The following is a 55,957-nucleotide window of genomic DNA, read 5'->3' on the forward strand; positions in this document are numbered from 1 at the left end:
ACTTACCAAGTGTGGCAAAACCTGATAAGGGGGAGTCCATTTCATTCATTATAACTACAGTGCGGTTTGAAATCCCTCGAACTATCTTCCTGGTGTTTTGCATCGTTTGATGGCCGTAGTTATAGTTTGTTGCTACATTGAAGTCAGTTGAGAGTGTATATGTTTAAGTGCCCAAATTGCGGAATATCCTTTTCTATTAGTGATAAGTTAGCGATTAACTTCGATAAGCACATAACATGTAAAAAGTGTTCACAAAAACTAAAATCGGTGAGGTTTTTTATTTACGCACTTATTTTTGTTGCTCCTACAGTTATGTCTCTATTGGTAAACTACGGTGAACTCAATTCTTTGATTGCAGCAGGGGGCACGTTTGCGTTTTGTTTCTTGCTATTAGCATGCCAGCCATTACGGAAAATGTAGTTATAACAAATAAGCATACGTGTCGCGCTGTCGACACTTTATCCAGATGTTGAATAAGCCCCTGAGCTAGCAAGGAAGCACTAATATGAAAATTAACAAGGTACATAAAGCAAAATGTCACTGTGGTACAGTTGAGCTTGAGCTTACATTACCAAACGGTTTAGAAGATCCCCGTCGCTGTTCATGTTCTATGTGCAGAAAGCGTGGGGCAATTGCAGCTTCAGTTCTACTAGAAAACCTAAAAATTGTTAAAGGTGAAGATAATTTAACTCTCTATCAATTTAACACCATGACAGCAAAACACTTTTTTTGTAAAACTTGTGGTATATACACTCACCACCAAAGGCGTTCTAACCCGCACCAATATGCAATTAATGTTGCGTGCCTAGAGGGTGTTAACCCGTATGAGTTAGAGCCAGTAAAGATCTACGATGGTATCCACCACCCAAAAGATGCCAATTAATTTTTAGGCGCATAAATTGAGACGTGTTATAGATAACCTAAAGGCATTTCTGGTTACGCTTTGCGCCAGCAAAGAGTAACTGGCGTGCATCCAGCGGTGCTGAGAAAAACACCGAACTCAAGTGCGACATATGATCAGCAAGAATTGATGTTCTTTTGAAGTGGTTCGTGGATCAACACCTTGCATCGGTGATCTTCTGCGTGGATACTGCAACTGGTTTGGCATAATCAATACCATAGACAGATAGTGAAATGGTGGTGTCTAGTGATGTTGTGTTCAGTCTTTCCAAGTGTGGCTGGGCCTGATGAGCGGAACTTCATGGCATTCGTTATACCTTTGGGAGAAATACATGACAATTCCAAAACATTCTAAGTTGTTTGATTATGCGAAAGGGGCTTATTTCTCTGATAGCTTTTCACGCGAAATTCCCAACAATAATCAGACCGCACTTGATGTTTATCTTGAAATAGCGAAACAAACGCCAGCGTGGGTTTCTTTCTTAATGGCAATGAGAAATCGCATTGTATCAATGTTTGGATTAAAACATTTAGGCCGACTTCAGGATGCGGGTTCTGAGAAAAACATGGCAAGCATCAAAGTTGGTGAGCGAATTGGCATTTTTACATTACAGAGTAATAGTGATACCGAAATAGTCTTAGAGGACAGTGATAGACACCTTGATGTAAGAGTGTCGTTTCTATTGGACGTAGAAGGTGACAAAGTCAGGGTTCACGCAACAACGGTAGTACATGTACATAATTTTTTTGGCAAAGTGTACATGTTTTTTGTTGCTCCAATTCACAAGCTGATTGTCCCGAGTTCATTGAAAACGTTGGCACAGGCATAACAAATGCGACGTTTCTACCTCGTTTGCTTTGCGTGGACGTCAGACTAGAATGTTGCAAACTATAGGAGCGACTTAACTTTTGAAAATTAAAATTTATGAGGGAGGTTGCCTCTGCGGGAACATCCGGTTTGCTGCCAAAGGTCCTGCATTAAAACCGCACACTTGTTCCTGTCGACAATGCCAGCGCCATTCAGGGGCTTTAACTCAGGCATGGGTTGAATTTCCTAAAGAAAATATCGTTTGGACGGGTGTAGATGGTGAACCTTCAAAATGGCGATCTTCTGACTATTCCTCTAGGGCATTTTGTTCTGTCTGTGGTAGCACGATTGGTGCTATTGATGATGAGCCAACGATTGCTATTGTTTTGGGGGTCTTTGATAGTCCTAACCTTAAAGCTTTTGCTCCAGAAGGGCATTCCTATATCTCCAAAAGACCTAAATGGTGGAAAGTAGAGGTAGACGCCTAACAATCGCATGCGCGGCGGGTTGAGCATGAGATTTCCGGAATATCGGTAAGGAGATAAAAATTGAGCAATATGTTAGAGAAAGGGAAAGAGATCCTGTCACAGCAGTCTTTCAGTTTGCTTTTGGGGACAAAGCTGGACGTTTTTGAGGCCGGCACTGCTGAATTGAGCCTTGATATGAGAGATGATCTCAAGCAAAACAATGGTTTTGCACATGGTGGTGTCGTTAGCTATTTGGCTGATAACTGTATTACCTTTGCCGGAGCATCAGTACTGGGAAGCTGTGTCACTTCAGAATATAAAGTGAACTATGTCAGGCCAGCGATCGGAGACAGATTGATTGCCAGGTCAACAGTTTTATACTCTGGAAAGCGCCAAGCTACCTGTGAGTGCAAGGTATACGCCAAAACAGATAACGAAGAAAAACTGGTTGCGGTTTCTCTTGGAACAATCAACAAGATTGATGCTAGTCAACCAAGCTAAACACAACGACGGCTTTTGTTCACAGTTTCCGGGCGATTTCTACAATCAGGTTGCGAAGCCATATGTGGGCAGGATCATCATGTTGCCTTTCATGCCAGATAATTGATGGGGTGAATGACGGTATTTCTACCGGGAGTTCAAGTACTTCTATAGCAACCGACTTGGCAAGTCGATGGGCCAATCTTCGCGGAATGCACAGAATCAAGTCACTTTCGGCCACTATCATGGGAGCAACCAAGAAGTGAGGGGTTCGTACCGCAATTCTTCTGGTGAGCCCGTGTTGCGCTAGCGCTTCATCCACGGCACTCCTTCCCTGGCCGGTGATAATCACCGAAAGATGCGATAACGAGACAAATTTTTCGAGCGTCAACTCTTCGTCGATGATCGGATGATCTTGGCGTACCACACAGACAAAATCTTCATCATAGAGTCGCCTGCTGTAAAACCTTGCAGGAAGCCCTTCGAAAGAGCCAATTGCCAGATCGGCGCTACCCTGAGCAATCAAATCAACGTTGTCGCCGGCTGTTGCTGGCATAACGAGATCAATCCCGGGTGCCAACGAGGCAAGTTTAGCGACCAGCTCAGGCATTAGTAAGAGGGCTAAATGATCTGCGGTGGCAACAGTAAATTGCCCTGATGCGCTGCTTGGATGAAACTCCGACGGTGCGACGATTGCGCGAGCATCATCCAATAATTTGGTCACCGGTGCCGACAATGCGAGTGCTCTTTGCGTTAACTCCCATCCGTTGGCTGTTCGTACCAGAATCCGGTCGTTCAATAATCGGCGTAAGCGTGCTAAACCTCGACTTGCCGCAGGCTGGCTCAGCCCTAACCGTGCGCCCGCACCTGTCACACTGCCTTCTTTCAGTAAGACGTCAAACAACTTGAGAAGATTGAGATCGACCCCACCGATATCCACTTTTTGCATTCTCGATATAACCTTCATGCATTTTTAATATGTTGAAGAGCAGTATAGCATTCCTCACATCGAATCCATTATGGTTCTGAACGAGGAGATGATTGATGAGTACTAACGAATTGTATGTTGTAACAGGCGCTACAGGGCGCACAGGATCTGCTGTCGCAAAAACATTACTCGATGCCGGAAAACGTGTGCGGGTTGTGGTGCGAGATGAGCCAGCGGGGGATGTGTGGACGACACTTGGGGCGGAAGTCGCTGTGGCTGATTTCTCAGATGGCTTTGCCCTTTGCAGGGCCTTTTCTGGTGCGGACGGTGCGTACATCGTCAGCCCTCCTCAGTATTCGTCCGAGGATCTATTTTCACAGGCTAGAGAGATGGCTCACACTATTGCAGCGGCAGCAAAAGAGGCGAAGTTAGCCAAGATTGTTGCTCTCTCATCAATCGGTGCTGAACAAGCCGGGGGAACCGGCTGGATCGCCATGAATCGTATGCTTGAGGCTTGTATCATCGACACAGGATTGCCTGTAGCATTCCTTCGCGCAGCTTACTTTATGGAAAACTGGAGGCCGCTTGTTAAGATGGCTATACTCCAGCGCCAATTACCCAGTTTTCTTTCACCGTTGAACCAAAAGTTCCCGATGATCGCAACACCAGATATTGGCCGCATCGCGGCTGAAGTTCTTTGTGAAGACTGGCGCGGCGTACGAATCATTGACCTGGAAGGCCCCGATAGGTATTCCCCGAATGATGTCGCGGAGCTCGTATCCCTTAAACTTGGAGAAGCGATACAGCCTTTCTCAATACCGGAATCAGACTGGGCACAGTCAATAGCTGGCCAAGGATTTTCATCAGCGGCCATCGCCGGGTTTATTGAAATGACTCAGGGCCTTAACTCTGGTCATATCGCCTTTCATGACAGATTGAGCATTGAGCGCCGCCTTGGGACGGTTAAGCTTGATATTATGATTGATGCGCTGGCCGCGGGGTAATCTCCTAGCGTCCTGCTGTGGCAGAGCATAACTTCCAGACGATCGGGCACGGCGTTCATGCCCGATCTCACTCGTTCTGAAGACAGGCGGGCACTCCTTATTGCAGGCGACATGGACTCTCACTCAGAAGCCTTAAGCAACCGCTGCATTCACAGTTTGCGCGAGTTTAGCTTTTCTTGGTTTATGAAATCTGCGATTGTGCTTATCTGTGTTGGTTCAATGCCATGCGTTGCTTTAATGTTTAACCGGTCGGTAAAGACAAGGTTGTACAAATACCGATAGACGGCTTGCCACTGGTGGAGGCGCTTCAGGCTAATACGTCTGGCGTATTCAGGGGTGAGCCAGTGGTTAAACCCATGCCAGAAATACTGATTCCAGTCAGGATGTGAAGGCAATATTTGGCGAATTTTGCTGTGTTCATTGGTTAGTACGCCGATACCAGCCTGCCAGTTACCATGCTTGTTTTCAATTGACAGGCGATACCATTTCTCATTCCACCAGCTCATATTCTTGCTGATTACTGGTGGCATCAATGTGTCAATTTTCTGGGTTAAATGGCAATAATAGAGATCGGTCTGGCCTTTGCCTATTTCGTGGCTAAAAGCCGTAATAGAAGCACCGCGCAAGAAGCTTTCATGCTCAAGAATAATCGCGGATGGCGGTACGCAATGTGTCATCCTGTACAGGTTTTGGAAGTGAGCATGGGCGGCGTAGACAGGACGCAATAACTGTGCTTCTTTTGATTTAGCATGACGCTGGAGGCTGTACGCTAGTTTATCGAACTGGCTGCGGGCTAAAATCTTGCTGTAAGTGTGCTCGGCTTTATTCAGCACATCGATATTACTATCTAAATCAGGCTCGACGTGATCAAGGTGATAGAGACTCTGTGCCAGCACTGCGGAGGTGAGCGAAACGTCGTCATATAAAGCGTTGTCATTGAATAACAACAGATAGCCGGATTGGGAATCTGCACTCGAAAGTGTCCAAAGACGGGTTTCATATTGTTTGTTATTACCGTGCTGTAAACCAGAGCGACAGACTTGTCGCGTCGTGCGGGTTTGGATCAAAGCGAAGTCGATTTCTTTTTCCCAGCCACGGCTTACTTGTGTGAGTAGCTGGGCGAGGAGAGGCAGACGTGTTGCGAACTCTTTTCCGCTCAGATGGCATGCTTTTTGGATTGCTCCGGGACGGACCCGGTGGGTCAGGGCATCCATAATTGGCTGAAGTCTGTTCGCTAGCTTTCTGGCATTGAGTAAGGTCACCACTTGGTGACATTGCGTGCATTGTACGCGTTGACTGCCGCTTGCGGTAAAACCATAACGCTGAAATGTTGGCTGCCGACACGCGCAGTGACGAAAGAGGAAGTTATCACACTGGCGGGTGCGAATTTGCTCCGCCAGTGCAAGGATAGGTTGATTCAATAATACGGGTGGGTAAGCACCGCATTCAGAGCAATACCAAGCATCGTAACCGAGCCTGTCTGAGCGCGAGTAGAGTGACTGTTCGGGGTTGCCGCAATTTGGGCAACCATAAGTCTTGCAGCCATTGTAATTTTCTCTGAAAGGCACTGCTGCTTACCCTCCACAGGGTATTATTGTTTGGATACGTCGATTTGACGGCCTAAAGCTGGTACCTGAATGTTTTTCTGTGCTTTAAGCTGATCAATGAGCACCTGAGTGATTGAACCGGTTTCTGACAGTATTTCACCCTCAGAAAACACTTTATATCCGTCACCACCACTTGCGGCATAAGAATAGGTAGCGACCTTGTAAACCTGGTCGTTTTCTACCGCGCTGCCATTGACTTTTAGCGTCAGTAAACGGTTTCCTTCTGGTTTCTGACTGTCGTATTGCGCCTCGATACCCGAGAATTGTGCTAATCCATAAGGGAGAGTGTAGCTGTATTCAAGTAGCTCTTTTACTTGTTTTCCTGTCAGCTCAACCAAAGAGAGCTTATCGGTGAAAGGGAATAGATCCATGATATTTTCCATGGTCACCGGGCCTTTGTTCAGGTCGACACGTATACTGCCAGAGCTGATCATACTGATGTCTGCGTTTGCCGCCGTTCGCATTATGTCGGCAACCAAATTACCCACATTCGATTCTCGGTAGTAGCTGCGGTAAGCGGTTTTGTCCAGCGTGGCTAATGTTTGAGTCAGTTCCGGATGTTTGCTGCGCGCGGTTTCAATTAACTGATTGGTTTTCTCATCTCGTTTCAGTTTGTCTGACTCAACCGGAATCAGTTTACCTTCAAGCAGTTTTACACTGTGTTTATCGGTATCGACTGCAAATTTTGTGTAGCCCAGGTATTTGCCTTGCCCGAAAGTTAAACCAATGACTGTGCCTGTTTTAGGATGAACAACAGGTTTCCACAAACCATGATCTGAGTGGCCACCAAAAATAACATCAACGCCTGTTAGTTTACCTGCCATGTCATAGTCTTCATCGAATCCACGTTGGACTTCCGGATCGGCTTCTTTATCGGTTTGCATTGGGGCGGTTTTATTTTGGTGAGTCAGAACCACAATCATATCAACGTCATCACGAATTTTGTCCACCCAGTATTGAGTGACTGCAATGGGGTCATCAATGGTTAAGCCTTTTCTGTTGCCTTTCCACATCGTGTTATAGAAGGCATCAATCCCCATCACGCCAATGACACCCACTCGAACTCCATCTTGCTCAAGAATGGTATAAGGCTGAGCGAAAGGTGCGTCATTTTGCTCAAACTTGATGTTCGCATTCAGTACCGGGTAAGCGGCTCTGGGCATTGTTTGCTTGAGCGTTTCCCAACCGTATTCAAACTCGTGGTTGCCTAGCGTGATTACGTCATAACCCATGGCGCTATATAAATCGAAAGAGAGTTTACCTTTGGATTTTTTTGCGAGTGAGCCGGTGAAAATGTCGCCAGCATCAAGGAGGAAGCTGGTCTCTTCTTTTGCTCTTGTTTCTTTGATGAGTGTTGCAAGATAAGGGATGCCACCGATACGGGTGATATCCGGGTTCCAGAATGCATCAACGGGTTCATAGACACTTTCAATGTCATTGGTGTGCAACAGCGTGACATGGTGCACTTCGGCAATCGCATAGGAGGATGTGCCCAGGAGCGTTGCTACCAGTGTCGCTAGGATTGGTCTGTGAATGACTTTTTTCATATTCGGTTCCATCTGAATTGTAGGGTACACGGCTATTTTGATTGAAGCCGAACTGATTATGCGGTTGGGAATGGGCCCTACAATTGAGTTGGTTCACATTATTGGTGCGGATAATATAAAGATAACTCCGGAATTTCTTTTTGTGTTGGTTATTCTGATGCCACTACATTCCGTAATACGTCGAAAGATAAACAAGGATCGCTTCGCGATCATCCGGATCCAATTCATCCATCCCTTGCTCATCAACCATCCATGTTAATAACTCATCCCACCTTTCTTTGCTGAGTCCTTGCTGTGTAACGAGATAAAGCGAATGGCAGGCGGAACAAGCAGAAGCCACCAGCGCCATGTTTTTTCCCGGTGCCAGGATACCTTCACCGGGTGATTTTACCGGTTCGCCAGCCGATTCAGTGATCCAATCCGGCGGTGTCGGGTTTTTGGTTGCCAGCCAGGCAATAATTGCTGCCCGTGCCCCCGGGTCTTTCACGCCGGGAAAAACCATCTTGGTGCCGGGGGCAAAGTCTGAGGGGGAGGCTAAAAACGCATCAAGTTTTGTGGCATCCCATTGTCCCTGCTGCCGCTTTAAGGCATCACTGTAATTGAAGCCTTTGAAACTGGCGATGTGACGCTCGGCTAAGCCCCAGAGCGGCGGCCCGATGGCTGCCACCCCATTTGGTTCCATCTGATGACAGGCTTTGCACACTAAAGCTTGTTGTTCGCCTGCGGCAATCAGGGTTTCATTGGCCGAAAGCGGCAGGCTGACAAACAGAAGCAGAGAAAATGAGAGCGGGAATACCCGCTCGATAAAAGTTATCCTACTCATGAGGTTATCCGTTAACGACCAGCGCGACACGGTGGAAGGTGTTGTTAAGATAGCCTTTGGGATTCCACGCAATGGCAAAAGGCTGGCTGATGCCTTTGTCGTCTGTGGCTTTGGCCCAGATTTCATAATATCCGGGCTGAGGGAATTTCACCTTAGTGGTGAAGGTTTGCCAGGCACCTTCATTGGCCGGGGCGGAAAGATCAGCATCCGTCCAGGTTGCACCAAAGTCGATGGAAACCTGTACTTTCTCTATCTTGCGATCGCCAGACCAGGCATGTCCCCGGACCGAAGTTTCACTGCCAGACACTGTGGTGTTGGTTTGTGGTGAGGTAATCAGAGATTTCACCGGCATTCGTTCGATGATCTCAAAATCTTTTTCATCCACTTTCTCTCCTGGTGCAACAGGGCGGTTGGGCACGCGGTAAGACGTACCGGTCATTTTGGGGCCGTCATGAATTTGATCCCGGATTTGAATACGTGTCAGCCATTTTTGCGAGCAGGAGCCGGGCCAGCCGGGAATGATCAGCCGTAACGGGGCGCCATTCATCGGGTGCAGTGCTTCACCGTTCTGAGCAAAGGCAATCAGGTTTTCGCTGCTCATGGCTTTGACTATGGGTACACCGCGGGAAATGGGTATTTTTCCTTCCTTGCCGGACAGGTTTTTATCCGCACCGTAATGCGCGGTATAAACGGCGTTATCTTTCACACCGGCGGCTTTCAGCACATCGGCGAGTCGCACGCCTGTCCAGGCTGAACAACCCACGGCGCCGTAGGTCCACTGATTCCCGGTGGCTTTGGGTTCGAAGAATGCGCGGCCATTCCCACCGCACTCCAACACCAGTTGCTGTTCTACGACATCGAAGTTTTTTTTCAGCTCTTCAATGGTTAATGTCATGGGGTTGTCGACCAGGCCGTCAATCGTTAATTTCCAGGCGTCCGGGTTAACATCAGTCGGCGGGATACCGTTATTTCGAATAAAATGCCGCGAGGTGGGTGTGATGTCGTCATTGAGAAGGTGGGGCGGAGTTTCTGCGTTCATTGGCCTGTCGTTCAGTACCGTCAGACCATCTTTACCTTCTATCACCACATCATCCAGGCCTTCCGCGAAAGCGGCGGGGATCAAGCCTGCGGGCATGTTACGGTGAAAAGGAATCGCACCGGCAAGCACAGCAGCCATTGTTGCTAAGCCTGCGCCTTTCAAGAAACCACGTCTGTCCGGAAAGCTGACTCGGCCAAAGACGTTTTTGTCCGCTGAATCCGGGTTTTTCTCGTAGAACTCGAAGATACCTTGAGGTGTATTTTTCTTGTCTTTAGCCATAATTCGCACCTTATCAAGTCAACTAACAGGCGCCTCTGGTTCAACATATGTGACCAATCTAACGTTCATCCGGATCAACAAGATGAGTGGCTGAGGCACTTTTCAAGACTGAGAATCAAGCACTCAGAACGCAAAATTGCTTGCCTTCAGTGCTCAAAGGTTGCAGCTACGCTACTGAGTTTAGTTTGCAACGATATTTCTCTCAAACTCACTCGCTGAAGATAGGTAGCTTGTCCAATCTGATTACAGCAATGTTTTATGTTAATAACAGTCCTTGCCCGCAAGATGAAGAGGCGTTATTCGTATGATTCTGTATTCATTTTGTCGTTTGAAGGACTCAGTATGGCACTTTCACTTGGGCTTACTTTTTTGTCGCCCGTATTGTATTTAGTGTCGCGAAGCTTTATCTGATCAGCCCGTCGACCATGGATGCGTTAAATCGGTTTTTTGGCTCTCTGTTTATCTCAATGGGGGGGTATTAGCATGTGCTGAGCAGTAGTTATTGATTTATCAACAATAAACAAGCGCATTGACACCTCTTTTCTGATACTAAAACTGGCAAATCCCGGCCTCTCTGCAAATACTCATGAAACCAGTATTGCAGAGGGGCTCTGCGTGCGCTTTACGTAAAAGAGGATTTGTTATGGCATACCTGATTTACTCGTTAAACATGACATTGAATGGCCACTGCCATCATGAAGATGCCGTAGTGGATCAGGAGCATCATGAATACGCCCTTGAATTACTTCATGGCTCAGAAGCATTAATTCTGGGACGCCATACGTATGATCTTTTTGCGGCTTTCTGGCCTGAAGCAGCAACGAGGAAGGATTTACCTAAATTTATGCAGTATCTGGCGATGGAGTTGCAGTCCATTCCCAAGCGTGTGGTCACAACACGGCCTCTTGAGTTTCCCTGGCAAAATACTGAGGCTCTGAAAGGACCAGATATTGAGAATACCCGGCAATTCTTGTCTGAAATAAGCGGCAATGTTGTTCTGTTTGGCAGTCCTGCTTTGGCTGCCTCACTGGCTGATGCAAGTTTAATTAATGAGTATCAGTTCTTACTGGAGCCTTTTGTCAGTACCAATGGCAAGCAAGCTTTTGATGGTGCCAAGGTATGGCAAAGATTGATGTTGCTGGATGCTAAAAGGCTGAATCGGGATGTCATGCTGTTGAGATATGCGCCTGGGCCATAAACAAGGGGGTTTCAGGTTGTTTTCGCGGTAATTCTCAGGCAGTGTTGTGGATTCTCAGATGTTTATATACAAGGGTTAACCGTGGTACGCAGTCATCAATTTACCCTAACCGGGTGCGGCGCAATTTGTCTTTTCAGCAGTGTGGTTGCGCTTATTCGGAATGTGACCGAGCAGCTTGGCCCTGTAGGCGGTGCTGCCATGATTTACAGCGTCAGCGCTTTCATTCTCATTCTGACCGTTGGCTTGCCGAAGCTGTCTTCATTTTCCCGGAAATACCTTTTGATCGGCGGTCTGCTGTTTGTCAGCTATGAAATGTGTCTGGCGTTGTCTCTGGGGATGGCAAATGATCGACTGCAAGCGGTTGAAATGGGATTGATAAACTACCTCTGGCCGTGTCTGACGGTACTGTTTGCGGTGATTTTCTCACGACGGTCAGTCAGTTGGCTGTTGTATCCTTGCTTATTACTGTCTTTCTTTGGTGTTGCCTGGACAGTAGCGGGTGATAGCGGACTGTCTGTGTCCCGGTTAACCGACAATGTACAAAGTAACCCGCTCAGTTACACGCTCGCGCTGAGTGGGGCGTTCATCTGGGCAATTTATTGCAATGTTACCCGGATCATGGCCAGTGGTAAAAACGCCATTACCTGGTTTTTTGCAGCAACAGCAGTCGCGCTTTGGCTGAAGTTTATGTTCACCAATGAACCGCCAATGCAGTTTGATCTCCCGGTGATCAGGGATTTGCTATTGGCTGGTCTTGCCATGGGTGGCGGCTATGCATTATGGAATATCGGGATCCTGCGCGGCAACATGGTACTGCTGGCAACCTTGTCTTATTTCGTACCTGTGTTTTCAACCTTTTTGTCTGCGCAGTTGCTGGGACTGACGTTAACGGCAACCTTCTGGCAAGGTGTTGTGATGGTGAGTGTTGCTTCTGTACTGTGCTGGTGGATCACCCGTGAACAAGCTTCTTCACAGCCATTACAGGAAGAACAGGCCTGATCGTCACCCAACCCGCATATATTGCGGGTTTTTTATTCGTCTATCCTTACATCCAAACCACCAGCCTTTATTTCCATTGAAGACGATCACGATTCTTCTAATGACATATCAAATAAATTGAATATCAAAGTAAGATCCGACGCGAATCTCTAAGATAGCGTTTTTGCTGGCTTACGCGATTCGGATTTACTGCAAATGTATTGATGATAGAAAGGAATATTGATGTACCAGGTTATTGAGCAAGTGGTTGGCCCTGAAGATTTTTTACGTTTACGCGAAATCTCTGGATTATCGTCCCGTTCTTATGAAGCGGCAGTGAAAGGCTTGCCAAACAGCCTTTACGGCGTACATATTCTTTATGACGGTATACCTGTTGCCATGGGGAGAGTGGTGGGCGACGGAGCCATTAATTTTGACATTGTGGATGTTGCTGTTGATCCCGACCATCAGGGAAAGGGCCTCGGGCGTCAAATCATGGAACATATCATGGCTTATCTCGACAAGGCTGCCTTTCCCCGCTCTTATGTGTCGCTGATGGCAGACGTTCCTGAATTGTATGAAAAGTTTGGTTTTAAATTGTCCCGGCCAAACTCGGAAGGCATGTACTGGGTGAAAAAGTAGTAAACGACAATCGTGACGTATCGCGAACATGACGTACCGCGAAGGAGGTTTGAAGATGATTTCATGTCAGCAATATGACTATATCGAAATTGCCTGCTTGTATAAGTTGCCGGTAAAACTGTGTCTGACAGACGGAAGTGAGATTGAGGGTATAGCCCAGGACACACTTCGCAATGAAGAAAAACAAGAGTGTATGTCACTGAAAACATCCCTCGGGTTACAGATTGTTGTGCTTGACCAGTTGAACACAATGGAAGCGACCCGTCCGAACCCCCATTTCGAACGGGTGAGTTTTTGTTAGCAGACCACCAATAACGGACACGAATCACATCACACCAAGACTCTCTTTTTGGTTATGATTGCTAATGATGTCTATAGTCATCATTAAAGGCCTTATGTTTATTTAATGATGGCTATATGCATCATTACTTGAAGTATATGTTAATGATGATTAAACTCACCATAATGAGGTATAAATGTATTTTATGATGAGTTTAGTTATCACTATTGGCTATGAGGTTTTGCATGAATTACCATGATTTGACGCCAATGGCGCTCGCAGAGCTCATCGGCGAGCGCATTCAAACCTATCGTTTAAACGCGAACATGACCCAGCAAGAGATCGCCGAGATCACGGGTCTCAATCGCACCACGATTAAAAACGTAGAAAGCGGACGCTGCAAAGTGGAAACACTCATGGCGACGATGTTGGCGCTGGGAATCGTAGATCATCTCGACAGCTTCCTCCCGCCTATAGATTTATCCCCAATCCAACTGGCAAAGATGAAAGGTTACCAGCGGGTTCGGGCCTCCAACAGACGGAAACCAAGCAACAAGACAAAGTCCCCGGAAGACAAAGCAGATGATGGCAACAAGGAAGACTTGGGATGGTAAAAGAATATGTTGTGGTGAAATATCAGGGCCGGGATGTTGGTGCTACCACCTTTGACACGCAGACAAAGCGCAGTTCCTTCGAATACGACCGCTCATTTATTGATTCAGGTCTGGAGCTATCCCCCCTGATGATGCCTCTGGGCACTCAGATATATCAGTTTCCCAATCTTGACTGGGACACCTTCCGCGGTATGTCCGGTCTGCTGGCGGACTCCCTCCCTGATGACTTCGGGAATGCGGTTTTAAACAGTTGGGTTGCCCGTAACGGTAAACAACCGGGTGATATCACGCCTCTGCAACGCCTCCAGTACACTGGAGAGCGGGGAATGGGGGCATTGACCTATTCACCGGCAAAGAGAATGAACAAACTCAACAGCTCCAATCCTGTCGAAGTTCAGGAATTGGTGTCCATTGCTCAGGAAATTCTTGATGAGCGTACTCAGTTTGGCGTTGATCTAAACGGCCATGGTGATGAGGACAAAGAGGCCATGCTGGCCCTGATGTCAGTAGGCATGAGCGCGGGCGGGGCACGGCCTAAAGCTGTGCTGGCATTCAACAAGGAATTCACAGAGGCTCGTTCCGGCCAGACAGATGCCCCGGAAGGTTTCACCCATTGGTTACTGAAATTCGACGGAGTCAGTGAGCACAATAAAGACAGAGAAACGTTTGGTGATCCACTTGGTTACGGTGCTGGAGAATTCACCTATTACCAGATTGCCAGTGAGTTATGTGGTATTGAGATGATGCCCACTCGTTTACTGCAAGAAGGTGATCGCCGTCATTTTGTGACACAGCGGTTTGACCGGGTCCAGAATAAGCGTGTCCACACGCAGACACTCAACGGTATTGCTCATGTGAACTTTAAGCGGGTCGGTGAGTATTCCTATGAAGAGCTTTTTGCCATTGCCCGGAGGCTTAAACTCAAGGCTTTTGACGCTGAACAACTATTTCGCCGAATGGTGTTTAACGTTGTGGCCAGAAACCACGACGATCATTCCAAGAACTGGAGTTTTATGATGTCAGAGAAGGGGGAGTGGACATTGGCGCCTGCCTATGACCTTGCTTACTCCTACAAGAAAGGAAGTAAGTGGGTAAACAGCCACTGGATGAGTCTCAACGGAAAGCGGGACAATTTCACCCGTGAGGATTTCCATCAGTTCCGTAAACTGAGCCCGTTATTCACCAGGGAGAAAGTTGATAGCATTCTGGACTCAACCATAGAGCATGTCTCTACCTGGCGATCGAGAGCTCAAGATAACGGTGTCCCTGAAAGTCTGATCCAAGAAGTCGGAGCAAATCTGAGACTGAAGATTTAACGATATTCTCAGTTTATTAATCCTTGAAGGCTTTACACTCGGTTTGCGGGGCTAAAAAACAGCAAAGTAATGGTTATAAATATCGAGCTAGAACAACTGCCAACGATATTCAGCGTCGGATCGCGAGGGTACTTTGAAAACCTCACTACGGAGATGCGGGCTTTTTCCCTTAATGACAAATGAGAGGCGAAAAGCCATAGTTAACTTAAGAAGAAATGGCCCACTAAGGCGAGAGGATGAGTCAGTCAATGAATGAACAGGAAGCCAAAGAAAAGCTGGAAAGCTCGTCTAGAAAAGTCACGGATAAAGACATTCAGCGTGTGTTAGAAAAAGAGCAAGTCATTGAAGACAAAGTGCAGAAAAGTGGCACGCTGCGTAAGTATTTCAACGTAGTGAAATCCATGTATGGCCTGGTTAAGGCTTACTGGAAAGGCGAGTACCGGGAAATTCCCTGGTTTACTGTTGCTGCCATCGTTACGGCCTTACTTTATGTGTTTAACCCATTGGATGTTCTGCCGGATGTGATTCCCTTCCTGGGGCTGACGGATGACGCGCTGATTCTGGCCGTCTGTCTCAAGCTTGTACAACAGGATCTGGATGATTATGAAGCCTGGCGAGCAGGAAATGCCTCGACAGGTACAGAACAGCCAGACGTTAAAAACGAATAATTTCCTTTTATTTCAAAGTCAAAAAAGCTGCCAGTGAATATCAGGCAGCTTTTTTTGTGTCTGAGACAGTGGTAGTTACAAAGTTATACATTTTATTTTCTTGTACAACTCGTTAAACTTAACTAACATCATTGTACAAGATGATTTTTTGTACAGGTGTGAGATGAGTATCCCGGTAGGTATTAGTGCATGTGTACTTGGCGAGAAAGTGCGCTTTGATGGCGGACACAAAAGAAACCGCTTTGTGACGGACGAACTGGCAAAATTTGTACAGTTTCGCCCGGTTTGCCCTGAAATGGCAATCGGCCTGCCTGTTCCACGCCCAACAATACGGCTGGTACAGCAGGAAAATGGTGAGCGCCTGGTCGATAGCAAAGGCGGTGAGCTGGATGTCACCGAAAAAATGAAGGCGTTTGCTGATAAGCACATCAGCGGCATTCAATCTCTGTGTGGTTTTGTAGTATGTGCCAAATCACCCACTTGTGGCATGGAAAGGGTGAAGCTGTATATCCCGAACGGTAACACAGTACCGGGGGGCACAGTGGGGGTGTTTACCCGAAAATTGATGGCAGCTATGCCCTGGTTACCCGTCGAAGAGGACGGGCGGTTGCATGACCCAGCGCTGCGTGAAAACTTTGTGTTTCGTATTTATGCCTTACATGATTTTTATCAAAACATGGGCAGTGGCTTGAGCATGGATGCGTTCGTTAAATTTCATTCACGCTATAAATACGTCCTGATGGCACACAGCCCAACAGCGTACAGAGAGTTGGGGCGGCTAGTGGCCGGCATCAAAGACTGGGATCTGGCGGAATTTTCCGTTGAATACCGTCAGCAGTTCATGGATGCCCTGAGCAAACATGCTCGCCGAAGCAACAACACCAATGTGCTAATGCATTTACAGGGTTATTTCAAACGCAACCTGACCGGCGAACAAAAGCAGGAATTGCTGGACCTGATTGAAAGCTACCGCCTGGGTCATCAGCCTATTCTGGCCCCTCTGGTCTTGATCAAACATTACCTGAAAGAATACCCGGATCCGTATCTGCAGTTGCAGACCTTTCTTAATCCGTATCCGGAGGAGTTGAAATTACGTTATGGCCTCTGAAGTTATGTTATTCGCTATTAGAGAAGTGTCTGAAATGACGGGGGTGAATTCCGTCACTTTACGCGCATGGCAACGCCGGTACGGGCTGCTCAAGCCACAGCGCACAGAAAAAGGGCACCGCTTATATACACAGGCGGATATTGAAAAGATCCGTTTGATCCTGTCCTGGCTTGAGAAAGGCGTTGCTATCAGCAAGGTAAGGCCGTTACTCGAAGGCCAGGTGAGTGACGCCAGCGGTCAGGAAAAAGGCAGTGATGGGATAGCACCGATACTGGGCGCTTTATCAGATTGCCGGCGCGAAAAACTCGAACAGTTACTGAGCCAGCTGATGAAAGAATACCCGCTGCCAATGTTTGTCGAAAAAGTGGTAGTGCCTGTAGACACCCAGGTAAACGATCCGGCTAATCCGCTGCGGGCGATTCAGCAAGCACTGTGGCAATCCACTCTGATAGAGCAATGCGCCAGCCTGGTAGCCAAAACACGTAAACGGAGCAGCCGCAAAGCCATGCTGCTGAGCTTTGAACCGGCCCAGGATGGCATTACGCATTACATCTGGCTCACCGCTCTGTCACTGAGCAATGAAGGTTACAGTGTCACTCTGCTGGGTAATCTGCCGTTTAACAGCAAATTACACGGTCTGGAAGCGGCAGTCTCGCAACAGGCATTTGAATCTGTGGTTGTGATTGGGGAAAGCAAGCTTCCTCCGGCGATTTTAAAGCAACTTGCGCGTGTAGACAGCGAGTGTCAGTGTCCGGTCTCGCTGAAAGGCAGTATCGCCGCTATCCATGCTGACTGGGTGCAGCAGTTAAAAGGAGCCTGATGCCATGACCGCGACCAATAGCAGCAATCGATGCCTGATGTGGTTTCGGGCAGATTTGAGAACGGTCGATAACACGGCCCTGATTCAGGCATGCCAGAAGTACCATTCTGTGCTGGCGGTGTTCATTGCCACGCCTGAACAGTGGGCGAGTCACGATGTGGCTCCCATCCAGATCGATTTTATTCGCCGTCGGTTAGCTGTGCTCCAGTCTCAGCTGGCTGAACTCAATATTCCACTGCGCATAGAGGCAGTTGCTGACTTTAACGCTGTCCCTGACTGTCTGATAACGCTGGCTCACGACTGGCAGGCAGAGCATGTGTTCTGTAACAAGCAGTATGAATGGAATGAGCGCCAACGTGACATGGCTACGGGTCATGCGCTGGCAGAGGCGGGGATCAAATTCAGCGCTCTGGAAGATACCTGTGTGCTGCCTGCCGGCAGTGTTCTGACTCGTCAGGGCGAGTCTTTCAGAGTATATACGCCTTTTCGCCGCGAATGGTTACGTCTGTTCCAGCAAAGCCCGGCGCTGGCGCAACCTGTGCCGCAACCTGTATCACCCGATGACTGTACCTACCGTTTTGGCTCCGTGATTGAGACCAACTTCGGACCGTCATGGATGAACTGTCCGATGGCAGACAGCAGTCGCTGGCCAGTGGAAGAAAACTCTATCCGCGATGCGCTGATGCGCTTTTGTATCGAGCATATTGCGGACTACGGCGAGCAGCGGGATTTTCCTGCCGTGGAGGGCACCAGCAAATTATCACCGTATCTGGCTATTGGTGCCTTGTCGGCCCGGCAATGCGTCTCTGCGATTTTACATGAGTACCCGCACGCAATTGAGAAGCAGGACGCAGGGCCTTTTGTCTGGCTCAATGAAATTATCTGGCGTGAGTTTTACCGTCATCTCATTGAGGCTTACCCGAAAGTCAGCCGAGCCCAGCCATTTGTCGGCTGGACAAGACAAGTGACCTGGCATTCCGACAAAGCAGCACTGGCACGTTGGCAACAGGGAGAAACCGGTTTTCCCATCGTCGATGCCGCCATGCGCCAGCTGAAAGCCACCGGCTGGATGCACAACCGACTGCGGATGATTACCGCCAGCTTCTTAACCAAGGATTTGCTGATCCACTGGCAGGCGGGCGAGCAGTGGTTCATGTCTCATCTGATCGACGGGGATTTGGCATCGAATAACGGTGGCTGGCAATGGGCGGCATCTACCGGCACCGATGCTCAGCCCTATTTTCGGGTATTCAATCCGACTACGCAGGGAAAAAAGTTTGATCCAAATGGTGAGTTCATACGTATATGGGTAAAAGAGCTCGAAAACGTGCCTGACAAGTATATTCACACCCCCCATGAATGGTCAGGCGCAGCCAGCCTTGAGTATCCCACGCCTATGGTGGATCACAAGTTGGCGAGATTACATGCCATTGAGGCATTTAAACAGGCAAAAGCCACATCATGAAAGATCAAGGTCGCGAACTTGTTATGAGTAAATGGGGAGTTCACCCTGGCACTGTGACGCTCTTCTTTGAAAAATCGGGAAAGTGACGTTGTCACATGTTGTGTGAGGTTCTGATTCAAGTGGTTGAAGCGCGAGCCAGTGCGACTATACGTTTGAGCAGCCAGCGCAGCAAGGTCGGTATGTGGTCAATTTCCTCACTGTCTGTAAACTCCACCATGGCCAGAGCGACATCTGGTTTCGCATGATGTTTGAGCGCTTTTTGTATGATTTTTTTGGGTGGCGCAGGGTGGTCATCCGACACTCGTGCCAGCTTACGAAACAGGGGTTCATAGCCGTGGTGAAACAGGAAATGTTCGATATCGAGATCGGGTAAGACAGTTAACCTGTGTTTGTCTGATTCGCTGCCAAGCATGTGCCGCACCGTTTCTGCGTACTTCTTACCTGCGGCATCACCATCTGTCACGACATGCCATTCTATTCCCATCAATTTCGCAATTTTGATGATAGGCCTCAGGCCACTTTGTGCAAATTCAATCACCTGCACGCCTTCTGAAGCAAAGTTGTAGCCGCACCGGTAACCAAATTCATTTAACAGCCAGACTTCTGTTTCCCCTTCCACGAGCAACCAGGCCCGGGCATACAGTGCGCCGGGGCGATGTAACCGCACATGAAAGCCGACTCTGCGCAGTTCATCCCGGCTCAGGCTGTGGCTGTCAAGGCTGTAGACTCGGGTTTTATCGGGTTCTCTGTTGAGTTTCTTTATACTGTTCAACGGGACAACAGAGGCCAGTTCCGGGCTGTTGGTGGTAAGAATTTTCTGCATCGGCATATTAACGACAAAAGCCCAGGCCTGATGAAGAATGATGGGGTGAAGTCTGCCTTCCGGGTCTTCAAGGATCATGATGGGGCGTGATATACGCTTCAGTTCTACCGGCCCCCGTGCGCGGATGTAGGCATTGATGAGCCCCATCAGTACCAGTTTGTTTTGCTTGGTCATTTCCGGACGGGCCAGCATTTCCAGAGGGTTAGGGGAATAGTGACTGCGTTCAGGGAAATGCCGGTGGCCCCTGTGGGGCGTTTTATGGTGCGGTGTAAACGCAAAATAATGATCAACCAGCGTCCGCAATGCCCGGATACTACTTTTGATTTCATCGCTGCTGACATGGCCGGGACGGGTCAGCAGGCGGCGGCAAGTGTTATCCAGCCGGCGCTCTATTCGGGTGTTGAGGGCATTGCGTTGTTCCTGATCGAGCTCTTCCTGCTGCTCTGCGTCAAGCCGCAGTTGCCTCGCATCGCGGATCCGCACTATGGGATGTAAAACCATCAGTTGCCTAGCCAGCTTGTTGCTATCCGGGCAGTCAATGATATTGCCACCGGCATCAAGAAAATGGCGTTCTGTGATCACTTTGTCGTCTTCACGTTCGCTGCTTATCTGATAGTAAAACTGCTTACCATCTTTGCCGTTCCTGACCCACACGGGCTTGAAGGAGCGGTAGCGTCGCGCTTTGTGCTCGCCCGGATAATCTTCAACCCAGTTCAGGACGATTTGCAGCTGAGAGACCTGAGTATGGCCCAGTGAGTAGTCAACATGAAAGTCAGAAAAATGAAAGTTATGGAATTTGGCGTCCGGTGAGAGTGCGATACTGAGTGCATCCAGTAGGGAAGATTTACCCCAGGTGTTTTCACCTATGAGTACCGTCAGCTCATTCAGTGTCAGAGACAAGCGCTTGATACCTCTGAAACCGGCAATTTCGATTCTGCTTAAATGCATTCTTCACCTGCCCACAGTGTTTGCTTACTGTAAGCCTATAGCATTAACAGACAGTGTGTTCATGTATATGCTCACAAAATTGGCAGAAGCTGTTGATTTTCATCGTGATTGAAATTGAGCCCGGACGGCTGCTTGTGATGAAGGGATGGGGTTGTTATAGTCCAGACCAGACAACAATCCGGGCAATGGCTCAGGATTATCAAACACCTATTGGGTAAAACAAACCCAAATTTTCAGGAGTTGGCTGATGGCAAAAATTATTCATACCATGGTGCGAGTGCATGATCTGGAGAAGTCCCTCGTCTTTTATAAACAGGCGCTGGAATTAGATGTTGCTCACCGCTTGGATTTTGATGACTTCAGCCTGGTCTATCTGCGCAATGATGAGAATGATATGGAGCTGGAGCTGACCTGGAATAAAGGTGCTGAGCCCTATACTCACGGCAGCGGCTACGGTCACATTGCCGTGGCTGTGGATGACTTGGACGCTGAACACGAGAAGCTGCACTCTCTGGGGTATGCGCCACTGGATATTAAAGAGTTTTCTCGCGATGGCCAGTTACTGGCACGCTTCTTTTTTGTTTTAGACCCGGATGGCTATAAAATTGAAGTCCTGCAGCGGCATGGACACTATCAGTAATACGTTTTACGTATGAACCTGTGAATGTATCAGAAGGCAGCATTAACGCTGCCTTTTCTGACTTTCAGTTGCCTGTTTATGGTGATATTTTTGTGACAGATGAGATATTCATCCCTGGATACGGGCCTTTCCTGTATGATGATATGCACAATGTGATAAAAATCATATCTGATTGAAATATTTCACGGAGAACAGAAAGCCTTTATGACCCGACACACTCAAGCCCGAATCACCATCGCCCATATCAACGATACGCACTCTCACTTTGAACCCTCTGCAATCAAACTGACTTTGCCCGAACATGTGTTAATTCAAACACCAGGCCAGTCTGTTACCGGGAATGAGCATGAGACGACTGTGTATGCCAGTTGTGGCGGGTTTGCACGGGTATTGACGGCGGTGAAAGAGGCAAGAAAGCAAGCGTATTTAAATGGCCGTGAGTTTATGTTTGTGCATGCCGGCGACTGCTTTCAGGGCACATTGTATTTTTCTCTGTTTAAAGGTGAGTCTAATGCCAGACTGCTTAATGCGATTGGCGTAGAAGCTATGGCGCTGGGCAATCATGAACTGGATATGGGTAACACGCTGGTTGCCGATTTTCTGGATCAGGTCGATTTTCCAATGCTGGCCGGTAACTGGGATCTGAGTCAGGAAGATCAATCCAAGCGTAACCCGCTGAGACCCAAGTCAAACCTGCTGGCCTATAACAATGAGACGGGTTGCGCACGTTATATGCTGAAAGACGTGCAGGGAGAACCTGTCGCGCTCTTTGGCCTGACCATTGAAAATATGGATAAAATTGCCAACCCGGACCCGGATACCTCTTTCCGGTCGGTAGTTTCCGTTGCTGAAAAGACCATTGCTGAGTTACACCGTCACGGCGTGAACAAAATCGTGCTTCTCAGTCATCTTGGCTATGAACGTGATCTTGAACTGGCTGAAAAAGTGGAAGGGATCGCCGTTATCATTGGCGGCCATACCCATACCATGCAAGGGGATTTCACCAATGTCGGATACGGCAAAAAAGACCAGTATGCCGTCAATATTAACGGTACTTGTGTGGTGCAGGCCGGTTGTAATGCACTGGCGCTGGGACAGGTTTCGATCGATTTCGCGGCTGATGGTAGTGTTGAACAGGTGTCAGGCGGTAATCAGTTGCTGCTTGGCCGTCAATTTACTCTGGATGCCACTCGCAATGAGCATTTAGACCCGGATTGCCATGAAGTGGTAAAACACTATCTTCAGCAGCAACCCAATATCACTATGTGCGCTAAGGATCCGGTTGTAGAGAATATTCTGAATCTGGATTATCGTCCTGCGGTTCGAGAGCGACAGACCAATAAAGTGGCGGAGGTTACTGAATCACTCCGTCATGTCAGAGTGCCTGATAGCCATGGTGCGAGTGCTATTGCCCCTCTGGTGGTTGAAAGTTTTGTTCATCATGGCAGACAGATGGGCTTTGAGGTTGATTTTGGCATTCACAATGCTGGTGGTGTCAGAACCTCGCTGAACCCAGGGCCTATCAGTTCTGCAGATATTGCCGGGCGCTTATTACCTTTCGCCATTGGGCTGATGGTCTATAAAGTCAGAGGCGCCAAAGTGCGTGAAGCGCTGGAAGGTGCGATAGATAATGCTGTTGATAACGGAGTTGAAGGCACGGGTACCGGCAGTTTCCCTTATACGGCCCATCTGCGTTTTACTTATCGCTGTTGCCTGCCGAAAGGTCAGCGGATAGAAAAACTGGCTTATTTCAAAGAAGGGGACTGGTTGCCTCTGGAAGACGACGCTGTTTATACCTCAGTGTCGTCCGGTTATACGGCGACAGGCAAAGAAGGCTATCAGGCGCTGCTGGACTGTGAAATGGCGCCTTTATCACTCGATTGTACAATGGCTGAAGCGTTTGAAAATTATGCGCGTTATCAGCAACAGCTTTCTGCACCGAAAGATGATCTGATCACTTACATTCCCTGTGAGTGCGAGCATGTTGATCACGAACATGGTGCGGCGTAAAGCTCAGCATCAGTTGTTGGCAACTCACCGTCAGGCCTGGCAATACGTCAGGCTTTTTTATCTGTATTTTCCATTTAATGATGCTAGCCCTTCGGTCGACTGATTACTGATAAGGTGATTAAGCAAGAGTCGGGTATGAATCGGGATTGGCTGGATGCAATTTTAATCAGTGTTTGGATTGTGGCCTGGAGTGCACTGACATACTGGGTACCAGTGTCAGGCATCTGATTAACTGAAATAAGGAAGAGGTATTCAGCAGAATACCTCTTTACGCGTCAGAAGCGTTTAAGCGAATGCGGCTTCGGAAGCCGTGTTGCCTTCACCTGTCTGCGATGACAGGTGCGCTAATCGGTAGGCAGCAAGATCTTCAATGGTTAAAACCGGCATATCATGACGCTTGCCGAATGATATTACTTCAGGCAAACGGGCCATGGTGCCATCGGGGTAGGTCAGTTCACAAAGCACGCCGAACGGCTTTTTGCCAGCTAAGCGCATGAGATCTATGGTTGCCTCTGTATGACCACGACGACCCAGCACACCTTCAGAATTTGCTTTGAGCGGAAAAACATGGCCAGGCCTGTGCAAATCTCCGGGCTGTGCGTCATCGGCAATTGCTGCTTTGATGGTGGTGACACGATCAGCGGCAGAAACGCCTGTAGTAACTCCCTTTGCAGCCTCGATGGTTACCGTAAAACCGGTTTGATTTACGCTGGTATTATTGTCGACCATCATGGGTAACGCGAGTTGCTCTACCCGATCTTGGGGTAAGCACAAGCAGACAATGCCTGAGCACTCGCGAATCATCAGTGCCATTTGCTCAGTCGTGAGCGAATCGGCGGCATAAATGATATCACCTTCGTTTTCACGATCTTCGTCGTCAACCACCAAAACACCACGACCTTCACGAATAGCGCGGATGCCGGTTTCAACGCGCTCGAAAGCGGTACCAAAAGGGGAAAGCAGAGACTGATTCATGGTATGTACTCCATTATTAACATTAACGTTACCAGAATCAGGGCGCAAAAAAACAGCGTTTCAGCCAGGCTGAAATAGCTTTACAGGTAGGTGTTAGCAGGCAAGCCACAGGCTCGCTGAACATAATGTAAAAGCAAGAAACAAATCCGCTGATTCTCTTCCATCCGGACTATAACCGTCGGCTCTGGACTCGCTGCATTCAGTAGAGAATACAGTTTCACCAGATCTGCTGACCTTCATCCACACTGAGTGTGATTACGATGAAGCGCTCGCGGGCTTCTGTCGAAAAAGGCATGACTTTATCAGCCTGTTTCTGTCAGTTACCGCCGGTGGGGAATTTCACCCCGCCCTGAGAATTCCAGTCGATAATAATGAAATCACTGCGCGAAGAGCAAGACTGTCATCACGTTAAAGGATATTTATCTGTTCAATCAGCACAACTGCTTGTTTTCTGCTCACGGAATCAGTTCACAGAGGGCGTTTGCGTTGGGTTCTTGCTGTTGAGTAAGTTGCTCATCCATTTTACCACTAACGGCATGGCATAGATTGGAAGCTGAAGTGCACCAACAAGAATGAGATAGTCTGGGCCTAATGCGGTTCCGGCGACGGTATAAGTCAGCAAGACATTCCGATTGGCGGAAGTGATGCCTGCAAGAAGACCATTCTGAACATTTTTCCGCATAAACAGCAGAAAGCCAGTAATAAAGAAGAGCAGGCATATTGCGATACCGTAACCAAAGTAAAGTAATCCTTGCTGCCATGACTGATCGACAAATGTACGAAAGTCAGCCATCAGCCCCAGCGGAAATGCCGGAACCAGCAAAATAGTTACTTGTGCAATTTTACTGTGCGTCCGCTGAAGAATGTGGGAAGGAACGTAGCGGTGACACAGGTCTGATAGCAGCATAGGACCAAAAATGAAAATAACCAGTCGCTGGAAATATGTCATCAGATCAAGACCGAAGCTGTCATGCTGGAAAAGGTAGAGATTGATACAAAGCACAACGGGCATCAGCAGCGTGGTGGCAATAGTCATCGCCATCGCGGTCATCACATCCAGCCCAACTGAGCGTGCTATGGCTGGTGTGGCAAATAATGATCCGGTTGCCGCAACCGCTGAAATAGCCAGGATCAGTGACGCGGAAGCCCCCAACACAGAGGCAATGAAGGTTGAGAGTATTGACAGCAATGCGGCATGATAAAAGGCGTATACCCAGATTTTAGGCTGAAATAAAAGGCTGATTAAGGCGTTTTGTTTCATCCCAATCAAAGTAAACAACATTAAAAAGAACAGAATGTAAGGCAAATAAGGGAAAACTGCAGTAGATATCGCTGGAAAGGAAAATCCAATGACAGCTGCAAGTAATAAAAGTATTGAAGAGTGTCTCGTAAGCAGGGATAACATCTTTAATCCTGTGTGATTGTTAATTGGTTGTGAACTTTGGTTGAGCCTAATCTGATAACACGCTATTTAGGCATTAATTGATACCATTTCGTGACAGATTATTCATCTCTTCAGCGTATATATTTTTTGCTGTCACTCAAATTGAAACCTTTACGTAACAGATTAGATTTTTTTATGGGTCATTGGAAAAAATGTCATTTTTAGTTCAAAAATCAACCGGTTAGTATTTGTCCTGTAGAACAACATTAAACCCACCAAAAATGAGGCAATCATGGCACAGGCAATGCACTTCGACACCATCACAAATCAGGACGTCATGGAGAAGAAAGCCTATTCGCTGAACATCAAAGGATTGATTGCACACGCACTGGATATTTTGTTACCCCGTCAGCAGGTATCCGTTAAGACTTATCAGGTTTCTCATCTGCCAGTTCACTTGCAGAAAGACATTGGTCTGATTCGGTAAGCATATCACTTGCAAGACAACATAAGCGCCGGCCCTGAAGCCGGCGTTTTTTTGTTAATTTTTCTTATGTGAATATAGTGTAAGACAATGGTGGATAAAACGGAGTTAGAACATTTTCATCATAATTATCAGTTTTTAATCTGTTTGGGTTTATTTTACATAAGCATATGGCATGATAGTGTCATTAAATATATCGGAAAGGAGTGCTTTCGTGGGTTTCTGGTCAAAGCTCTTTGGAAGAGAAACGGCAGATTCGAAAACGCTTGAAGTGACACCTGAGGAATATAAAGGGTATCTCATTTACCCTGAACCTATTTCCGAAGGCGGGCAGTTTCGGATTGCTGGCAGGATTTGCAAAGAATGTGAAGGTGAGTTGAAAACACACACTTTCATACGGTCAGATTTGCTGGCAAGCAAAGCGGATGCGACAACATTTATGGTGAATAAAGCCAAGATGTTCATCGATCAGACCGGCGAAGCCATGTTCCGGTAAATTCAGTGCATTGTCTGAGGGAGTAAAGACGCTGCGCTGACATGAATGCTTAGAGGCCGGTGCTTTTTATCAGGGAACCGGACCCCGGTTATTGCACATTCTATTTTTTGCATAGCTGGTGGGAAACCCTGAATGTTGTTGGGAGAAAACGGCAAATCGTGGGTGTGTAGTTCATTCTCTTTCAGTTTTTTGGCTGATCAGTGAAACGGACTACAGAGCCTGAGTTTGCCCTACATTGTTGGTGTTATTAACTTCAAGTAAGTCAAAAACATCCGTTGTTTAATCTCAAGTAAAGAGTGTTGTATTGGTTCCATTCTCAGCCGTTGCGATACTGGGAACTGGATACTAAATGTGTACATTTTGCTACTGTTCAGGGAATAACGATGCAGATAGGTGTGCCTAAAGAAATACTCGCGAATGAAACGCGAGTGGCTGCGACGCCGAAAACGGTCGAGCAGTTATTAAAAATGGGGTTCAGTGTTGCTGTTGAACATGACGCTGGTATTCACGCAAGTTTTGATGACGCTGCTTTTGAAGCTGCAGGCGCTAGTGTCGTGTCTACGGAAGAAGTGTGGCAGTCAGACCTGATTTTTAAAGTGAATGCCCCCAGTGATGATGAGATTGCTCTCCTGAAAGAGGGGGCAAGCTTGGTCAGCTTTATCTGGCCGGCGCAGAATCCAGAATTGCTGAAGAAACTGTCCAGTAAAAATATCAACGTAATGGCTATGGATTCGGTGCCGCGTATCTCACGAGCACAAGCCCTGGATGCATTGAGTTCTATGGCAAACATTGCCGGTTATCGTGCTGTCGTTGAAGCTGCCCACGAATTTGGACGTTTCTTTACCGGGCAGATTACTGCTGCTGGTAAAGTACCGCCAGCAAAAGTGCTGGTTGCAGGTGCGGGGGTTGCTGGATTGGCCGCTATCGGTGCTGCGGGCAGCCTGGGTGCCATTGTTCGCGCCTTCGATGTGCGTCCTGAAGTCAAAGAGCAAGTGCAGTCTATGGGTGCTGAGTTCCTTGAAGTCGATTTCAAGGAAGATACCAGCACAGGTGATGGCTACGCGAAAGAAATGTCAGACGAATTTAACAAGGCTGCTGAGCGTTTGTACGCAGAGCAGGCGAAAGACGTTGACATCATTATTACTACTGCGCTGATTCCCGGCCGCCCGGCTCCTCGCCTGATTACCCAGGAAATGGTTGATTCTATGAAGCCCGGCAGCGTTATTGTCGACCTTGCTGCTGCCAATGGCGGAAACTGTGCCTATACCGAAGCCGATAAAGTTATCACTACACCTAACGGTGTGAAAATTATCGGTTACACCGATATGGTCAGCCGTCTGCCGAATCAGTCGTCCCAGCTTTATGCCACCAACCTGGTCAATTTGATGAAGCTGCTGTGTAAAGAAAAAGACGGCAACATAGATATCAACTTTGATGATGAAGTACTGCGCGGTTTAACTGTGGTTAAAGAAGGTGAACTCACCTGGCCAGCACCACCCATTAAAGTATCCGCTGCTCCGCAGCAAGAAAAAGCAGTTGCCGCACCTGTTACTAAAGCAGTCAAAGAGCCAATGCCGCCAGCGAGAAAGTATGGTCTGATGGCAGCAGGGGCGTTATTGTTTGGCTGGGTCGCGAATTATGCTCCTGCTGAATTCCTTTCTCACTTCACGGTTTTTGTTCTGGCCTGTGTGGTGGGCTACTACGTCGTATGGAACGTTACGCATGCATTGCACACACCTCTGATGTCAGTGACCAATGCTATATCCGGTATCATTATTGTCGGTGCCTTATTGCAGATTGGTCAGGGGGTTGGCGTTGTGTCCTTCTTTGCCTTTATTGCTGTTTTGATCGCAAGTATCAATATTTTTGGTGGCTTTACCGTCACTAAGCGGATGCTTGAAATGTTCCGTAAAGATAAGTAAGGGAGTTGTTATCAATGTCTGCAGGAATTGTTCAAGCGGCCTACATTATTGCTGCTGTCCTTTTTATAATGTCGCTGGCAGGACTCTCTAAACAGGAATCCGCAAAGTCAGGTAACTACTTTGGTATGGCAGGAATGGCCATAGCACTGATTGCTACTATTTTTGGCCCGGAATCAGCAGGAACTGGCTGGATTATTCTGGCCATGATTGTGGGTGGTGCGATTGGTATTTACTATGCCAAGAAAGTTGAAATGACTCAGATGCCAGAGCTGGTTGCTATTCTTCACAGTTTTGTGGGTATGGCTGCCGTGCTGGTCGGTTTCAATACTTTCCTTGACCATGGTGAAGCACTGACTGGTGCGATGTTAACCATTCATTTGGTTGAAATTTTTATCGGTGTCTTCATCGGTGCTGTAACCTTTACAGGCTCCGTGGTGGCTTTTGGTAAACTTCGCGGTTCAATGTCATCCAAGCCTTTGATGCTGCCTCATCGCCATAAACTGAACTTGCTGGCTGTGCTGGTTTCTCTTGTTTTACTGACAGTGTTTGTGGATCCGGATCCTTCGATATTCCCACTCATTGTTGTGACAATTATCGCTTTAGCATTCGGTTATCATTTGGTCGCATCGATCGGTGGTGCGGATATGCCGGTTGTCGTGTCAATGCTGAACTCATATTCAGGATGGGCCGCCGCAGCGGCTGGCTTTATGCTGGCCAATGATCTGCTGATTGTGACTGGTGCTTTGGTTGGCTCTTCAGGTGCGATACTGTCTTACATCATGTGTAAGGCAATGAATCGTTCATTTGTCAGTGTCATTGCAGGTGGTTTTGGTACAGATGGCTCAGTTTCTACCGGTGATGAAGAAGTGGGCGAGTACCACGAATCCTCTGCGGAAGAAGTGGCAGAGATGCTGAAAGATGCTCGCTCTGTGATCATCACACCAGGATACGGAATGGCGGTTGCGCAAGCGCAGTATCCGGTACACGAAATAACAGAGAAACTACGGGCAAAAGGGGTGGATGTCAGATTTGGTATTCACCCGGTTGCAGGTCGTTTGCCTGGTCACATGAATGTACTGCTGGCTGAAGCGAGAGTGCCCTACGATATTGTCCTGGAAATGGACGAGATTAATGAGGACTTCTCAGAGACAGACGTTGTACTGGTGATCGGTGCTAACGATACGGTTAACCCGGCGGCAATGGAAGACCCAGGTAGCCCGATTGCCGGTATGCCAGTTCTGGAAGTGTGGAACGCGAAACACGTTATCGTATTTAAGCGCTCAATGAATACCGGTTATGCAGGTGTGCAAAACCCATTGTTCTTCAAAGAAAACACCCAGATGCTGTTTGGCGATGCCAAAGAGAGTGTTGAGAACATTGCCCGTTTTTTGTAAGTAATACAGTAAACCACTAATTAAACGCCGCTTATTGAGCGGCGTTTTTCTTTTCCTATTTTTGATGCCTGATGCAAAGCTTCAACAGAAAAATGAATGAGTAGTCTGTTATCTGGGCCTGATTGACCTGTTAGGGTGGCGAGAATGCCTAATCCCTTTATAGTTATCTGATCTAATGACAATTTTCTGACAATACTGAACCGGTGAATGTTAAACTTCCGCGCTATGAAAAAGTATGTGCTAATTATTTCTATTCTGTTTACAGGCTCCCTTAAAGCGGAGACGGAAAGTTTACCTGATCGTATGTCAGCGGCTCGTGCTGAATTGCTTTCCAGTAAACCTCTGGCTACATACGATTTTCGACAGTTACAAAGTCGTTACCCGACACCGTTACTGCTGCCATCCAGTTTGTTGCCGCAGTCAGCCAAGTACCCGCTATCGGCGCTGCGGCACCTTTATCAAAATGCGGAAACTTGTAAGGGCCCATGGCCAGTCAGCCCTTTGGTAACACATCCTGTGGTTTTTACTCGCGCGATGTGTAACAGCGTTGTGTTACCAAGAGGCTGGTTTGTACGTTCTGGCTATATTCATCCAGGCGGTGGGAGCTATGCTGCACGTTATCTGGAAAAGTTTCCAAATCGCAATAAAGAACTGGAAAACTACTTACACATTCAGGAGCGTGATTTAGCTGCGACAGGCACTGTGCTGGGACGATTACAGCGGATGAGCAGTGAAGAAATCCGAGTGTTTATTGCCGGTGCGGAAGCTTTTATATCCAATGGCGAACTTTGGATCCGGAATGGGAATGAATACCATGTCTATGATCAGCCTACATGGGCGCAGGCACTGGCAAAGCATGATCTGCACTTCACGCGTTTGGTTGCCACTGACTTCTGCTTAGTCAAAAGTGGCAACATTTGCTGGCAAGAAGAAGACAAGTCGTACCTGACGACATATTTGCTTGCAGGATTGCTGGTTGTCAATATTGGCTTACTCATGGGTTGGGTGATGTATCGCTGGCGAATTCGCCGACGAGCGATGCAGGAAAGAATGTTAGTCCTGCAAATCTTGACTCACGAGCTACGTACACCAATCGCAAGTTTGAGCATGACGGTGGAAGGTTTTCGTCGTCACTTTGATGCTTTGCCTGAAACCCTATATGATGAGTTCAGACGATTGACCGAAGATTCACGCCGATTAAGGCAGTTGGCTGAGGCCAGTAAGGATTACCTGCAGGCGAATCATCAAGAATTGAGTGTTCAGAATCTGGAGTCCTTTAATGAATGGATTGAATTTATTGCAGAACCCTATGATGTGACCTTGTCACTTGCTGAGGACCGTAGTGTCAAGGTCAATATGTACTGGCTTGGAACCTGTATTGATAACTTGCTGTCCAATGCTCACAAATATGGCCAGGCACCGATTGAATTAACATCATCGTTCAAAGATGGAAAATTGATTGTCAAAGTAAAAGACCAGGGAAATTTAGGTAGTAAGGATTGGACCCGACTGAGAAAACCCTTTGTGAGTGAAAAGGGCTTAGGGTTGGGACTGACAATCGTTGAATCGATGATCCGTCGAATGGGTGGGCGGATGAAATTAATAGGTCCGCCAACCACTTTTATTTTGGAGATACCGTGTGAATCAAACTCTGCTACTGGTTGAAGATGACCGCAACCTTGCTGATGGTTTGCTCGAATGTTTGAAAGAAGCAGGCTATGAGTGCCTGTATGCTGACTGTGCAACCAATGTTGAAAATCTGTGGGCGCAAGCCGATCTGGTTGTTCTTGACCGCCAGCTACCCGAAGGAGACTCGCTGACTTACCTTGAAGGTTGGTTAAAGCTTAAATCGGTTCCCGTGATTCTGCTTACAGCAATGGTGTCTGTGAATGACAAGGTGATTGGCCTTGACTCAGGCGCCAAAGATTACCTGACTAAACCTTTTGCAGAAGAAGAACTGCTGGCGCGTATTCGTGTTCACTTGAGAAATGGTGAGTCTGAATCGCAAAATGCAAACCTGATTGCTATCGGTGAAACACTGATTAATCTGGAAAGTCGTGAAGTGAAGCAAAAAGGGGACTCTGTCACTCTCACTCGCACGGAATTCGAGCTGCTTGTTTTCCTTGCAAAACATTCAGGCCGAGTTTTCACCCGGGATGAGCTGCTTGATCAGGTGTGGGGCTATAACCATTATCCGACAACACGTACTGTCGATACCCATATCCTGCAGTTACGTCAAAAGCTGCCTGGTATTGAGATCGAAACTCTGCGCGGTGTTGGCTATCGGATGAAAGCACCGCAAGAATGAAATCGCTGTGGGTAACACCTGCCTTTGGGATCATGACATGTCTGTTCATGATCCCTCAAGCGTCGGCTAAATGGTTTGTGGGTAAGGATCTCTACACTGTTGCACACCAGCGATTACTGGAAGGGAACACAGCAGCCAGTTTCGAGACTATGGTTCAGGCCTGGCAGCAGCTTCCTTCAGAGGAGCAGCAGGCTAACCTGAATGATTTACTTGAGCTTGCCATTACAGAAGATTGCGGTTTCAGTTTGAAACAGCGAAGTCTGCCTGAGTGGCTGTCTAAAGTGGCTGTTCGACGTGAAGTGATCCAGAACCTGAACCAGGTATTACTGAGGTTGTCTGTTACGGGAATTACTCAGGCTAAGCAGCTTGAGGTCACATTTTCCCGCTGGCCAGACACTCAATTCAGCATGCCTGCGGCCTTAATTTCTGAGAATGGTCAGTTTGTCACGGAATCTCGCCGTCTAGATGAGCCCTTAGCTGCAGGCCTTTATCAGTTGAAAATTACGGCAGGTAAGGAGCGTAGCTGGAATTCCTGGGTCATACTGACCAAGCCGGATCCTAAACAGAAAATTGGCTGGAAAGACAGTAAAAACTGGCGTATTGAGCGTGAAGTCTTACCCAATTCAACGTGTCCATCGCCTGTATTGTCGATGAATTTGTTTGACTTGAACGATACAAACTGGAGCCCGATCTGGACTCAGGATGTTGATGGAAAACTACCGACAAGTTTGCCGGCGATTGATGTACCTGATGGCCGCTACTGGCTGAGTGTCGGACTGGTTGAAAGCCGCTGGCAGGGAGACATCTCTATTTTGGATATTCAACGAATAACCCGGCCTGTTGATTATCCTGATTTTTAACAGCGAAAGCAGAGTAAGAACCCGCTGGATGATTCAGAAACGGTAGCGCAGGTTTGACCACCTGCAACCAAGACCACAGTGTCTTGGTTTATTGTTTTACATCAACCTGTCTCTTCCATAATTGTCTATTATGTCTTTTTTACTGTAAATAGTGAAAAGCACATGCAAATTGTTGATAAAGCTTCCGCGCTGAGGATCCCCCCGTTTTTACGTTTGGCGTTTCGGCCCTTTTTTCTGGCTGCTGGTCTGTTCTCCGTGATCACAATGTTGATCTGGGCGGGCTTTTGGTCCGGCTTCATGCTGTTCCCTATGTACGGAAATCCAGTGTGGTGGCACAGCCACGAAATGCTGTTTGGATTTACCGGTGCTGTGATTGTTGGATTTCTGCTGACTGCAGTACAAAACTGGACAGGTGTTCCTGGTATCAGCGGCTGGAAGCTGGGGCTGGTGTTTGCAATATGGTTGATTGCGAGAGTTGCGCTGCTTGTTATGGCTCCCCATGCAGTCTGGATGATACTTGATCTGCTTTGGCTGGCTATGGCACTCCTTTTTCTGGCGATACCTATAATCAGAAATCGCCAGTGGCGAAATGTCCTTTTTCTGCCAGTGTTGTTTCTGTTGTTGTTTCTGAATACTCGTATGCATGGAATCGTACTGGGTTGGAGCCATGTTCCGCTGAGCACTGTGGCATTGCAAACTACCTTGTTAATTGCTGTGCTGATGACTGTCATGGGGGGCCGTGTTATCCCATTTTTTACGGCGCGTGGCACACAAACTGAACCCATCACACGTATACCCTGGCGTGAATACTTAGCCTTGTGGCCCATGTGGGCTGTTTTCCTGTCATTATTACTGCTCCCGCCAGAGCACCCCTCAATGTGGTTTGGTGTCTTGTGTATGTTTGCAGCATTGGCACAAATTCCGCGTCTGGCGCGTTGGCGAACAGGCAGCACGTTTAGAATTCCATTATTGTGGATGCTTCATTTAGCCTATTACTTTACTGTTGTGGGTGTGTTTTTGTTAGGTGTCAGTCAGGTGTTTCCTCAGCAATTAGCCTACAGTATCTCACTGCATGTCATAACAGTCGGTGGTATAGGGGGCATGATACTGGCGATGGTTGTCAGGGTCTCATTAGGTCATACCGGAAGGGCACTGCAGACAGGGAAGCTGATTTTTGCTGCTTTTGTCACTTTGCTGATGGCTGTGTTAGTCAGAACGTTACTGATAGTGATGTTTCCGGGGCTGACGCAACACGCCTACATACTATCCGCATTACTGTGGGCGGTGGCCTTTGGGCTATTTTGTATTGTGTTCTGGCCGATACTCACTCAGGCTCGTGCTGACGGGCATCCGGGCTAGGGCTTTTGAATTATCAATGACAGGCTGATGAAGAGTCGTTAGAATGACTTCCCTTTCAAGAAGTGTACAGGATTCGTTATGTTTGGTGATTCGTCAATTTCTTTAACTCACGAAGAACAGCAAGAAGCGGCAGAGCGAATTCATGAGCTGATGGCGCAAGGTATCAGCAGTGGAGAGGCGATTCAAATTGTTGCTGAACAGATTCGCCAGAGTAAAAGTGCGGATAAGAGTCAGTAACCATTACAGTCAGACTCACAAAAAAGGCTTTGCAATAACGCAAAGCCCTTTTGCTTTTCAGCGACGGTTCGCTTAATCCTGGTCGTAGATAGTCGGGATTGGTTGTCGTTTATGCTGAGTGGCGTTATAAATGCCGATCAGCTTCTCCTTCACTGAATTACTGACTGTTTTTCCTTCAAGAAAATCATCGATTTCATCGTAAGTCAGCTGTAGCGCCTCTTCGTCCGTCTTTTGGGGTGTCAGGCATTCAAGATCGGCAGTTGGCACTTTGTGAACAAGTGTTTGCGGCGCGCCAAGGAAATCTGCAATTTGTCGTACCTGCCGTTTGCTCAGACCAAACAGTGGTGCTAAATCGCAAGCGCCGTCGCCCCATTTGGTATAAAAGCCAGTAATATTCTCAGCCGAGTGGTCGGTTCCCAGGACAAGTCCGCCAACCAGACCGGCGATCTCATACTGTGCCACCATACGGGTCCGCGCTTTAACATTCCCTTTAACAAAATCGACTTTGCCATCATCTTGCGGAATAAGGCCGGTACCGCTCAGCGCATCCAGTGTGGCGGCATGCGTTCCATCGACGCCAGGCTTAATATTGACCGACACTGAATGAGTAGGGCGGATGAATTGTAAGGCCTGTTGGGCTTCATCTTCATCCTGTTGCTGCCCATAAGGTAAGCGAACAGCGATGAACTGATAGTTTTGAGATGCGGACTCAGCATTAAGACCATCTACCGCCAGTTGAGCCAACCGGCCGCAGGTAGTGGAATCAACCCCACCACTGATACCCAGCACTAAAGACCGGCAATGCGCTTGTTTAAGCTTGTGTTGAATGAAAGCAACGCGACGCTGAACTTCAAACTCAGCGTCTATCACTGGGAGTACCTGCATTTCTGCACGGATAAGCTGTTCCATGACATGAATCCTCTGTGCTTAGACCAATTTCTGGACATTCGATGCCGAATACTGGTGAAAGCGGTAAAATGTATTAAACCTTTTACGAAATCATGCGATAACTCTTAAGTAGGATCAATGCTGATTGAGAAAGAAATTGGTATTTTTATTTTGTTCAGAGGGGAATGAGGCAACAGAAGTATGACAAAAAAGATTGCAGTATTTGGCAGCGCATTTAATCCCCCCAGCTTAGGGCATAAATCTGTGCTGGAACGGCTATCCCATTTTGATCAAGTTTTACTGGTTCCCAGTTATTCTCATGCCTGGGGAAAAGTCATGCTTAACTATGACTCTCGTTGCACTATGGTTGCCGCTTTTATCGCAGATTTAAATTTTGCCAATTTATCTCTTTGTCGAATAGAGGAAGCAATCTCACAAAATGATAAACCAGTGACGACCTATGATGTTATGCGTTCCCTGCAAAATGAACATCAGAGCGCAGAGCTGACTTTTATTGTCGGACCAGATAATTTTTTAAATTTTTCAAACTTTTATCGGGCTAAAGACATCTTAAGTCATTGGCAGATTCTCAGCTGTCCTGAAACGCTTCCCATTCGGAGTACTGACATTCGTGATAATATTGTCAAAAACAGGCCAATTTCACATTTAACAACCCCGGGTGTGGTTAAAATAATAACGTCAGAGCATTTTTATGTTGCCAGTGATGGTTAAAAATAAACCAGTCAGTATTTCTGTCGCCTATACGCTTAAAGTCCGAAAAATTTATTAAGGGTGTTTCGTGAATCGGGTTATTCGAAAATTGCATGTTGCTCTATTGCAGATCGGGCTGTTGTCTTTTTCGTATTCTGCATTCGCTTTACCTTGCCACTTTTATAGTCAGAAACAGCTTAAAAGTTTGTCTGAAGACGACAGAGGGGCCTACTTGCTGACCTGTTTTCAACCCTTGACGGTAGGGAAAGGGGGAGCTTATTCCACTCAGGCTCTGCCCTCAGCCGGGGACAATATGCGCTGGGATGAAGCTGAAAATCACCATGAGAACGACGCATCTTTTTGGGATGACTGGCAAACTGGCTCCAGTGGTCCAATGCTGAAAGATAACTCATCGTCCGCTTTCTATGGTCTGGGCTTGTGGCTTCCCAAAAAATATGAAGGTCTGGATATCATGACGCTGCAAGATGCCAAAGAATGGGTCATGAAACACGGTGTCATGATGAGTTTTGGACTGGGTTCAGAAGACGGCCAATCCACTAAATACCGAATCGATTACATGTGGCATGAAGATGAGCGGGATGGCGTCATGCTGCAGGTAGATATACCGCTTAAGTAACAATCGCTTTTTATACTCGCCCGGTTATCTGTAACCAGCTACCTGTACCAGGTAGCTGGGTGTTTTTTGTGAAGCTAAGCCGAAGCTTTAGAATGGGTAGTTAGCAAGAGTTTGACCAAGTGCTTGTAAATGGTCTAATTGGCACTCAAGTTCGCTGGCTATTTGCTCTGCATTTCTTCCGGAACGGGAGAGTCTGATAGCTTCACGGACGACAAGACAGGCTTCAAGTTCACGTACGTTCATCCCCAGAATGGCTTCGATTGATGATAGGTCTTCATCAGAAGCGGGTGAGCGCCTTTGAAGCAGGTTTCTCAGTACAGATTGCTGTTTGTCAGTAAGAGCAGGGCAAAGTTGCTGCGTAACAGGTGAAAACTTCGCCGTTTGATCAACTATGACTGCGAGTATCCGTCCTATAGGGCTATGATTGGTTTGAGACTGCTCTTTAGTTTGGCTCAGCTCTTGCAGTAAAGCGTCCAGAAGTGGTGTTACAGTCACAAAGCCTGCTTGCTGACACAGCGGTTGCTGGAGGCGGGCAGAGAAATGAATCATGCTATAGTGACAGCCCGGTAATACGGTTAAAGCATGAAGACACTCAAAGGGTACCCAAAATCCGCTACCCGCGGTTAATGCGAATTCATGTTTGCCCAGCCGTAACAGAGCGACGCCTGCATTGACGGTAATCAGGTATGCGGTAACATTTTTTCTGCGAGCGCCCACGGCCAGCAGGGACTGTTCAGCCTTTGTATATTCAATTGCCTGGTTCATGTTGTTCCTCTGAGTCAAAGCCCGCACATAGTGTTCGGTTTTACCTTCGGGGTCAAGATGGTCTGAGTCGGGCTCAGTAGGAAGAAAGTTTGTTGGTCAGACCTCCAACCATTAAACTGTTTGGGGCCGATCATTGGGTAATCAATCAAATCTGCGTAGAATGGCGCGATTTTAAAATTAGATGAAGCAACATAGTGCAAACAAATAACGATATTTATAAAGATATACGCCCCTACAATGACGATGAAGTCAGTGGGGCGATTCAACGCTTAATCAATGATGACGAATTCATCAACGCTATCCTCAACTACCGGTTTGCACAGCTATCTGGTGTGTTTGGCTGGCTGTTGCGCCCATTGATTAAACGCTTTCTTGTCCGTAAATGGTCAAGTGTTAAGACAGTAGAAGACGTTCAGCTGCAAGTGGCCAAGTACATGGCTGCGACGATTGAACACTCTTGTGACGGCGTCACCCATTCTGGGTTAGACAAACTGGATCCTAATAAAGCGTATCTGTTCATCTCCAATCACAGAGATATCGCCATGGATCCGGCAATGGTGAACTGGTGTCTTTACCACAATAACCTTAACACAGTCCGTATCGCTATTGGCGACAATCTTCTGAAGAAGCCCTGTGCGACAGAACTGATGCGTTTAAACAAAAGCTTTATTGTGAAACGTTCAGTGAAAGCGCCGCGTGAAATGATGAAAGCACTGGGTCTGCTGTCAGATTATATTGCCAATTCTATCGAAACTGGTCACTCGATCTGGATTGCTCAGAAAGAAGGGCGTGCAAAAGACGGAAACGATAAGACTGATCCAGCGTTGCTGAAAATGTTTTACATGGAAGGACGCAAACGGAAACTGTCTTTTGCCGAATTTATGACTCAGCTTAATATTGTGCCTGTGGCCATTTCTTATGAGAATGATCCCTGCGATTTAGCTAAGGCAAACGAACTGAATGCCAAGCAGACAACGGGTAGCTATGAGAAAGGCGAGTTTGAAGATATCGAAAGCATTGTACAGGGTATAGTCGGAGAAAAACGACGTGTTCATGTGAGCTTTGGCGATGTGATAGAGCAACCGTTTGAAACCCCAGAGCAACTGGCTGATGAAATCGACCGTCAGATAACGGGTATTTACCACTTGTTCCCTGCAAATTATATTGCTGCCGGTATTAAAGACGACTCAGTCACCGAAAGTGAAGTAGCGAAGTTTAACAGCAAGCTGGTTTCTCAACCGGAAGGCGTGGCAGACATCATCAAGAAAATGTATGCATTCCCGGCGTTGAAAAAACAGGGATAAATTCACCTCTTTTTCTGTATGGAGCTGTGGTTCAGAACTTGCCGTCCTCATTAGAGGCATTTAATGTTCTGACCACAGTCTCTGGCGAAATGACTTCAACCCGGCTGTTCGACCCGGATGTTGCCGGATCGCCGTTGCCTTGGGCAACAACCTGTATGCGTTCTTCTTCAATCCCAAATACAGATGCAATATAAATGGCTACACTGAACGCCCGTTCATACGATAACGCCATATTATCTTCTTCGTTCTCACTCTCTGAACTGTGACCAATGATGATTACGTTACTGTCAGGATGCTGCCTGAGTCTGACTGCAATGGGATCGATTTTCAGCTGTTCGCGTTGCGGAATTTCAAAGCTGCCTTTGTCAAAAAAGACGGTGTCACTGACTTCAGGAATTTCTGTAAGGATTGCTTTTGGTGGTGGTGGCGGTTCTGCAACCTCTTCAACCGTTGCCGGCGTACTGGTTACTGCCGGAGACGGTTCAGTTTCTTCCTGAGTGGCACAGCCAGCCATGATCAGTACCCCTGATAAAAGTATGATGTGAAAAGGTTTTTCTCGAATGTAGGCTGAAAGAGTTAACATGGCTGCTCACCTGTAAGAACTACCTATAGGTGTAGAACAGTAAGTCAGGTTCCTCAACTGCAGTTCTAAGACGTGGCAGCACAGAGACTACTGGCGAGGTTGGAAAGGATGGCTGGTCATCCATTCTGCCATAAAGTCGATAAAGGCTCTTACTTTTGGGGCCAGGTACTTGTGACGCGGATAGACAGCGTACATGGGAAGCGCTAATTCTGGCTTCCAGTCTGCTAACAGCTGGGTTAACTGCTGAGTTTCTAATTCATCGTGGATCAGGTAGGTGGCCAGATAGGCGATACCTGCTCCTGCTTTTGTTGCTTCTAAAACAGCGGGCGCATTATTGATTCGGTAGCTGCCAGTGACCCTGACTGACTCTTTTACGCCTTCTTTTGAAAAGTCCCACTGGACATATTTTCGATCCCGGCTTTCATAGGTGATGCAATTGTGCTTGCGTAAATCAGCAGGAGTTTTGGGTTCGCTGTGCAGGGCGATATAGTCCGGAGAAGCGACAACGATGAATTCGCAATCGACAAGTTTTTTCGCAACCATGCCTTCAGGCGGGTGCTCGTGAATAGCCAGCCAGCAATCAAAGCCTTCTTCCAGCAGGTTAGGACGATGATCAAAAAGACTGATTTCCAGCTCAAGTTCAGGATGAGCTCGCTGAAAAGCGACCATTGCGGGGGTGATATTGGTGTTCCCAAATGACTGGGCGACACCTATTCTGAGTACGCCTTTTATTTCATTTCTGTACCCGGCAACCAAAGCCTCTGCTTCTTTTACGGTATCAAGCAGTTGCTGTCCAAATTCAGCATATTGCAAGCCAATATCTGTAAGGGCAACAGTGCGTGTGCTGCGCTGAACTAATTGACAACCCAGGCGTTCCTCAAGGAATCGAATTTGCTTGCTGACTTGTGATTTAGAAATGCCAAGGCGTTCAGCGGCACGTGTGAAGTTCTGTTCGTGACTGACAGTGGCCAGGATCACCATTTGTTGCAAATTTTCTAACATCAAGGGTTTACCTGTAATATTTCATACATAAAGAAGAGATAAAATTGTCATATTTAGTCTCACTGTTTGCTAGTGTAAACAATCACAATTTGATTCGGTAGTTATGATCCAAGATTCATTTAAAAGAAGATTAGTTTCTTCACTTGAACCCGTATTGCAGGTGTTCTGTTCATTTCTTATTTTAGGGTTAGGCAGTTTTGGTGGGCCAGTTGCTCATATCGGCTATTTCCAGCGATCATTTGTACAGAAGAAACAGTGGCTATCAGATTCTGAATTTTCCCAGGCTACGGCGCTATGCCAGTTCTTACCTGGACCTGCAAGCAGCCAGCTAGGCATGTTTATTGGGTATCGTAAGGCCGGTTATGTGGGCGCGCTGGCGGCATTTATCGGTTTTACTTTGCCCTCTGCAGCTTTGTTAACAGTGCTCGCCGTTCTGGAGAACAGAGACTACCAACCAGAATGGGTATATCAGGTTATTCAGGCGGCGAAACTGCTTGCGGTTGTGGTTGTCGCTGATGCTTTGTTCAGCATGATTAATAAAAGCCTGACAGATAAACTGACCGTTTGTATTGCAGTATTAGCAGCAATCAGTGTCTTTTTTACTCATGGATTAAGCGGCCAGTTGTTACCGATACTGCTGGCTGCAGCCACGGGGTTCCTCCTGTCCTTCATGCAAAAAGAACCGACGGACAAAACGATGCCTCCATCTTCCCCGGGAAAGCCAAATTTCGTCATTCTTGCTGTTTTCCTGGTACTTTTGCTGGGGCTGCCATATCTGGCTGTTCTCTCAAAAGAGTGGGCAGTGTTTAACAATTTCTATCAGGCGGGCAGTTTTGTCTTCGGAGGAGGGCACGTCGTTCTTCCCTTACTGGAGCCTTTAGTCCAGCAATGGATTGATGCAAATACATTTCTGAGCGCTTATGCATCTGCTCAGCTTGTTCCAGGCCCAATGTTTACCATGGCGAGTTATCTGGGCGTAGCGACTTTACCTGAAACTCCTGTTTGGGGAAGTGTTCTGGCAACGCTGGCGATTTTTTTACCGGGCAGTTTGCTTCTTTTTGCCTTTTTACCGGCGTGGCAATCATTATTGCAACATCCCCGTTTACGTCTTTCAGTTAAAACAATTACAGCTTCTGTCGTCGGGTTGTTAGCGGCGGCTTGGGTCGACCCGGTTATTACATCTTCAATAACGAGCGGCTGGGACATATTGGTGATTGTTATCGGTTTCGGTTTACTGAAAAGACAGCTACCAGTTTGGTGTCTGGCGATGATATTTATTGGCTATAGCTTTGTTATTTAACATTTTTTCTGAAGTCGCTGTGGATTTCATTATGATCCTTTAGTGCACTATAACTTATCTGTGCGCATTAAAATAAAAGCACTGATACAACACACATTGCACAGTGCTTTTATTACCTAAAGACCGGCTTATCAAATTTGAATCACCAGAGAATGATTCTTGATTTTGAGTTCTGGTCTGGCAGTTTTCAGAAGCGATTGCTTAAAGTCGTCTTCCTGGAGTTTGTAGACAGGTATCTTCAATAGATATTGTCCCACGATCTCAATGAGAGGAGAAAGTACCTGGCTACTGGCAAAGGGACCTAGCGTATTTGGGGTAATATCCAGAGATTCTACTTTCAAATTATTCAGGTAAACAGCCCCTTCACTTTTGTCGTAATAGGGGATCGCACTGAAGTTGACATTGATAGCCACTTTTTGCTGCGGTTGACCCTTGATACTGATATCTGCTTTAGATTTTGCTTCGAGATTAATACGATCCGATGCCGAACGACCGATGCCTACTTTGATGTCGTTAAACAGAACATGAGCCTGAACGAAGCCGCCAAACCCTACCTTTTGCTCTACACGTGCTTGTTTATCAAGGTAATTCTGTACTTCTTGTTCCGTAATACTATAACTGGCACAAGAAGTCAGTAAAACGACAGAAGCGAGGAAACACAGTTTTCTGAATATCATGATCTCTACACTGTTAACTGAATGGGTTAACCCAAATTATGAGTAAAATACAAATGTCTGCCAAGCAATTTGGCAGTAAGGATTTTTGCTTTATGGTTAGGATAGGGTGTCAGAGTTTTGTCAAATGCCGTGAAATGAGAAAAGCCTGGTATATTACCAGGCTTTATTGTTGTAAAAACAGTCAATTACGCTATTTCGGAAAATAACATCTCCAGGCTGTAATTCTCACGCTGAAGGGCATTTTTCAACTTATTCAACGAGCTTACCTGCAGTTGTCGGATTCGTTCACGGGTAAGACCCACTTCCTCTGCCACCTCCTGAAGAGTCTGCGCTTCATAGCCAAGTAACCCGAAGCGACGACACAGTATTTCTCTGTCTCGTTCATTCAGGCTCTTCAGCATAGTCAGAGCGAGAGCATGGATGTCTGATTGATCCATCGAGGCATCCGGAGCGGTCATGTTGGTATCAGCGATGAAAGCAGCGATGGAATTTGAGTTGCTGTCGTCCGACAAAGATTGATCGATAGAAACCACAGGTGTGTCGTAGGACAGGACTTCTGAAATTTCATCTACAGATTTTTGCATTTTTTCAGCAACCTGCTCGTGAGTAGGCTCCTGATTACTGTTTTTCATCAGCTGTTTGTGCGTACGAAGTATGGTATTGATTTCCTTTGATACGTGAACAGGTAAGCGGATGGTTCTTCCCTGGTTGTGGATCGCACGTTCAATGGTTTGCTTAATCCACCAAGTAGCGTACGTCGAAAAACGGAACCCACGTTCAGGATCAAATTTTTCAACAGCAGTAATTAAACCAATATTGCCTTCATCAATTAAGTCGCTAAGCTGCATCGTGCTGCCGCGATATTTCTTAGCGATACTGACCACCAAACGCAAATTACTCTCAATCATGACAGATTTTGCGTGTGGGTCGCCAGCCAGACTTTTACGACTGTATTGAACTTCTTCTTCTTTACTGAGTAGTGATTTATGCGAGATTTCCTGCAAATACAAATGAATAACATCAGTATCAAAGCTACTTACTTCCTGTGTATTGACATCCATATCTGGTCCCCTCTACAAGGTTTGAGCAAGCTAACTATTTTTTCGTGTTTTTATTGCAGTACCAGAAAACACTAACACACAGATGTTACACAATCTATTCACAGGAAATACAAAGTTGCCATAAAGGTATACTTATTTGTTATTAGGCGATTTGAATTTCATCGCTTTTGTTCTTAAAAGGAATAATTAACCTGAGTGTCAATATTCATTCCCGTCGCTAATTTCAGCACGAGATGCGAAATTCTTGATTTTTTATGAAATTTGATGCTTTATATTCTCTTACGCTCGGTGTGATTTCAGTCGTTAATCAGATAAAATTACCCCTGATTAACCTTTGTTTTGTTATGGTCTTCTTGTAAAAAATCAAGTGCTCACAACTTTAAGGTGAAGATAAAAATGGAGTTTCAAACACTTTTACTTTTTGCTCTGGCCTCAATCAGCCTTAACTTAGTACCGGGGCCAGATGTTATCTATATTGTGTCGAACGCTATGCGTGGAAAGATGCAATTAGGCATTCAAGCGGCTCTGGGACTAGGAATAGGGTATTTGGGACATACGCTGGCTGCTGTGCTTGGGCTTTCAACGATTATACTCAGCTCAGCTTTTTTATTTAGCGTAATAAAATACTTAGGGGCAGCGTATTTACTCTATTTGGGTATTTCGTCGATTAGAAACAGTATCCGTGGTAAGAGTCAACTGACAGCTTCCGCACCAGTAAAATCAACATCGAATGTGTTTATGCAAGGCGTGATTGTTAGCGTTCTGAATCCTAAAGTTGCCTTGTTTTTTCTGTCTTTTCTGCCTCAATTTATTGATGTCAGCGCTGGCCAGGTCACAATACAACTTTTGACCCTTGGCTTACTGTTCAGTGTTTTAGCCACTTGTATTAACTTACTTTACGCCATGTTGGGTAGTTTTGTTTTTGGTAACCCTAAAATGTCAGGTTATGCGAAAGCGATTGAGGGTGTTTCTGGTGGTTTACTGGTTGCCTTAAGTGCCAAAGTGGCACTGACGCAGCGTTGATCAATCCTGAATATTAAGGTGGGAAGATGTTAAAGAAAGGATACTGTGTCGTTCTGACCACTTTTTCAGATGATAAGGTGGGTGAGGCAATTATCCATTCTCTGCTGAACAAACATCTGGCTGCCTGCGTTCAGGTGCAGAGTATTGACAGTTATTACCACTGGAAAGGCAAAATCCAGTCTGACAAAGAAAAACTGGTTGTCATTAAAACAACTCAAGACAGGTATTCAGAAGTCGAAGCCGATATCCTGGCGAATCATAACTATGAAACGCCGGAAATCATTTGCCTACCCATTGAAGCCGGTTATCAGGCCTATCTCGATTGGGTGCGCGTAGAGACGCACCCTTGAGCTGATCACATTCACATCGAGCGATAATTGGGCCCGCTACCGCCTTCTGGTGGAGTCCAGATAATGTTCTGGGACGGATCTTTTATATCGCATGTTTTACAATGAATGCAGTTTCCGGCATTGATTTGAAATCGTTTCTGTCCGTTATTTTCTACAATTTCATACACGCCCGCCGGACAGTATCGCTGGCTAGGCTCGGCATACTTGTCCAGGTGCATTTTTATCGGCAACTCTTTATCTTGCAGTATCAAGTGGCATGGCTGGTTTTCATCATGTTTAACAGTTGATAGAAAAACAGATGAAGTTCGGTCAAAACTGAGTTTTCCGTCCGGTTTAGGGTATAAAAGCGGTTCAGTCTGATTGGTCATTTTCAGGGTTTGATAGTCTTGTTTATCATCCCGAAATGAAAACAGGCTTTTTTTCAGAATATTAAATTCTAACGTTGCGATGGCTCCACCAACTAATGTGCCTAAGCGATGCACCTGAGAGGTGAAGTTTCTGGCTTCAAAGAGCTCCTCTTTCAGCCATGAGTCCTCGAACAGCGAAGAATAATCGGGTGATGTGTGCGAGTGGTTAACGGCTAGCTCCGAAAAAACCGCCTCAGCAGCGAGCATGCCAGATTTCATTGCAGTATGAGAGCCTTTGATTTTTGCACTGTTTAGCGTCCCAGCATCACACCCAATCAGTAATCCGCCAGGAAAGCTTTGCTCTGGCAGGGCATGCAGTCCGCCCTTTGTAATAGCACGTGCCCCGTAAGAAATACGCTCCCCGCCGTTTAACACAGAGGCGAAAACCGGATGGTGTTTCATTTGCTGAAACTCATCAAAAGGGCTGAGATAAGGGTGCTGATAATTCAGGTCGATCACTAATCCGACAGACACAAGGTTATCGCCAATATGGTACATAAAGCCCCCACCTGAGGTTTGGGTCTGGCTGAGTGGCCAACCGGAAGTATGTACGACAAGCCCAGCCCGGTGTTGTTCTGCCGGAATTTCCCACAGTTCTTTAAAGCCAATTGCGTAATGCTGGGGCGCTTTATCTTTATCCAGTTCGAAACGATCTATGACGGCTTTTCCTAAGTGCCCGCGAGAACCTTCAGCAATAAGCGTATATTTTGCTTCAAGTAAGATACCTGGCTGAAAACCTGGTTTTTCATTACCTTGCTTGTCGCGTCCCATATCAGTCGTCATGATCCCAGCCACGGCACCAGAGTCGTTAAAAAATAATTCAGCTGCAGCAAATCCCGGAAAAATGGATACTCCCAGCGCTTCTGCCTGTTGAGCCAGCCAGCGACATAATTCGCCCAGACTGATAATGAAGTTCCCATCATTCTGAAGGGGGGAAGGAACAAGTACTGAAGGGATACAGAACTGATTGTACTGATTGGAGAGCCAATACACCTTATCATCCTGAACCCGGGTATAAAGTGGTGCCTCGCGGCTTTGCCAATCAGGAAACAACTCATTTAATGGTCTGGGTTCAAACAAGGCACCGGATATGATGTGCGAGCCAACTTCCGCCCCTTTTTCGATCACACAAACCGATAACTCCTTTCCACTCTCCTTAGCCAGTTGCATCAGCCGACATGCCGCTGACAACCCCGCTGGACCGGCTCCGACAATGATCACATCAAACGCCATGCTTTCTCTTTCCATGCCCCATGTCCCTTTGTATTAAGACTATGAGTAACTGTAGTCCAGTTGACGTAAACGTAAACCCGAACCACACTCAATGCAAAAGACATCTCTCGGCTTTTGAATGCCCGATTGGGAACTTTTCAATCAGGTATCTTGCCGTACTTCTTCATTAACATATTGATTTGCAAAGGAGCCGCCAGTGAAAGTGTTAGTCGCAATCAAAAGGGTGATAGACCCGTATGTGAAGATTCGTGTTAAATCCGACGGCTCAGGCGTTGAACAGCATAATGTTAAAATGGCCATTAATCCTTTTTGCGAAATTGCCATAGAAGAAGCGGTTCGCATGAAAGAAGCCGGCTCGGCCAGTGAGGTGGTTGTAGTCAGCGTGGGTGAAACGAGCTGCCAGGAACAGCTCCGTACTGCTTTGGCACTTGGCGCAGACAGAGCAATTCACATTGATAGTGCCGCACAAGCTGAGCCTCTGAATATTGCACGCATTCTTCACGCCCTTGTAAAAATTGAATCGCCTGATCTAGTGATTATGGGCAAGCAGTCAATTGATTCAGATAACAATCAAGTCGCTCAAATGTTAGCCGCCATGTCTGGCTTTCCTCAGGGGACTTTTGCCTCAAAGATTGAAGTAGATAACGGTTTCATCAAAGTAACACGAGAAATTGATGGCGGTTTGGAAACCGTCAAGTTACGGCTGCCTGCGGTAGTCAGTACAGATCTCCGGTTGAATGAGCCCAGATATGCCTCATTACCCAATATCATGAAAGCGAAGCAAAAACCGTTAGATGTTATCAGCTTGGATGGTCTTGGTGTGACGCTGTCACAAAACCAGGAATTACTGGCAGTTTCATCACCACCTGCTCGCCAGGGGGGCACAAAAGTAAGTTCAGTCTCTGAATTGGTTGATAAACTAAAAAATGAAGCCAAGGTGATCTCATGAGTGTACTTATCATTGCAGAACACGACAATCATACGTTGTCACCTGAAACATCCAAGGTGATAACTGCAAGTCAGTCACTGGAGAGCGACTGTCAGGTATTGGTAGCGGGTTATCAATGCCAGGCTGTTGCAGAGCAAGCCGCTGGCATTGCGGGTGTGAGTAAAGTACTTCTGGCCGATCATCCTGTGTACACGCATTGGCTGGCTGAAAATATGTCAGCGGTTATCGCCGAACTATCAGCCGATTATTCTCACTTACTGATGGCAGCAACGACAACCGGAAAAAACATATTACCGCGTGTTGCCGGTCTTCTGGATGTTGGATTACTGGCCGATGTCGTCAGCATCGAGTCTGCCGATACCGTAATCCGACCGATATATGCAGGGAATGCACTAGCCAAAGTGAAGTCGCTAGATAGTAAAAAGCTGATTACTGTGCGTGCTTCAGCATTTACCTCTTCAGCAACAAGCGGGGCAGCGGCCCCAATTGTCGAACTAGAAAAAGTGATCGAATCACCGAACTCTGAATATGTGTCCAGTGAAATTACGCAAAGTAGCCGCCCAGAATTGCCAGCTGCGCGTGTGGTGGTTTCCGGTGGCCGGGGGCTTGGAGATAAAGCACATTTCGCAATGATAGAAACGCTGGCGGATAAACTTGGCGGCGCTGTGGGGGCTTCCCGAGCGGCTGTCGATGCGGGCTTTGTGTCAAACGATCTGCAAGTTGGGCAGACCGGTAAAATTGTTGCGCCAGAGCTGTATATTGCTGTTGGTATTTCAGGAGCAATACAGCACTTGGCTGGGATGAAAGATGCGAAAGTGATTGTCGCCATCAACAAAGATCCTGATGCTCCAATCTTTGATATCGCTGACTATGGGTTAGTCGGTGACTTGTTTGAGATCTTACCTGAACTCATCGAAAAGCTTTAATGTGAAGGGTCAGAAGTGCGCCCAGACAGTCTGAGCGCATTTCTTTAACGCATACGAAAAACGTCAGTTTGCTTATCACTTTGCACTTCCGCAAAACTGCGGACGAACGGACCTTGTGCCAATATACGAGGCGACAATGTTTGAATACGCTGCTTCGCTTCTTGTTTAGTGGCAAAATCGCCATAAATAACAGCGTACCAGCTCTTACCTAAACTATGTTTCCAGTTAACCCAAATTGGATCCTGCCCTGGGATTTCCCGCAGATAACCGCGAATATCTCTTTCTTCACTCAGAGCCAGCACCTGAATAGTGTAACGATTAGGGTCTAAATGCCCATACGCTTCTTCTGTTGTCATTTTTCCGACGCACTGCCCAGTGTGATACTGCTGGTCAGGCTGTAAAGCACAGCCACTGAGCACGACCAGTGCTAAAATCATGATGATTTTTCGCATTTTCATTCTCCAATTCCAATCCCTGTCACCAACAGGCGGCCAGTTTAGCAATAAGATAAACTGGTGATCGGATAAATCCCTAAATTAGCGTTGAGTTTGTTGTTTTTTAAAGCAGACTTGCCCGTTTTTTTGCAAATATGTAGCAGCATGAGTGCTATGAGCGCAAGAATACCATGGTACTGTATATAAAAACAGTCCCATCAACATCGCTTCAGTGTAAGACAAAGATTTATACATTTTATTTCGGTGTTTCAGTGCATTAGAAACACTCTGAACTTTTCAGAGCCATGCCGCATTTTTTCTCTGTTCAGTACGCCAATAACCTTTTATACTGTTTTTATATACAGTATAAGTTGAGAGGGTAACAATGGCTGTATTACCTTTGTTTATTGAATCTGTTCGGTGCGGCTTTCCCTCACCAGCTGAAGGGCATGAAGAATCACTGGAACTGATGGATTATCTCATTCGCCATCCCAATGCCACTTTTGTACTGAAAGCGTCTGGCGAGTCTATGACGGGGGCCGGCATTTACGATGGCGATTTATTAGTTGTGGACCGTGCTGAAGCTGTGCTGCCGGGCCGGATTGTCATTGCCCGTATCTTCGATGAGTTCACGTGTAAGCGTCTCATTCGACATAACAATACCTGGTGGTTAAAAGCTGAAAACCCGGCGATGAAGCCATTTCCTATGCCGGAGGACTCTGAAATTTTTGGCGTGGTTACACGTAATATTCATAACTTGCTGGAGCGCTAATGACTCAAACAGTATCAGGAAACAAGGATCAGGTTTGGGCGCTGGTTGATGTTCAGAGTTTTTATACAGCCTGCGAGCAATTATTTGACCCCAAACTAGCAAACAAGCCTGTTGTGGTGCTTTCAAATAACGATGGCTGCTGTGTTGCTATTAATGCACAAGCAAAAGCGGCAGGGATAAAACGTGGGGCAGTATGGTACAAAATTGAGCGAGAAGCTAAACACGCAGGTGTTGAGGTACGCAGTTCAAATTACAGTCTGTATGCTGATATGAGCCAGCGTTTTATCGACGAGTTGAGGCAGTTTTCTCCTCAGGTTGAGCAATACTCTATTGATGAAGCGTTTATACGCTTAGACGGTTTGGCAACTGAAACACTGACAAGTTATGGAAAAAGTATTGTAGAAGCAATCAGTAACAGGCTTGGTTTAGCTGTTCGTGTTGGCATTGGTACTTCACCGACATTGGCGAAACTTGCAAACAATGCAGCCAAACGCTACGAAAACAGAGTGCATGGCGTGCTTCATATTCAAACAGAACGGCAAAGACAGTGGTTGCTGGAAAGAATGGATGTTCAGGAAGTGTGGGGGATTGGAACACGATTGGCCACCCGACTGAAAACCAGTGGTATAACAACAGCGTGGCAATTAGCAAATCAGGATGTTGCGTTTATGCGTCAACTCTGGAATGTAGGCCTAACTCGTACAGTATTAGAGCTCCAGGGAATCAGTTGCATTGATCCAGGAGATATTGATGTAACGAAAAAACAAATTCTCTCGAGCCGGAGCTTTGGTGTCGATATTACGGATCAACAAGAATTACAATCAGCTCTTGCTTTCCATTGCCATCGTGCAGGTGAAAAACTGAGAAAACAGGGGAGTCAAGCGTCCTCTGTTGGGGTTTATATACGAACAAATCGCTATAAACAGTTACCTCAACACAATAAAAGCAGTATGGAATCCTTGGTTTGTCCGACTCAGGATACACAAAAACTGATCATTTCTGCACAAGCGCAGCTGGCTAAAATGTATCGTCCTGGTTATTCATATCAAAAAATTGGCGTCATGCTGAATGAGCTTAGCCCTGTGAGTCAGAACAAACTTCAGCTAGACATGTTTAGCGGAGATGCGCTGCAAGAAAGCAAACGCCGTGATCTCATGCTCATCACCGACAGGCTCAATACGCGCTATAAGAATGGCCTTAAACCGGCATCCGTTATCGCAACCAGCAATTGGCACATGCGGCAAGCCTTCCGATCCAACCGATGGACAACTATGCTGGACGAAATACCAGTGGCAAAGTGTTAAGCATCATTTGTAGTGCTGGTATAACCTTGCTTAATCAACGTCATAGGCCATGACAGAGGCAATAGAAATATCACGGGCAGTGATAAGTTAACTCGACATTTATACTTTGCAGAAAATAGACACTTTAGCTTTGCGACACCAACTTTAGTGCGCATAACATAGATTATGTTAAATGATTATTTAATTGATAAGATTCACAAAATAGAGAAATACCAGCAGCAAAAAGCCTATCAGGCGATCACATGTGACAGCTTACCTCAGATTTTTGGGGGCTTTGGGCGTAACTAAGCGCTCTAGCCCTCGAAATCATCATTTTTTCATTTTTTGGTGATTTTTTTGAGGTACATCACATGTCGAAACGCCTACGGGACATTCAATTTCAGGACGAATTGTATTCATGCGGTTATATTCAACGTCAGCTGAACGACATCTTTTTATACGAGTTCGACTCTCCCCAAGAGGCAGCTGGATATCTGGGCTGTTCTGTATCGTCGATTTACCGCTACATGGCCACTCGCTCATGGCCTGTAGCACAGGCACGTTTGCTGCTACTGAAGCACCGTGGTTTCATGCCGACTACTAAGCCGTGGCAAGGTTTTCAGATCAGAGATGAGCGTCTGATTACCCCCACTGGTCGCGAGTTCACTGCCCGGGATTTAACGATCCCGAAAGTGATAGAGAGCAATGAAAACTGGCAGTTGATCATGAGAAATCAGAAGCGATTGAGGAAGGGATAACGACATTAGTTTGCAATCAAAACCTGCGCCGGCAATCGTTGGCCAGGTTTCAGTCTGCTATCATTTTGTTGTTCTGCAGCTGCCGGCCAGGAAAAGTTTTGCTATCAAAAAAGCCCCTTGATGGGGCTTATTTATCACGTCCAAACCATTCGGCAATTTTGTATATGCCAACACCAAGCGCAGAGATGGTGTAGATAATGGCAAGTGAATTGCCAAAACTTTGGGCGTCTATTTTCCCTTCAGCAACCTTCACCATCATTTCAGTCCATGAGTCACTTCTGGAAAGAGCACTGATGATCTTTTCCTGCTCAGGAACCGGAAAGCCATTGGCCTCAAGCACCGCTATCATTGCGACGAACGCTGTTCGCTTATTGCCATCAACGAAGGCATGGCCTCTGGCAATGGCAACGGCATAGTGAGCGGCAAGCTCAAAGGCCGTAGATATGCCTTCATAGGTGGAGATGTTCTTCACTCGGCCTGCAACAGCTTCCAGTTTATGGATGTGAACACCTTGAACACCGGGTTCAGTAGACAGAATGAAGTCGTGTATTTCCAGAATGTCTTCAGCTTCAAGAAACAGCAGGCCGCTCATCGGTCGGCAAGCTCCTTGATGGTCTCTTTATGATCTGTCATGACCTTCTTGACGGTTCTCAACAGCTTAGACCGTGGAATGCGCTCAAAGGTCACAGGCTCATCGGCATGGCGCTTGATATCTTCTTTCGCGAGCTGCTGTATGGTTTTTGTCATGGGCGTATCCCTAGTTCAATTTGTTTGTCTTTGTTTGTAGTCATAACTAACTATACAAGGGAACGATATTGCCGCCAAGGTGATTCCAAACTCGCGCCTGACATTTTGCTATCATAACTCGCGCCGGCACCTGGCATCCGGATTTAAATTTGCCATCATTTCGAAGGTGGCCAGCTGCCAGCCAGGAAAAGTTTTGCTATCATTCTTGCCATCGATGCGCCTGGACTAAAAGGAATAATGATGGCAGTTACCATTCGAAACACGGAAGAACACGAGAAGATGCTGGATAACCTGAAGCACCAGACTGGCAAAACCACGGTTTCCAAAGCGTTGATTCAGGGAGGCTATGACGCCCTACACTACCGGAAAAGCTACGAGAGTGAGAAAGCCAGCCGTGAACAGGCAGAACACGAACTCAGGGCGTTAAAGAGAAAGGTGCAGCAATACTTTACCAGTAAAGCTGATCTGGAATCTGTTATCGGCAGCTAAATCCGATTTGCTATCAAAACTCGCGCCGGCGCCTGGTGTCCGGATTCGATTTTGCAATCATCTGGATGACCTGCAGCAAATTACCTGGTTTGTTTTTGCAATCAAAAAGCCCCGAAATCCGGGGCTTCAATTTAACCATAACGCTGATTTACCATAAAATAGGTAATTCACACTTGTATTTAAGTCCTGCTGCAAATTGTCAGTTTGCCTGGCCCTTCAATGTCAGGTGGAATTACCTAAGACCGACGAACGCCAATGTGTTCGTCGGGATCTCTTAAAGTGCGCAGGCAATCTTGTCGGCGTGTATACGTTGTGAATTCAGGTTGCGCTGATTAGATCCTGGTTGGCTGCTGAAACCAGGATTGCCAGACTGATGTAAGCCTCTCAGCCACCGGCTAATTTTACCGTGTGTCCCTTTTTCTCAAGGGTGGTTTTGATGAGATCGCGTTTATCACCCTGAATTTCTATGGTTCCATCTTTTACAGAACCGCCGCAGCCACAGACTTTTTTTAACTCAGCGGCCAAAAGCTTGAGCTCAGCATCATTCATATCCAACCCTGTGACAATACAGACTCCCTTTCCTTTACGGCCTTTTGTCTGGCGCTGAATTCGTACCACGCCATCGCCTTTCAGACGTTCCGGGACTGTTTTCTCTTCTTTAATTCTGCCTGCATCTGTTGAATAGACTAATCGGCTGTTATCACTCATGAAATTGACCCCAATAACTGCTTTAAAAGTGTGACCTGGCCATCAGGTTGAATATAGAAGCTTGCGACCAGGCTAAGCCCGAATATTATCAATAAATAGGCCTCTAACGGAAACGCATATGATTCATAACGTAGTTTTTGACTTTGGTGCTGTGCTGTTTGATTGGAACCCGCACAAAATCGTCTCTACTTTCACTCAGTCAACTTACGAACAAGACATACTGCTGACACATGTACTTCAGCACCCTGACTGGTTGGCTTTGGATCGCGGTACAATGTTGATGGCCGAGGTTATCCCTAAATTTGCTGCTCGTACCGGTTTTCCAGAGGCAAGAATGGAAGATTTCATCGATCACATTCAAAACAGTCTGACTGTGATAGATGCGTCGAAAAACTTACTTGAAGACTTACTGGAACAAGATTTTAACCTGTACTATCTCACGAACATGAGTAGCGCCTTTTTCGACACGCTCAACGATAAGCATGATTTCATTTCATTATTCAATGGTGGTCTGGTTTCTGCTAAAGAGCTATTGATGAAGCCAGAACCTGAAATATTCCAATCACTTATGTTAAAATACGCGTTTAGTCCAGAAGATACGTATTTTATCGATGACAATGAAGACAATGTGCTTGCGGCCAGAAAGTTGGGCATAACAGCCATTCGTTTTTCACCCACACCTGCTTGTTATCAACAGATTCGCTCAGCATTGAGACTAAAGGTTGATTAGCTGAACCTAAGCTTACCTCATCAGACCTTTAACTTTAAGCTGAACAAACATACGTAACTTATGTTTATAGTGATCATATTTACGATTGGCACTTTTTTGGAGGTTCCGTGAAAAAAGCATTGATTCCGTTAATGTTAGTTGTATTTGCATTTAACAGCCCCTCTTCCTTGGCTGACAGTCGACCTCTCGAAAAAAAATCCATTGTTGGTCAGGTTGAAACTATCAATGTCCAGGATTTGGAACTCGAATATAAAGCCCGAATTGATACTGGCGCGAACACGTCTTCGATCAATGCTTACGATATCCGTATATTAGGTGATAAAAGCGAGGATATGCGTGAAAATCTAGGCAATATGGTGGAATTCAAGACAAAAAATGAAAAAGGTGAAACAACCACCCACAAAGCCAAAATAGTTAAAGTCAGTAAAATCCGTAATGCTCAAGGTGTTGAACGCCGTTATGCAGTAAAAATGGATTTAAGCTGGAACGGTGAGCATAAACAAGTCACAGTAAACTTGCGAAACCGTAGTAAGCTGGAATACAAACTGTTGCTCGGCAGAAACTGGCTGATGGGCGACTATTTGGTTGATGTAGAAAAGTCAGATGAGGACGACTAACCTTCCGTTTTGGCGAACTATTTAATGTTTGTTACATGCCGTCTTGTTTATGAGGCGGCTTAGTATATAGTATTTTTTATCAATAAATAAGTTATAGTGCATTAAATGAAGAAAATTCCTCCCATTGCTGATGAAAATAAGAAAAAAGACAGTATCAAGGTCTTCACACTCCCTATAGAAGATATTGAAATCTGGGAAGTTTTAACGCATAAGCAGTATTCACCAAACACATTGCTTGCTTTCAAAAATGACTGGAATAACTTCCTTCAATACTGCCTGGACAAACAGGCCATTCCTTTGCCGGCAACGGTGAAAACGGTACATAACTTTATTGATACGATGGCCAAGAAACGCAAGCTGGCAAGTCTTAAGCGTTACATTGTCACAATCGGGCTGGTTCACCGCTGTCATGCCCTCCCCGATCCCTGCCGTCATACTGAAGTCAGGCTGGTACTGAATAAATATTGTGTAGAAAAAAAAGACGACTATAAAAACGCGAACGCCTTCAGAGATGATCACTTGCAACAGCTGGTTGATGTTTTCTCTCTCTCCACCAAACCTAAAGACATTCGCGATCTGGCGATTTGGGCTGTCATGTTTGAAGCAATGCTCAAGCGGAGTGAACTGGCAGCACTGACCATTGAAAATATCTCGATTGACGCGTCTGGACTTATCAGTCTGCATATCCAGGAGTACACGATTGCATTAAGTACCATCGCATCTCGTAGTATGCAGCGTTGGCTTACGGTAGGCATGATTGAATCAGGTGTTATTTTTCGAAGAATTGATCGT

At 46.6% G+C, this 55,957-nt stretch carries 60 protein-coding genes and 1 riboswitch (1 of these 61 cut by a window edge); of the genes, 41 read left to right on the top strand and 19 right to left on the bottom strand.

The window, feature by feature from the left end; translation table 11 throughout:
• Positions 1-505: 505 nt before the first annotated feature.
• The 4 genes from L6J37_RS13695 to L6J37_RS13710 all read left to right on the top strand — a co-directional run bounded on the left by L6J37_RS13695 (position 506) and on the right by L6J37_RS13710 (position 2,676).
• A complete protein-coding gene (locus tag L6J37_RS13695) occupies positions 506-883 on the top strand; it encodes a GFA family protein (RefSeq protein WP_192013830.1) in 378 nt (125 codons plus the stop codon).
• A 349-nt stretch (positions 884-1,232) separates the two neighbouring features.
• On the top strand, positions 1,233-1,730 hold the full coding sequence (locus tag L6J37_RS13700) for a DUF2867 domain-containing protein (RefSeq protein ID WP_237795498.1): 498 nt from the start codon (positions 1,233-1,235) through the stop codon (positions 1,728-1,730).
• Between the two features lie 79 nt (positions 1,731-1,809).
• Positions 1,810-2,196: a GFA family protein gene (locus L6J37_RS13705; RefSeq protein WP_218385665.1), complete on the top strand. Its 387-nt coding sequence runs from the start codon at positions 1,810-1,812 to the stop codon at positions 2,194-2,196.
• A 69-nt stretch (positions 2,197-2,265) separates the two neighbouring features.
• Positions 2,266-2,676 (top strand): PaaI family thioesterase, encoded by a 411-nt coding sequence (locus L6J37_RS13710; protein WP_237795578.1) that lies wholly within the window; start codon positions 2,266-2,268, stop codon positions 2,674-2,676.
• Positions 2,677-2,695: 19 nt separating this feature from the next.
• Here L6J37_RS13710 and L6J37_RS13715 read toward each other — a convergent pair whose 3' ends face one another.
• On the bottom strand, positions 2,696-3,604 hold the full coding sequence (locus L6J37_RS13715) for a LysR family transcriptional regulator (protein WP_237795500.1): 909 nt from the start codon (positions 3,602-3,604) through the stop codon (positions 2,696-2,698).
• 95 nt (positions 3,605-3,699) lie between these two features.
• Between L6J37_RS13715 and L6J37_RS13720 the strand changes: the two genes are divergently transcribed.
• Positions 3,700-4,587, top strand: coding sequence for an NmrA family NAD(P)-binding protein (locus tag L6J37_RS13720; protein ID WP_237795502.1), 888 nt, complete (start codon positions 3,700-3,702; stop codon positions 4,585-4,587).
• A gap of 149 nt (positions 4,588-4,736) precedes the next feature.
• Here L6J37_RS13720 and L6J37_RS13725 read toward each other — a convergent pair whose 3' ends face one another.
• The 4 genes from L6J37_RS13725 to L6J37_RS13740 form a co-directional block, all read right to left on the bottom strand.
• Positions 4,737-6,155, bottom strand: coding sequence for a hypothetical protein (locus L6J37_RS13725; RefSeq protein WP_237795504.1), 1,419 nt, complete (start codon positions 6,153-6,155; stop codon positions 4,737-4,739).
• Between the two features lie 23 nt (positions 6,156-6,178).
• Positions 6,179-7,741, bottom strand: a complete 1,563-nt coding sequence (locus L6J37_RS13730) for a bifunctional metallophosphatase/5'-nucleotidase (protein WP_237795506.1) — start codon at positions 7,739-7,741, stop codon at positions 6,179-6,181.
• A 163-nt stretch (positions 7,742-7,904) separates the two neighbouring features.
• Positions 7,905-8,564, bottom strand: a complete 660-nt coding sequence (locus tag L6J37_RS13735) for a c-type cytochrome (protein ID WP_237795507.1) — start codon at positions 8,562-8,564, stop codon at positions 7,905-7,907.
• Positions 8,565-8,568: 4 nt separating this feature from the next.
• On the bottom strand, positions 8,569-9,882 hold the full coding sequence (locus L6J37_RS13740) for a molybdopterin-dependent oxidoreductase (protein WP_237795509.1): 1,314 nt from the start codon (positions 9,880-9,882) through the stop codon (positions 8,569-8,571).
• A 586-nt stretch (positions 9,883-10,468) separates the two neighbouring features.
• Here L6J37_RS13740 and L6J37_RS13745 point away from each other — a divergent pair.
• The 10 genes from L6J37_RS13745 to phrB all read left to right on the top strand — a co-directional run bounded on the left by L6J37_RS13745 (position 10,469) and on the right by phrB (position 18,971).
• Positions 10,469-11,080 (top strand): dihydrofolate reductase family protein, encoded by a 612-nt coding sequence (locus tag L6J37_RS13745; RefSeq protein WP_237795510.1) that lies wholly within the window; start codon positions 10,469-10,471, stop codon positions 11,078-11,080.
• Between the two features lie 81 nt (positions 11,081-11,161).
• Positions 11,162-12,079: an aromatic amino acid DMT transporter YddG gene (gene yddG, locus L6J37_RS13750; RefSeq protein ID WP_237795511.1), complete on the top strand. Its 918-nt coding sequence runs from the start codon at positions 11,162-11,164 to the stop codon at positions 12,077-12,079.
• A gap of 222 nt (positions 12,080-12,301) precedes the next feature.
• Positions 12,302-12,700 carry a GNAT family N-acetyltransferase gene (locus L6J37_RS13755; RefSeq protein ID WP_218385688.1) on the top strand — a complete coding sequence of 133 codons (399 nt, stop codon included), beginning with the start codon at positions 12,302-12,304 and terminating at the stop codon, positions 12,698-12,700.
• A gap of 55 nt (positions 12,701-12,755) precedes the next feature.
• Positions 12,756-13,001 (top strand): Rho-binding antiterminator, encoded by a 246-nt coding sequence (locus L6J37_RS13760; RefSeq protein ID WP_218385690.1) that lies wholly within the window; start codon positions 12,756-12,758, stop codon positions 12,999-13,001.
• 224 nt (positions 13,002-13,225) lie between these two features.
• The gene (locus L6J37_RS13765; protein WP_192013809.1) at positions 13,226-13,594 is read left to right on the top strand and encodes a helix-turn-helix domain-containing protein; all 369 of its coding nucleotides are present in this window, start codon (positions 13,226-13,228) and stop codon (positions 13,592-13,594) included.
• Positions 13,588-14,910, top strand: a complete 1,323-nt coding sequence (locus L6J37_RS13770) for a type II toxin-antitoxin system HipA family toxin (RefSeq protein ID WP_237795512.1) — start codon at positions 13,588-13,590, stop codon at positions 14,908-14,910. The genes L6J37_RS13765 and L6J37_RS13770 overlap by 7 nt, the downstream gene beginning before the upstream one ends.
• A 236-nt stretch (positions 14,911-15,146) precedes the next feature.
• Positions 15,147-15,578, top strand: a complete 432-nt coding sequence (locus L6J37_RS13775; RefSeq protein WP_225444988.1) for a YkvA family protein — start codon at positions 15,147-15,149, stop codon at positions 15,576-15,578.
• Positions 15,579-15,741: 163 nt separating this feature from the next.
• Positions 15,742-16,686 carry a YbgA family protein gene (locus tag L6J37_RS13780; RefSeq protein WP_237795513.1) on the top strand — a complete coding sequence of 315 codons (945 nt, stop codon included), beginning with the start codon at positions 15,742-15,744 and terminating at the stop codon, positions 16,684-16,686.
• A 4-nt stretch (positions 16,687-16,690) separates the two neighbouring features.
• Positions 16,691-17,506 carry a MerR family transcriptional regulator gene (locus L6J37_RS13785; protein WP_192013804.1) on the top strand — a complete coding sequence of 272 codons (816 nt, stop codon included), beginning with the start codon at positions 16,691-16,693 and terminating at the stop codon, positions 17,504-17,506.
• A gap of 4 nt (positions 17,507-17,510) precedes the next feature.
• Positions 17,511-18,971 (top strand): deoxyribodipyrimidine photo-lyase, encoded by a 1,461-nt coding sequence (phrB, locus tag L6J37_RS13790; RefSeq protein WP_237795514.1) that lies wholly within the window; start codon positions 17,511-17,513, stop codon positions 18,969-18,971.
• 115 nt (positions 18,972-19,086) lie between these two features.
• On the opposite strand, the gene L6J37_RS13795 is transcribed toward phrB, so the two are convergent.
• Positions 19,087-20,742, bottom strand: coding sequence for an ATP-dependent endonuclease (locus L6J37_RS13795; RefSeq protein ID WP_192013800.1), 1,656 nt, complete (start codon positions 20,740-20,742; stop codon positions 19,087-19,089).
• A 247-nt stretch (positions 20,743-20,989) separates the two neighbouring features.
• Here L6J37_RS13795 and L6J37_RS13800 point away from each other — a divergent pair, with 247 nt between their 5' ends.
• Together L6J37_RS13800 and L6J37_RS13805 are read left to right on the top strand one after the other, a co-directional pair.
• Entirely contained in the window at positions 20,990-21,382 is a 393-nt protein-coding gene (locus tag L6J37_RS13800) for a VOC family protein (protein ID WP_192013799.1), read from the top strand.
• Between the two features lie 204 nt (positions 21,383-21,586).
• Complete coding sequence (locus tag L6J37_RS13805) at positions 21,587-23,392, top strand: bifunctional metallophosphatase/5'-nucleotidase (RefSeq protein WP_237795516.1); 1,806 nt, start codon at positions 21,587-21,589, stop codon at positions 23,390-23,392.
• A 285-nt stretch (positions 23,393-23,677) separates the two neighbouring features.
• Here L6J37_RS13805 and ribB read toward each other — a convergent pair whose 3' ends face one another.
• A complete protein-coding gene (gene ribB, locus L6J37_RS13810; protein WP_237795519.1) occupies positions 23,678-24,367 on the bottom strand; it encodes a 3,4-dihydroxy-2-butanone-4-phosphate synthase in 690 nt (229 codons plus the stop codon).
• A 148-nt stretch (positions 24,368-24,515) separates the two neighbouring features.
• Positions 24,516-24,728: riboswitch (FMN riboswitch) on the bottom strand.
• A gap of 102 nt (positions 24,729-24,830) precedes the next feature.
• Positions 24,831-25,628 (bottom strand): hypothetical protein, encoded by a 798-nt coding sequence (locus L6J37_RS13815; protein WP_330872800.1) that lies wholly within the window; start codon positions 25,626-25,628, stop codon positions 24,831-24,833.
• 415 nt (positions 25,629-26,043) lie between these two features.
• On the opposite strand from L6J37_RS13815, the gene L6J37_RS13820 reads away from it, so the two are divergent.
• From L6J37_RS13820 to L6J37_RS13860, 9 genes are all read left to right on the top strand, one after another.
• The gene (locus L6J37_RS13820) at positions 26,044-26,238 is read left to right on the top strand and encodes a hypothetical protein (protein WP_027251300.1); all 195 of its coding nucleotides are present in this window, start codon (positions 26,044-26,046) and stop codon (positions 26,236-26,238) included.
• 211 nt (positions 26,239-26,449) lie between these two features.
• Positions 26,450-26,731: an HlyU family transcriptional regulator gene (locus tag L6J37_RS13825; RefSeq protein ID WP_192013793.1), complete on the top strand. Its 282-nt coding sequence runs from the start codon at positions 26,450-26,452 to the stop codon at positions 26,729-26,731.
• A gap of 383 nt (positions 26,732-27,114) precedes the next feature.
• Positions 27,115-28,653: a Re/Si-specific NAD(P)(+) transhydrogenase subunit alpha gene (gene pntA / locus L6J37_RS13830; protein ID WP_027251302.1), complete on the top strand. Its 1,539-nt coding sequence runs from the start codon at positions 27,115-27,117 to the stop codon at positions 28,651-28,653.
• 14 nt (positions 28,654-28,667) lie between these two features.
• Entirely contained in the window at positions 28,668-30,047 is a 1,380-nt protein-coding gene (pntB, locus tag L6J37_RS13835; RefSeq protein ID WP_192013791.1) for a Re/Si-specific NAD(P)(+) transhydrogenase subunit beta, read from the top strand.
• A 225-nt stretch (positions 30,048-30,272) separates the two neighbouring features.
• The gene (gene vxrA / locus L6J37_RS13840) at positions 30,273-31,712 is read left to right on the top strand and encodes a sensor histidine kinase VxrA (RefSeq protein ID WP_192014523.1); all 1,440 of its coding nucleotides are present in this window, start codon (positions 30,273-30,275) and stop codon (positions 31,710-31,712) included.
• Entirely contained in the window at positions 31,687-32,355 is a 669-nt protein-coding gene (locus L6J37_RS13845; protein WP_027251305.1) for a response regulator transcription factor, read from the top strand. The genes vxrA and L6J37_RS13845 overlap by 26 nt, the downstream gene beginning before the upstream one ends.
• Positions 32,352-33,215: a DUF2861 family protein gene (locus tag L6J37_RS13850; RefSeq protein ID WP_225444987.1), complete on the top strand. Its 864-nt coding sequence runs from the start codon at positions 32,352-32,354 to the stop codon at positions 33,213-33,215. The genes L6J37_RS13845 and L6J37_RS13850 overlap by 4 nt, the downstream gene beginning before the upstream one ends.
• 162 nt (positions 33,216-33,377) lie before the next feature.
• Positions 33,378-34,574, top strand: a complete 1,197-nt coding sequence (locus L6J37_RS13855) for an NnrS family protein (protein WP_192013789.1) — start codon at positions 33,378-33,380, stop codon at positions 34,572-34,574.
• A 78-nt stretch (positions 34,575-34,652) separates the two neighbouring features.
• Positions 34,653-34,811: a YoaH family protein gene (locus L6J37_RS13860; protein WP_081669192.1), complete on the top strand. Its 159-nt coding sequence runs from the start codon at positions 34,653-34,655 to the stop codon at positions 34,809-34,811.
• Positions 34,812-34,883: 72 nt separating this feature from the next.
• Here L6J37_RS13860 and nadE read toward each other — a convergent pair whose 3' ends face one another.
• Positions 34,884-35,720: an ammonia-dependent NAD(+) synthetase gene (gene nadE / locus L6J37_RS13865; protein ID WP_237795521.1), complete on the bottom strand. Its 837-nt coding sequence runs from the start codon at positions 35,718-35,720 to the stop codon at positions 34,884-34,886.
• 180 nt (positions 35,721-35,900) lie between these two features.
• Between nadE and L6J37_RS13870 the strand changes: the two genes are divergently transcribed.
• Together L6J37_RS13870 and L6J37_RS13875 are read left to right on the top strand one after the other, a co-directional pair.
• Positions 35,901-36,431 carry a nicotinate-nicotinamide nucleotide adenylyltransferase gene (locus tag L6J37_RS13870; protein ID WP_237795523.1) on the top strand — a complete coding sequence of 177 codons (531 nt, stop codon included), beginning with the start codon at positions 35,901-35,903 and terminating at the stop codon, positions 36,429-36,431.
• 67 nt (positions 36,432-36,498) lie between these two features.
• Positions 36,499-37,047, top strand: a complete 549-nt coding sequence (locus tag L6J37_RS13875) for a hypothetical protein (protein WP_237795524.1) — start codon at positions 36,499-36,501, stop codon at positions 37,045-37,047.
• 87 nt (positions 37,048-37,134) lie between these two features.
• Here L6J37_RS13875 and L6J37_RS13880 read toward each other — a convergent pair whose 3' ends face one another.
• Positions 37,135-37,812, bottom strand: coding sequence for an AraC family ligand binding domain-containing protein (locus tag L6J37_RS13880; RefSeq protein ID WP_237795526.1), 678 nt, complete (start codon positions 37,810-37,812; stop codon positions 37,135-37,137).
• Between the two features lie 194 nt (positions 37,813-38,006).
• Between L6J37_RS13880 and L6J37_RS13885 the strand changes: the two genes are divergently transcribed.
• Complete coding sequence (locus L6J37_RS13885) at positions 38,007-39,116, top strand: 1-acyl-sn-glycerol-3-phosphate acyltransferase (protein ID WP_218385720.1); 1,110 nt, start codon at positions 38,007-38,009, stop codon at positions 39,114-39,116.
• Between the two features lie 31 nt (positions 39,117-39,147).
• Here the strand turns inward: L6J37_RS13885 and L6J37_RS13890 are convergent, their stop codons facing one another.
• Together L6J37_RS13890 and L6J37_RS13895 are read right to left on the bottom strand one after the other, a co-directional pair.
• Entirely contained in the window at positions 39,148-39,699 is a 552-nt protein-coding gene (locus tag L6J37_RS13890; protein WP_218385722.1) for an OmpA family protein, read from the bottom strand.
• 87 nt (positions 39,700-39,786) lie between these two features.
• Positions 39,787-40,701 (bottom strand): LysR family transcriptional regulator, encoded by a 915-nt coding sequence (locus L6J37_RS13895; protein ID WP_237795527.1) that lies wholly within the window; start codon positions 40,699-40,701, stop codon positions 39,787-39,789.
• Between the two features lie 103 nt (positions 40,702-40,804).
• Here L6J37_RS13895 and chrA point away from each other — a divergent pair, with 103 nt between their 5' ends.
• Positions 40,805-42,001 carry a chromate efflux transporter gene (chrA, locus tag L6J37_RS13900; RefSeq protein ID WP_237795528.1) on the top strand — a complete coding sequence of 399 codons (1,197 nt, stop codon included), beginning with the start codon at positions 40,805-40,807 and terminating at the stop codon, positions 41,999-42,001.
• A gap of 131 nt (positions 42,002-42,132) precedes the next feature.
• Here the strand turns inward: chrA and L6J37_RS13905 are convergent, their stop codons facing one another.
• Both L6J37_RS13905 and rpoS read right to left on the bottom strand, forming a co-directional pair.
• A complete protein-coding gene (locus L6J37_RS13905) occupies positions 42,133-42,678 on the bottom strand; it encodes a DUF1439 domain-containing protein (protein WP_192013768.1) in 546 nt (181 codons plus the stop codon).
• A gap of 185 nt (positions 42,679-42,863) precedes the next feature.
• Positions 42,864-43,739, bottom strand: coding sequence for an RNA polymerase sigma factor RpoS (gene rpoS / locus L6J37_RS13910; protein WP_192013767.1), 876 nt, complete (start codon positions 43,737-43,739; stop codon positions 42,864-42,866).
• Between the two features lie 396 nt (positions 43,740-44,135).
• Here rpoS and L6J37_RS13915 point away from each other — a divergent pair, with 396 nt between their 5' ends.
• Both L6J37_RS13915 and cutA read left to right on the top strand, forming a co-directional pair.
• Positions 44,136-44,762, top strand: a complete 627-nt coding sequence (locus L6J37_RS13915; RefSeq protein ID WP_192013765.1) for a LysE family translocator — start codon at positions 44,136-44,138, stop codon at positions 44,760-44,762.
• 26 nt (positions 44,763-44,788) lie between these two features.
• On the top strand, positions 44,789-45,112 hold the full coding sequence (cutA, locus tag L6J37_RS13920; RefSeq protein WP_192013763.1) for a divalent-cation tolerance protein CutA: 324 nt from the start codon (positions 44,789-44,791) through the stop codon (positions 45,110-45,112).
• Positions 45,113-45,123: 11 nt separating this feature from the next.
• Here the strand turns inward: cutA and L6J37_RS13925 are convergent, their stop codons facing one another.
• Positions 45,124-46,767 (bottom strand): electron transfer flavoprotein-ubiquinone oxidoreductase, encoded by a 1,644-nt coding sequence (locus L6J37_RS13925; RefSeq protein ID WP_192013762.1) that lies wholly within the window; start codon positions 46,765-46,767, stop codon positions 45,124-45,126.
• A gap of 181 nt (positions 46,768-46,948) precedes the next feature.
• Between L6J37_RS13925 and L6J37_RS13930 the strand changes: the two genes are divergently transcribed.
• Together L6J37_RS13930 and L6J37_RS13935 are read left to right on the top strand one after the other, a co-directional pair.
• Positions 46,949-47,701: an electron transfer flavoprotein subunit beta/FixA family protein gene (locus L6J37_RS13930; protein ID WP_218385733.1), complete on the top strand. Its 753-nt coding sequence runs from the start codon at positions 46,949-46,951 to the stop codon at positions 47,699-47,701.
• On the top strand, positions 47,698-48,627 hold the full coding sequence (locus L6J37_RS13935; RefSeq protein WP_192013760.1) for an electron transfer flavoprotein subunit alpha/FixB family protein: 930 nt from the start codon (positions 47,698-47,700) through the stop codon (positions 48,625-48,627). The genes L6J37_RS13930 and L6J37_RS13935 overlap by 4 nt, the downstream gene beginning before the upstream one ends.
• A gap of 44 nt (positions 48,628-48,671) precedes the next feature.
• Here L6J37_RS13935 and L6J37_RS13940 read toward each other — a convergent pair whose 3' ends face one another.
• Positions 48,672-49,079, bottom strand: coding sequence for an SPOR domain-containing protein (locus tag L6J37_RS13940; protein WP_192013759.1), 408 nt, complete (start codon positions 49,077-49,079; stop codon positions 48,672-48,674).
• A 367-nt stretch (positions 49,080-49,446) separates the two neighbouring features.
• On the opposite strand from L6J37_RS13940, the gene L6J37_RS13945 reads away from it, so the two are divergent.
• The 3 genes from L6J37_RS13945 to L6J37_RS13955 all read left to right on the top strand — a co-directional run bounded on the left by L6J37_RS13945 (position 49,447) and on the right by L6J37_RS13955 (position 51,874).
• Entirely contained in the window at positions 49,447-49,833 is a 387-nt protein-coding gene (locus L6J37_RS13945) for a LexA family protein (protein WP_027251321.1), read from the top strand.
• The gene (locus tag L6J37_RS13950) at positions 49,833-51,137 is read left to right on the top strand and encodes a Y-family DNA polymerase (protein WP_237795529.1); all 1,305 of its coding nucleotides are present in this window, start codon (positions 49,833-49,835) and stop codon (positions 51,135-51,137) included. The genes L6J37_RS13945 and L6J37_RS13950 overlap by 1 nt, the downstream gene beginning before the upstream one ends.
• A gap of 350 nt (positions 51,138-51,487) precedes the next feature.
• The gene (locus tag L6J37_RS13955) at positions 51,488-51,874 is read left to right on the top strand and encodes a DUF3653 domain-containing protein (RefSeq protein WP_237795530.1); all 387 of its coding nucleotides are present in this window, start codon (positions 51,488-51,490) and stop codon (positions 51,872-51,874) included.
• A 127-nt stretch (positions 51,875-52,001) separates the two neighbouring features.
• Here L6J37_RS13955 and L6J37_RS13960 read toward each other — a convergent pair whose 3' ends face one another.
• Positions 52,002-52,466 carry a type II toxin-antitoxin system death-on-curing family toxin gene (locus L6J37_RS13960; protein WP_237795531.1) on the bottom strand — a complete coding sequence of 155 codons (465 nt, stop codon included), beginning with the start codon at positions 52,464-52,466 and terminating at the stop codon, positions 52,002-52,004.
• Complete coding sequence (locus tag L6J37_RS13965; RefSeq protein ID WP_237795532.1) at positions 52,463-52,621, bottom strand: hypothetical protein; 159 nt, start codon at positions 52,619-52,621, stop codon at positions 52,463-52,465. The genes L6J37_RS13960 and L6J37_RS13965 overlap by 4 nt, the downstream gene beginning before the upstream one ends.
• 237 nt (positions 52,622-52,858) lie before the next feature.
• Here L6J37_RS13965 and L6J37_RS13970 point away from each other — a divergent pair, with 237 nt between their 5' ends.
• Positions 52,859-53,110 carry a keratin gene (locus tag L6J37_RS13970; RefSeq protein WP_237795534.1) on the top strand — a complete coding sequence of 84 codons (252 nt, stop codon included), beginning with the start codon at positions 52,859-52,861 and terminating at the stop codon, positions 53,108-53,110.
• A gap of 384 nt (positions 53,111-53,494) precedes the next feature.
• Here L6J37_RS13970 and yciH read toward each other — a convergent pair whose 3' ends face one another.
• Positions 53,495-53,818 (bottom strand): stress response translation initiation inhibitor YciH, encoded by a 324-nt coding sequence (yciH, locus tag L6J37_RS13975; RefSeq protein WP_192013757.1) that lies wholly within the window; start codon positions 53,816-53,818, stop codon positions 53,495-53,497.
• 118 nt (positions 53,819-53,936) lie between these two features.
• On the opposite strand from yciH, the gene L6J37_RS13980 reads away from it, so the two are divergent.
• The 3 genes from L6J37_RS13980 to L6J37_RS13990 form a co-directional block, all read left to right on the top strand.
• Positions 53,937-54,548, top strand: coding sequence for an HAD family hydrolase (locus L6J37_RS13980; protein ID WP_218385739.1), 612 nt, complete (start codon positions 53,937-53,939; stop codon positions 54,546-54,548).
• Between the two features lie 107 nt (positions 54,549-54,655).
• A complete protein-coding gene (locus L6J37_RS13985) occupies positions 54,656-55,165 on the top strand; it encodes an ATP-dependent zinc protease family protein (protein WP_237795535.1) in 510 nt (169 codons plus the stop codon).
• 105 nt (positions 55,166-55,270) lie between these two features.
• A protein-coding gene (locus tag L6J37_RS13990) for a tyrosine-type recombinase/integrase (protein WP_237795536.1) crosses the window boundary here: on the top strand, positions 55,271-55,957 show its 5' portion. The gene runs 282 nt beyond the window's last position; only the first 687 of its 969 coding nucleotides appear in the window; the start codon lies at positions 55,271-55,273; the stop codon falls past the right edge of the window.

This window comes from Photobacterium sp. WH77, assembly GCF_022014395.1.
Classification (GTDB): Bacteria; Pseudomonadota; Gammaproteobacteria; order Enterobacterales; family Vibrionaceae; genus Photobacterium; species Photobacterium arenosum.

Excerpts from the sequence above, each read along its gene's own strand:
- L6J37_RS13695 (WP_192013830.1), top strand. The coding sequence starts at position 506 with ATGAAAATTAACAAGGTACATAAAGCAAAATGTCACTGTGGTACAGTT.
- L6J37_RS13700 (WP_237795498.1), top strand. The coding sequence starts at position 1,233 with ATGACAATTCCAAAACATTCTAAGTTGTTTGATTATGCGAAAGGGGCT.
- L6J37_RS13710 (WP_237795578.1), top strand. The coding sequence starts at position 2,266 with ATGTTAGAGAAAGGGAAAGAGATCCTGTCACAGCAGTCTTTCAGTTTG.
- L6J37_RS13715 (WP_237795500.1), bottom strand. The coding sequence starts at position 3,604 with ATGCAAAAAGTGGATATCGGTGGGGTCGATCTCAATCTTCTCAAGTTG.
- L6J37_RS13720 (WP_237795502.1), top strand. The coding sequence starts at position 3,700 with ATGAGTACTAACGAATTGTATGTTGTAACAGGCGCTACAGGGCGCACA.
- L6J37_RS13730 (WP_237795506.1), bottom strand. The coding sequence starts at position 7,741 with ATGAAAAAAGTCATTCACAGACCAATCCTAGCGACACTGGTAGCAACG.
- L6J37_RS13735 (WP_237795507.1), bottom strand. The coding sequence starts at position 8,564 with ATGAGTAGGATAACTTTTATCGAGCGGGTATTCCCGCTCTCATTTTCT.
- L6J37_RS13740 (WP_237795509.1), bottom strand. The coding sequence starts at position 9,882 with ATGGCTAAAGACAAGAAAAATACACCTCAAGGTATCTTCGAGTTCTAC.
- L6J37_RS13745 (WP_237795510.1), top strand. The coding sequence starts at position 10,469 with ATGAAACCAGTATTGCAGAGGGGCTCTGCGTGCGCTTTACGTAAAAGA.
- L6J37_RS13755 (WP_218385688.1), top strand. The coding sequence starts at position 12,302 with ATGTACCAGGTTATTGAGCAAGTGGTTGGCCCTGAAGATTTTTTACGT.
- L6J37_RS13760 (WP_218385690.1), top strand. The coding sequence starts at position 12,756 with ATGATTTCATGTCAGCAATATGACTATATCGAAATTGCCTGCTTGTAT.
- L6J37_RS13765 (WP_192013809.1), top strand. The coding sequence starts at position 13,226 with ATGAATTACCATGATTTGACGCCAATGGCGCTCGCAGAGCTCATCGGC.
- L6J37_RS13770 (WP_237795512.1), top strand. The coding sequence starts at position 13,588 with ATGGTAAAAGAATATGTTGTGGTGAAATATCAGGGCCGGGATGTTGGT.
- L6J37_RS13775 (WP_225444988.1), top strand. The coding sequence starts at position 15,147 with ATGAGTCAGTCAATGAATGAACAGGAAGCCAAAGAAAAGCTGGAAAGC.
- L6J37_RS13780 (WP_237795513.1), top strand. The coding sequence starts at position 15,742 with ATGAGTATCCCGGTAGGTATTAGTGCATGTGTACTTGGCGAGAAAGTG.
- L6J37_RS13785 (WP_192013804.1), top strand. The coding sequence starts at position 16,691 with ATGTTATTCGCTATTAGAGAAGTGTCTGAAATGACGGGGGTGAATTCC.
- phrB (WP_237795514.1), top strand. The coding sequence starts at position 17,511 with ATGACCGCGACCAATAGCAGCAATCGATGCCTGATGTGGTTTCGGGCA.
- L6J37_RS13795 (WP_192013800.1), bottom strand. The coding sequence starts at position 20,742 with ATGCATTTAAGCAGAATCGAAATTGCCGGTTTCAGAGGTATCAAGCGC.
- L6J37_RS13800 (WP_192013799.1), top strand. The coding sequence starts at position 20,990 with ATGGCAAAAATTATTCATACCATGGTGCGAGTGCATGATCTGGAGAAG.
- L6J37_RS13805 (WP_237795516.1), top strand. The coding sequence starts at position 21,587 with ATGACCCGACACACTCAAGCCCGAATCACCATCGCCCATATCAACGAT.
- ribB (WP_237795519.1), bottom strand. The coding sequence starts at position 24,367 with ATGAATCAGTCTCTGCTTTCCCCTTTTGGTACCGCTTTCGAGCGCGTT.
- L6J37_RS13815 (WP_330872800.1), bottom strand. The coding sequence starts at position 25,628 with ATGAAACAAAACGCCTTAATCAGCCTTTTATTTCAGCCTAAAATCTGG.
- L6J37_RS13820 (WP_027251300.1), top strand. The coding sequence starts at position 26,044 with ATGGCACAGGCAATGCACTTCGACACCATCACAAATCAGGACGTCATG.
- pntA (WP_027251302.1), top strand. The coding sequence starts at position 27,115 with ATGCAGATAGGTGTGCCTAAAGAAATACTCGCGAATGAAACGCGAGTG.
- pntB (WP_192013791.1), top strand. The coding sequence starts at position 28,668 with ATGTCTGCAGGAATTGTTCAAGCGGCCTACATTATTGCTGCTGTCCTT.
- vxrA (WP_192014523.1), top strand. The coding sequence starts at position 30,273 with ATGAAAAAGTATGTGCTAATTATTTCTATTCTGTTTACAGGCTCCCTT.
- L6J37_RS13850 (WP_225444987.1), top strand. The coding sequence starts at position 32,352 with ATGAAATCGCTGTGGGTAACACCTGCCTTTGGGATCATGACATGTCTG.
- L6J37_RS13855 (WP_192013789.1), top strand. The coding sequence starts at position 33,378 with ATGCAAATTGTTGATAAAGCTTCCGCGCTGAGGATCCCCCCGTTTTTA.
- L6J37_RS13860 (WP_081669192.1), top strand. The coding sequence starts at position 34,653 with ATGTTTGGTGATTCGTCAATTTCTTTAACTCACGAAGAACAGCAAGAA.
- nadE (WP_237795521.1), bottom strand. The coding sequence starts at position 35,720 with ATGGAACAGCTTATCCGTGCAGAAATGCAGGTACTCCCAGTGATAGAC.
- L6J37_RS13870 (WP_237795523.1), top strand. The coding sequence starts at position 35,901 with ATGACAAAAAAGATTGCAGTATTTGGCAGCGCATTTAATCCCCCCAGC.
- L6J37_RS13880 (WP_237795526.1), bottom strand. The coding sequence starts at position 37,812 with ATGAACCAGGCAATTGAATATACAAAGGCTGAACAGTCCCTGCTGGCC.
- L6J37_RS13890 (WP_218385722.1), bottom strand. The coding sequence starts at position 39,699 with ATGTTAACTCTTTCAGCCTACATTCGAGAAAAACCTTTTCACATCATA.
- L6J37_RS13895 (WP_237795527.1), bottom strand. The coding sequence starts at position 40,701 with ATGTTAGAAAATTTGCAACAAATGGTGATCCTGGCCACTGTCAGTCAC.
- chrA (WP_237795528.1), top strand. The coding sequence starts at position 40,805 with ATGATCCAAGATTCATTTAAAAGAAGATTAGTTTCTTCACTTGAACCC.
- L6J37_RS13905 (WP_192013768.1), bottom strand. The coding sequence starts at position 42,678 with ATGATATTCAGAAAACTGTGTTTCCTCGCTTCTGTCGTTTTACTGACT.
- rpoS (WP_192013767.1), bottom strand. The coding sequence starts at position 43,739 with ATGGATGTCAATACACAGGAAGTAAGTAGCTTTGATACTGATGTTATT.
- L6J37_RS13915 (WP_192013765.1), top strand. The coding sequence starts at position 44,136 with ATGGAGTTTCAAACACTTTTACTTTTTGCTCTGGCCTCAATCAGCCTT.
- cutA (WP_192013763.1), top strand. The coding sequence starts at position 44,789 with ATGTTAAAGAAAGGATACTGTGTCGTTCTGACCACTTTTTCAGATGAT.
- L6J37_RS13925 (WP_192013762.1), bottom strand. The coding sequence starts at position 46,767 with ATGGAAAGAGAAAGCATGGCGTTTGATGTGATCATTGTCGGAGCCGGT.
- L6J37_RS13935 (WP_192013760.1), top strand. The coding sequence starts at position 47,698 with ATGAGTGTACTTATCATTGCAGAACACGACAATCATACGTTGTCACCT.
- L6J37_RS13940 (WP_192013759.1), bottom strand. The coding sequence starts at position 49,079 with ATGCGAAAAATCATCATGATTTTAGCACTGGTCGTGCTCAGTGGCTGT.
- L6J37_RS13945 (WP_027251321.1), top strand. The coding sequence starts at position 49,447 with ATGGCTGTATTACCTTTGTTTATTGAATCTGTTCGGTGCGGCTTTCCC.
- L6J37_RS13950 (WP_237795529.1), top strand. The coding sequence starts at position 49,833 with ATGACTCAAACAGTATCAGGAAACAAGGATCAGGTTTGGGCGCTGGTT.
- L6J37_RS13955 (WP_237795530.1), top strand. The coding sequence starts at position 51,488 with ATGTCGAAACGCCTACGGGACATTCAATTTCAGGACGAATTGTATTCA.
- L6J37_RS13960 (WP_237795531.1), bottom strand. The coding sequence starts at position 52,466 with ATGAGCGGCCTGCTGTTTCTTGAAGCTGAAGACATTCTGGAAATACAC.
- L6J37_RS13965 (WP_237795532.1), bottom strand. The coding sequence starts at position 52,621 with ATGACAAAAACCATACAGCAGCTCGCGAAAGAAGATATCAAGCGCCAT.
- L6J37_RS13970 (WP_237795534.1), top strand. The coding sequence starts at position 52,859 with ATGATGGCAGTTACCATTCGAAACACGGAAGAACACGAGAAGATGCTG.
- yciH (WP_192013757.1), bottom strand. The coding sequence starts at position 53,818 with ATGAGTGATAACAGCCGATTAGTCTATTCAACAGATGCAGGCAGAATT.
- L6J37_RS13980 (WP_218385739.1), top strand. The coding sequence starts at position 53,937 with ATGATTCATAACGTAGTTTTTGACTTTGGTGCTGTGCTGTTTGATTGG.